The sequence below is a fragment of the Terribacillus saccharophilus genome, from assembly GCF_000725365.1.
Lineage (GTDB): Bacteria > Bacillota > Bacilli > Bacillales > Amphibacillaceae > Terribacillus > Terribacillus saccharophilus.
In genome coordinates this window covers 817332-875002 of sequence record NZ_CP008876.1, presented here as the reverse complement: position 1 = coordinate 875002, position 57671 = coordinate 817332, and the positions used below count along the sequence as shown (strand labels likewise).

The 57671-nt window shown below is 42.8% G+C and carries 49 protein-coding genes, 1 pseudogene and 1 riboswitch (1 of these 51 only partly in view); of the genes and pseudogenes, 12 read left to right on the top strand and 38 right to left on the bottom strand.

The features are described from left to right. Positions 1-478: the 5' portion of a C39 family peptidase gene (locus tag GZ22_RS04500; protein ID WP_084160649.1), read on the bottom strand. Its footprint begins 275 nt before the window's first position; 478 of the gene's 753 nt are visible here — the first part of the coding sequence; its start codon is at positions 476-478; its stop codon lies off the left edge, out of view. 135 nt (positions 479-613) lie between these two features. Between GZ22_RS04500 and GZ22_RS18425 the strand changes: the two genes are divergently transcribed. After that, positions 614-748 (top strand): small, acid-soluble spore protein L, encoded by a 135-nt coding sequence (locus GZ22_RS18425; RefSeq protein WP_102706725.1) that lies wholly within the window; start codon positions 614-616, stop codon positions 746-748. 326 nt (positions 749-1074) lie between these two features. Here the strand turns inward: GZ22_RS18425 and GZ22_RS04495 are convergent, their stop codons facing one another. From GZ22_RS04495 to GZ22_RS04475, 5 genes are all read right to left on the bottom strand, one after another. Continuing rightward, complete coding sequence (locus tag GZ22_RS04495) at positions 1075-1734, bottom strand: class I SAM-dependent methyltransferase (protein ID WP_038559162.1); 660 nt, start codon at positions 1732-1734, stop codon at positions 1075-1077. Between the two features lie 159 nt (positions 1735-1893). Next, positions 1894-2421 (bottom strand): GNAT family N-acetyltransferase, encoded by a 528-nt coding sequence (locus GZ22_RS04490; RefSeq protein ID WP_038559159.1) that lies wholly within the window; start codon positions 2419-2421, stop codon positions 1894-1896. Continuing rightward, positions 2405-2977 carry a nucleotidyltransferase family protein gene (locus GZ22_RS04485; RefSeq protein WP_051748028.1) on the bottom strand — a complete coding sequence of 191 codons (573 nt, stop codon included), beginning with the start codon at positions 2975-2977 and terminating at the stop codon, positions 2405-2407. The genes GZ22_RS04490 and GZ22_RS04485 overlap by 17 nt, the downstream gene beginning before the upstream one ends. Further along, a complete protein-coding gene (locus tag GZ22_RS17970; RefSeq protein WP_051748024.1) occupies positions 2970-3809 on the bottom strand; it encodes an alpha/beta hydrolase in 840 nt (279 codons plus the stop codon). Before GZ22_RS17970 ends, GZ22_RS04485 begins: the two co-directional genes overlap by 8 nt. Continuing rightward, on the bottom strand, positions 3796-4104 hold the full coding sequence (locus tag GZ22_RS04475; RefSeq protein WP_342666731.1) for an MGMT family protein: 309 nt from the start codon (positions 4102-4104) through the stop codon (positions 3796-3798). Before GZ22_RS04475 ends, GZ22_RS17970 begins: the two co-directional genes overlap by 14 nt. 166 nt (positions 4105-4270) lie before the next feature. Here GZ22_RS04475 and GZ22_RS04470 point away from each other — a divergent pair, with 166 nt between their 5' ends. Further along, a complete protein-coding gene (locus GZ22_RS04470) occupies positions 4271-4636 on the top strand; it encodes a thiol-disulfide oxidoreductase DCC family protein (RefSeq protein WP_038559150.1) in 366 nt (121 codons plus the stop codon). A gap of 27 nt (positions 4637-4663) precedes the next feature. Here GZ22_RS04470 and GZ22_RS04465 read toward each other — a convergent pair whose 3' ends face one another. Then, positions 4664-6070: a SpoVR family protein gene (locus tag GZ22_RS04465; RefSeq protein ID WP_038559147.1), complete on the bottom strand. Its 1407-nt coding sequence runs from the start codon at positions 6068-6070 to the stop codon at positions 4664-4666. 82 nt (positions 6071-6152) lie between these two features. Continuing rightward, positions 6153-7520, bottom strand: a complete 1368-nt coding sequence (locus GZ22_RS04460; RefSeq protein ID WP_038559144.1) for a dipeptidase — start codon at positions 7518-7520, stop codon at positions 6153-6155. Positions 7521-7635: 115 nt separating this feature from the next. Here GZ22_RS04460 and GZ22_RS04455 point away from each other — a divergent pair, with 115 nt between their 5' ends. Next, positions 7636-8406 carry a type 1 glutamine amidotransferase domain-containing protein gene (locus GZ22_RS04455; protein WP_084160648.1) on the top strand — a complete coding sequence of 257 codons (771 nt, stop codon included), beginning with the start codon at positions 7636-7638 and terminating at the stop codon, positions 8404-8406. A gap of 16 nt (positions 8407-8422) precedes the next feature. Here the strand turns inward: GZ22_RS04455 and GZ22_RS04450 are convergent, their stop codons facing one another. Genes GZ22_RS04450 through GZ22_RS04435 form a run of 4 tightly spaced genes read right to left on the bottom strand, consistent with a single transcriptional unit; the run spans position 8423 to position 11608 of the window. Continuing rightward, positions 8423-9559, bottom strand: coding sequence for a bifunctional cystathionine gamma-lyase/homocysteine desulfhydrase (locus GZ22_RS04450; protein WP_038559141.1), 1137 nt, complete (start codon positions 9557-9559; stop codon positions 8423-8425). Beyond that, entirely contained in the window at positions 9556-10482 is a 927-nt protein-coding gene (locus GZ22_RS04445) for a PLP-dependent cysteine synthase family protein (RefSeq protein WP_038559138.1), read from the bottom strand. The genes GZ22_RS04450 and GZ22_RS04445 overlap by 4 nt, the downstream gene beginning before the upstream one ends. Before the next feature lie 9 nt (positions 10483-10491). After that, a complete protein-coding gene (locus tag GZ22_RS04440) occupies positions 10492-10956 on the bottom strand; it encodes an S-ribosylhomocysteine lyase (RefSeq protein WP_038559134.1) in 465 nt (154 codons plus the stop codon). A gap of 13 nt (positions 10957-10969) precedes the next feature. Continuing rightward, on the bottom strand, positions 10970-11608 hold the full coding sequence (locus tag GZ22_RS04435) for a class I SAM-dependent DNA methyltransferase (protein ID WP_038559131.1): 639 nt from the start codon (positions 11606-11608) through the stop codon (positions 10970-10972). A gap of 217 nt (positions 11609-11825) precedes the next feature. On the opposite strand from GZ22_RS04435, the gene ltaE reads away from it, so the two are divergent. Then, positions 11826-12857 (top strand): low-specificity L-threonine aldolase, encoded by a 1032-nt coding sequence (ltaE, locus tag GZ22_RS04430; RefSeq protein ID WP_038559128.1) that lies wholly within the window; start codon positions 11826-11828, stop codon positions 12855-12857. 29 nt (positions 12858-12886) lie between these two features. Here ltaE and GZ22_RS04425 read toward each other — a convergent pair whose 3' ends face one another. Further along, positions 12887-13474, bottom strand: a complete 588-nt coding sequence (locus GZ22_RS04425) for a YhcN/YlaJ family sporulation lipoprotein (RefSeq protein WP_038559125.1) — start codon at positions 13472-13474, stop codon at positions 12887-12889. A gap of 155 nt (positions 13475-13629) precedes the next feature. On the opposite strand from GZ22_RS04425, the gene GZ22_RS04420 reads away from it, so the two are divergent. Then, positions 13630-13866 carry a YhdB family protein gene (locus tag GZ22_RS04420; protein ID WP_038559122.1) on the top strand — a complete coding sequence of 79 codons (237 nt, stop codon included), beginning with the start codon at positions 13630-13632 and terminating at the stop codon, positions 13864-13866. 40 nt (positions 13867-13906) lie between these two features. Here the strand turns inward: GZ22_RS04420 and GZ22_RS04415 are convergent, their stop codons facing one another. The 5 genes from GZ22_RS04415 to GZ22_RS04395 all read right to left on the bottom strand — a co-directional run bounded on the left by GZ22_RS04415 (position 13907) and on the right by GZ22_RS04395 (position 21634). Then, entirely contained in the window at positions 13907-15469 is a 1563-nt protein-coding gene (locus GZ22_RS04415) for a bifunctional GNAT family N-acetyltransferase/carbon-nitrogen hydrolase family protein (RefSeq protein ID WP_038559119.1), read from the bottom strand. A 142-nt stretch (positions 15470-15611) separates the two neighbouring features. Beyond that, entirely contained in the window at positions 15612-16856 is a 1245-nt protein-coding gene (locus tag GZ22_RS04410; protein ID WP_038559117.1) for an anti-sigma factor domain-containing protein, read from the bottom strand. Then, complete coding sequence (sigI, locus tag GZ22_RS04405) at positions 16856-17587, bottom strand: RNA polymerase sigma-I factor (protein ID WP_038559113.1); 732 nt, start codon at positions 17585-17587, stop codon at positions 16856-16858. Before sigI ends, GZ22_RS04410 begins: the two co-directional genes overlap by 1 nt. A 265-nt stretch (positions 17588-17852) precedes the next feature. Then, positions 17853-19886 (bottom strand): ABC transporter ATP-binding protein, encoded by a 2034-nt coding sequence (locus tag GZ22_RS04400; RefSeq protein ID WP_038559111.1) that lies wholly within the window; start codon positions 19884-19886, stop codon positions 17853-17855. After that, a complete protein-coding gene (locus GZ22_RS04395; RefSeq protein ID WP_038559109.1) occupies positions 19883-21634 on the bottom strand; it encodes an ABC transporter ATP-binding protein in 1752 nt (583 codons plus the stop codon). The genes GZ22_RS04400 and GZ22_RS04395 overlap by 4 nt, the downstream gene beginning before the upstream one ends. 513 nt (positions 21635-22147) lie before the next feature. Between GZ22_RS04395 and GZ22_RS04390 the strand changes: the two genes are divergently transcribed. Continuing rightward, positions 22148-22714, top strand: coding sequence for a beta-class carbonic anhydrase (locus tag GZ22_RS04390; protein WP_038559107.1), 567 nt, complete (start codon positions 22148-22150; stop codon positions 22712-22714). Between the two features lie 7 nt (positions 22715-22721). On the opposite strand, the gene GZ22_RS04385 is transcribed toward GZ22_RS04390, so the two are convergent. The 9 genes from GZ22_RS04385 to GZ22_RS04345 form a co-directional block, all read right to left on the bottom strand. Then, complete coding sequence (locus GZ22_RS04385) at positions 22722-23801, bottom strand: undecaprenyldiphospho-muramoylpentapeptide beta-N-acetylglucosaminyltransferase (RefSeq protein WP_038565621.1); 1080 nt, start codon at positions 23799-23801, stop codon at positions 22722-22724. A 211-nt stretch (positions 23802-24012) separates the two neighbouring features. Next, entirely contained in the window at positions 24013-25176 is a 1164-nt protein-coding gene (gene yhbH / locus GZ22_RS04380) for a sporulation protein YhbH (protein ID WP_038559105.1), read from the bottom strand. A gap of 81 nt (positions 25177-25257) precedes the next feature. Further along, positions 25258-26376 (bottom strand): Ger(x)C family spore germination protein, encoded by a 1119-nt coding sequence (locus GZ22_RS04375; RefSeq protein WP_038559103.1) that lies wholly within the window; start codon positions 26374-26376, stop codon positions 25258-25260. After that, positions 26373-27482 (bottom strand): GerAB/ArcD/ProY family transporter, encoded by a 1110-nt coding sequence (locus tag GZ22_RS04370; protein ID WP_038559101.1) that lies wholly within the window; start codon positions 27480-27482, stop codon positions 26373-26375. The genes GZ22_RS04375 and GZ22_RS04370 overlap by 4 nt, the downstream gene beginning before the upstream one ends. Further along, positions 27469-28965, bottom strand: a complete 1497-nt coding sequence (locus GZ22_RS04365) for a spore germination protein (protein ID WP_164072029.1) — start codon at positions 28963-28965, stop codon at positions 27469-27471. Before GZ22_RS04365 ends, GZ22_RS04370 begins: the two co-directional genes overlap by 14 nt. A 113-nt stretch (positions 28966-29078) precedes the next feature. Further along, positions 29079-30344, bottom strand: coding sequence for a 2-oxoglutarate dehydrogenase complex dihydrolipoyllysine-residue succinyltransferase (gene odhB / locus GZ22_RS04360; protein ID WP_038559099.1), 1266 nt, complete (start codon positions 30342-30344; stop codon positions 29079-29081). Next, positions 30341-33187 (bottom strand): 2-oxoglutarate dehydrogenase E1 component, encoded by a 2847-nt coding sequence (locus GZ22_RS04355; protein WP_038559096.1) that lies wholly within the window; start codon positions 33185-33187, stop codon positions 30341-30343. The genes odhB and GZ22_RS04355 overlap by 4 nt, the downstream gene beginning before the upstream one ends. Positions 33188-33495: 308 nt before the next feature. Continuing rightward, positions 33496-39270 carry a lamin tail domain-containing metallophosphoesterase family protein gene (locus tag GZ22_RS04350; RefSeq protein ID WP_051748022.1) on the bottom strand — a complete coding sequence of 1925 codons (5775 nt, stop codon included), beginning with the start codon at positions 39268-39270 and terminating at the stop codon, positions 33496-33498. Positions 39271-39426: 156 nt separating this feature from the next. Then, on the bottom strand, positions 39427-40326 hold the full coding sequence (locus tag GZ22_RS04345) for a LysR family transcriptional regulator (protein WP_051748021.1): 900 nt from the start codon (positions 40324-40326) through the stop codon (positions 39427-39429). Positions 40327-40420: 94 nt separating this feature from the next. Between GZ22_RS04345 and GZ22_RS04340 the strand changes: the two genes are divergently transcribed. Further along, positions 40421-41191, top strand: a complete 771-nt coding sequence (locus GZ22_RS04340) for a sulfite exporter TauE/SafE family protein (RefSeq protein WP_038559094.1) — start codon at positions 40421-40423, stop codon at positions 41189-41191. A 38-nt stretch (positions 41192-41229) separates the two neighbouring features. On the opposite strand, the gene GZ22_RS04335 is transcribed toward GZ22_RS04340, so the two are convergent. The 5 genes and pseudogenes from GZ22_RS04335 to GZ22_RS04315 form a co-directional block, all read right to left on the bottom strand. Continuing rightward, on the bottom strand, positions 41230-43125 hold the full coding sequence (locus tag GZ22_RS04335; protein WP_038565609.1) for a PrkA family serine protein kinase: 1896 nt from the start codon (positions 43123-43125) through the stop codon (positions 41230-41232). A gap of 98 nt (positions 43126-43223) precedes the next feature. Next, the gene (locus GZ22_RS04330; RefSeq protein ID WP_038559091.1) at positions 43224-44246 is read right to left on the bottom strand and encodes an HD-GYP domain-containing protein; all 1023 of its coding nucleotides are present in this window, start codon (positions 44244-44246) and stop codon (positions 43224-43226) included. A gap of 53 nt (positions 44247-44299) precedes the next feature. Beyond that, positions 44300-44385, bottom strand: a riboswitch (cyclic di-GMP riboswitch). A 71-nt stretch (positions 44386-44456) separates the two neighbouring features. After that, positions 44457-44660 (bottom strand): annotated as a pseudogene (locus GZ22_RS18960) (helix-turn-helix domain-containing protein); the annotation flags it as partial. Between the two features lie 163 nt (positions 44661-44823). Next, on the bottom strand, positions 44824-45297 hold the full coding sequence (trmL, locus tag GZ22_RS04320) for a tRNA (uridine(34)/cytosine(34)/5-carboxymethylaminomethyluridine(34)-2'-O)-methyltransferase TrmL (RefSeq protein WP_038559089.1): 474 nt from the start codon (positions 45295-45297) through the stop codon (positions 44824-44826). Positions 45298-45352: 55 nt separating this feature from the next. Further along, positions 45353-46204 carry an amidase domain-containing protein gene (locus GZ22_RS04315; RefSeq protein WP_038559086.1) on the bottom strand — a complete coding sequence of 284 codons (852 nt, stop codon included), beginning with the start codon at positions 46202-46204 and terminating at the stop codon, positions 45353-45355. 245 nt (positions 46205-46449) lie between these two features. Between GZ22_RS04315 and nfsA the strand changes: the two genes are divergently transcribed. Continuing rightward, a complete protein-coding gene (gene nfsA / locus GZ22_RS04310; protein WP_038559084.1) occupies positions 46450-47199 on the top strand; it encodes an oxygen-insensitive NADPH nitroreductase in 750 nt (249 codons plus the stop codon). 26 nt (positions 47200-47225) lie between these two features. Here nfsA and GZ22_RS04305 read toward each other — a convergent pair whose 3' ends face one another. Next, positions 47226-48050 (bottom strand): methyl-accepting chemotaxis protein, encoded by an 825-nt coding sequence (locus GZ22_RS04305; RefSeq protein ID WP_038559081.1) that lies wholly within the window; start codon positions 48048-48050, stop codon positions 47226-47228. 180 nt (positions 48051-48230) lie between these two features. Further along, positions 48231-49379 carry a tRNA epoxyqueuosine(34) reductase QueG gene (queG, locus tag GZ22_RS04300; RefSeq protein WP_038559078.1) on the bottom strand — a complete coding sequence of 383 codons (1149 nt, stop codon included), beginning with the start codon at positions 49377-49379 and terminating at the stop codon, positions 48231-48233. Positions 49380-49650: 271 nt separating this feature from the next. Between queG and dat the strand changes: the two genes are divergently transcribed. Beyond that, positions 49651-50514 carry a D-amino-acid transaminase gene (gene dat, locus GZ22_RS04295; protein ID WP_038559075.1) on the top strand — a complete coding sequence of 288 codons (864 nt, stop codon included), beginning with the start codon at positions 49651-49653 and terminating at the stop codon, positions 50512-50514. Positions 50515-50534: 20 nt separating this feature from the next. On the opposite strand, the gene GZ22_RS04290 is transcribed toward dat, so the two are convergent. The 4 genes from GZ22_RS04290 to GZ22_RS04275 all read right to left on the bottom strand — a co-directional run bounded on the left by GZ22_RS04290 (position 50535) and on the right by GZ22_RS04275 (position 54576). Then, positions 50535-51707, bottom strand: a complete 1173-nt coding sequence (locus tag GZ22_RS04290; protein ID WP_038559071.1) for a hypothetical protein — start codon at positions 51705-51707, stop codon at positions 50535-50537. Then, a complete protein-coding gene (locus GZ22_RS04285) occupies positions 51704-52891 on the bottom strand; it encodes a DUF58 domain-containing protein (protein WP_038559068.1) in 1188 nt (395 codons plus the stop codon). Before GZ22_RS04285 ends, GZ22_RS04290 begins: the two co-directional genes overlap by 4 nt. After that, positions 52891-53838, bottom strand: a complete 948-nt coding sequence (locus GZ22_RS04280) for an AAA family ATPase (RefSeq protein WP_051748019.1) — start codon at positions 53836-53838, stop codon at positions 52891-52893. Before GZ22_RS04280 ends, GZ22_RS04285 begins: the two co-directional genes overlap by 1 nt. Positions 53839-53934: 96 nt before the next feature. Continuing rightward, on the bottom strand, positions 53935-54576 hold the full coding sequence (locus tag GZ22_RS04275; protein ID WP_038559065.1) for a TVP38/TMEM64 family protein: 642 nt from the start codon (positions 54574-54576) through the stop codon (positions 53935-53937). A 317-nt stretch (positions 54577-54893) separates the two neighbouring features. Between GZ22_RS04275 and murA the strand changes: the two genes are divergently transcribed. The 3 genes from murA (at position 54894) to GZ22_RS04260 (ending at position 57519) form a co-directional block, all read left to right on the top strand. After that, positions 54894-56174 carry a UDP-N-acetylglucosamine 1-carboxyvinyltransferase gene (murA, locus tag GZ22_RS04270; RefSeq protein WP_038559062.1) on the top strand — a complete coding sequence of 427 codons (1281 nt, stop codon included), beginning with the start codon at positions 54894-54896 and terminating at the stop codon, positions 56172-56174. A gap of 92 nt (positions 56175-56266) precedes the next feature. Further along, positions 56267-56773, top strand: a complete 507-nt coding sequence (locus GZ22_RS04265) for a metallophosphoesterase family protein (RefSeq protein WP_038559059.1) — start codon at positions 56267-56269, stop codon at positions 56771-56773. A gap of 5 nt (positions 56774-56778) precedes the next feature. Then, positions 56779-57519: a glucose 1-dehydrogenase gene (locus tag GZ22_RS04260; RefSeq protein WP_038559056.1), complete on the top strand. Its 741-nt coding sequence runs from the start codon at positions 56779-56781 to the stop codon at positions 57517-57519. Positions 57520-57671: the final 152 nt, after the last annotated feature.

Here is a 57671-nt window from a genome sequence, read left to right as displayed (position 1 = left end):
CAACTGATTTCCCAGTCATGTCGACTGCTTTATCCCCTGCTACTTGTTTCGCAACATCCATAACTGGTCCATGGTAAACACCAAGTCCGGGTCCATTCGGCATGTCTCCGACGAATCCTTCATTTGGATCGCCATGAAGGCCATTGTCATAATTCAGCGGTACGTTTGCAATTTGATCGGCCAAGTCATTTTTTGTCACATCATATCCTGCATATAATAAAATCATCGCTAAACTCGTTACTTCACAGCCATTATATAGTCGTGGTGCATCCATTTGATTAAGAAGCGGCACATCTAAGGGCCCTTCCTCGACCGCTGATAACTGCGGTACATCATCTTTGTTCTCAATCTCCGTCTTTCTCGTGGCAGTTTCTGATTCAGCCCGCAAATCATCCGAACGGTTCTGGTAAGTAAGAATCGCCAAGACAAGAGCTATGGCTGCCAGACTCACTAAGATGATAACATATTTATTTTTCATTTTTTCTCTCCTGTTGAATAGCTAATTAAAAGGCTTGTTTCTAATTATAAAGTAGCCCAGCTTACTATGCCAATATACATCAATCTTTTAATAAAAATCAGGACAAATGCCATACTAACAAGGAGGTGATTGGAAATGAGCAGAAAAAAAAGCCAGAATGAAAAAGCGGCTACCAGTGTAAACAAACAAGGACTGCCAGAAGACGCAGCAAACCAGGAACCAAAAAACCAGCTGGAGCAGCGAGCAAAGAAAAAGAACACGAAGATATAAAATAATATTTAGTACTGTAAGACGAACAATGCTCGTGGGCGGCATCGCTTCGGAGTCTCCATGTTCTGCCTACGCTAGTAGGACTGTTGCGCTTAATTAGCGTAGGAAATACACGGAGACTCCCGCGGGAGGAAGGCCTAGGTGAGACCCCGCAGTGCGAAAGCACGAGGAGGCTCACCAGCCACTCGCAGGAAAGCGGAGTGTATTTCCGGAGCGACAGCATAGCTCTATATATCTTAATGTAACAAAAAGCCAGACAATACCGTATTATTAAACGGTATTGTCTGGCTTTTTGTAATACTTAAAGGCTTTTGTTCCAGGCTCTTTTATTTTTTCCGTGCTACGACGAACCAAAGCTGGGCATCCTGTTCTGCACCTGCTTTAAAATCTACTCGCTGTTTATGAAGTGTCATCTCGACAACTTGATAATCATCCTCAAGCAGTGCATTCAGTTCTTCTTCTTGGAAGAAATGCGCAATCCGGTCATGCACAAGGAATGTATCCTTTTCCATTTCCACTCCAGCACCATACAGCTTCTCATCTCTTGCTGACAGGCAAGAGAAAATCAATAATCCATCCTTGCGCAGCAATGATGTGAAGTGGGCAAGTAGTTGTTCTCGTTCTTCTTCTGTGTACATATGAAGTATACTCGATAAATAAATGCCGTCGAATCTTTCTGTCGATGGAAACGGCAAATTCAAATAATCCCCGACGAAGTGATTCACATTAGCCAATCCAACTGCCTTTGCATGACTGCTGGCACGCTCAATTGCCACTTCTGATATGTCACAAGCTGTCACTTCAAATGCATATTCCCCAAAGAAGTTGCTATTCCTTCCATATCCACATCCTGGTACAAATAACTGCTTCGCTTGATCAGCCGCAAAATATGGATATGCCATGACAGCTGATGGTGTTGCTTCCGTTCCCCAAATGTCCCCTGCTTCAAAACGACTATTCCAATATGTTTGTAACATCATACTCATAGTGCCATTTCCCCCAGCATAGAGTTATATATACTTTCGGTAAATTATTTTACAAAGAATTTACTAAGCATAGTGTAACATGTTTGGACAAGGATGAAAGGATTATTTCTAAAAAAAGATTGTAAAGAAATACTCACTATAATTTGTGTATTTCTTCACTTATTCCCACTCTTCTCGAAGCAATCCCATGCGAATTGAATCATAATACTCTCCATTATAATATCTGCATTTTCTCATGCGAGCTTCCATCGTCATACCGAGTTTTTCTCCCAGACGCACCATTCGCTTGTTTCCTGACCAAGTTGTATAACCTACCCTTACAATTGGCAGCGTGTTGAATAAATGTGATATCCATTGTCGGAGTGCTGCAGTTCCGTACCCTCCATTCCAATAAGCAGAATCATAGATTGTGATACCCATCTCCAGCCACTTGGACGGCTCATGTTCCCAGTAATATCCTAACGTCCCAATAACAGTTCCATCTGTTTCCATTACCCATTGATCCGGGGACTCTTCTTCGTAGCGGAAGCTAGCCAAAAATTCATCTCTCGGCACGTGAACAAAAGAGAAATAAGGTGCATCCCACTTCTTCCACTCCGGCTCCTTTGCTCCATATTTAAGCTCCCATAGAATTGGACCGTCTTCTTTTCTCACCGGTCTGATTTTCACATCAGTCATTATGTATATCCTCCATTCGAACGCATGGCCAAAGCCGCTGCCAATTTTTCTGTTTTACTCTTTTCAGATAGATAGGATGATAGCTTGTATCCCTAGCGTATAAAGGAGTCGGTGCAATACGGCAAGCGAGTAAATCTACCACTCCATACGGCGCTATCAACTGTAATTCATCTCCGTTCATCCTCACGCCAATGCTAGTAGCTGTTTCTGTGTAGCAAGCAATTGCATGCTCCGTATTTCTAAAGGCAGGCAATTTATTAACTTCATGCATTCTAGCCTGGTTTTTCACTGACCATGGTACATCTGGTATCCTTTGCAGCAGCATATTTTCATATTTCTTTTCTGTCACTTCATCTATATCAGAAGCATCAAAATAAACGACATCTACGTCCGGAAGCGGCGTACGCCGTGTATATCCATGTTGGACATCCCAAACCTTTGATCTGACAAAACCGGCACTTATACAAAGATCAGGTAGCTGTAACCTTGCTGCTGCGCTTAGTACCTCCATCATCCATTTATCTTGTCTGATTGCTTTAAGTATATCTTCTTCTGTTTTAAGCATAAGACGCATTCCCCTTTAAGTAACCAGCAATATATTGATGGGTAGCCTCCCGGAATTGGACAAAGTGAGTTCCTGATACTTTTTTAAGCAGTACATGCTCGTTCTGCATAGCTTCTGCTGCCTTTTGACTTCTGATTGCTTCCTTTTCGTCTATACCTGCAAAATCTGCCCAGATAAGTAACGTACGAACCTTCAACTTGCGAGTTAGCTTAGGTAAATTCGTACGATAATAAAGCATATATAGATTAATGGCAGAAGGAGATATAGCCGGAAGATTATCAAACATTTGCTTGGTATAGTGATTTACTTCTGTCTGATGTGTCTCACAGAAACGATGCAATAATTCTGTTGAATCATTTGGATTGCGGAAAAGATTAGTTAATCGTCTATTAACAGGAGCAGGATAAAGTCTATGTATGAAGGAGATGAAAGGCAGTACTAACCCCAGCACTCCAAATTCACTTACTGGAAAGACGCCAAGTGCCTTATGTCCAGCATCAAGGAGTATAAGCTTGTCTACTTTTTCTGGGTAATGGAGAGCGAATGAAATGCCGGCAAGGCCTCCTAAAGAATGGCCGATAACGGATATTCTCTCTAAGCCTTGTGCATCTGCATAACTTTTCACCCACTCACCGAGCTTCTTCACAGAAATTGACTTCTCGATTCCATCACTTTGACCAAGTCCAGGAAGATCAAGTAAATGAAAGCTATATCCTGCCCCTGCTTGATCCGCAAGTTGCTTACCCTGGTTTCCATTAAAGTCTGCACTAGGCAAGAACAATACAGGTTTTCCCTCTCCTATAATCTCAGCGTGTTTCTTATTCAGGCTCATACCGATACTCCTTCAAATCGACACGGCCATTCAGGATCTCCAGACCTTCCTCGTACAGTCTCTCTAACTGTTCATTGCGTGTCTCTTCATCTTGTATCTTCAGTTTCCCATCGGCACTGATGACCCGATGCCATGGAAGATTATGTTTCCGGCTCATGCTATGTAATATTCGTGATACTTGCCTCGCACCTCGCGCTTTACCTGCTGCCTCACCGATTTGGCCGTAGGTCATTACTTTTCCTTTTGGTATCGATTTGATGATACCAATCACTTTCTCGGTGAAGGGATCCATCATATACCCTCCTTTTTTAGAACTATCTGTCAATTAGTATAGCAAACTTCCAGCTGCTGTGAAATTCACACAAAAATATGATAGACTCTATCTAAATAGTCTAAGTAGGTCAACTTCTGTTTAACATCATGCTGGACGGGCTATGTAGTAAACGAGAGGAGAATGTGTAATGAAGCATATTGTATTTTTTGACGCAAGCTGCCCACTTTGTTCAACTGCAAAGCAAGTAATTCAAAAATTAGACTGGCTAGATAATGTGAAATGGATTCCAGTACAAAATATCGAGAATTACGAGCGTTTCCGTTTCCTAGCCAAAGGTGATGTGTATGACCGTATTCATATGATGTCTTTCAAAGGTGATATCTACAAAGGACATGAAACTGTTAAAAAAGTTTTGACACTGTTACCTGTTACCGCAGTGTTAGGATGGATTCTGCATCTTCCGTTCTTAGACCCTTACTTAGAATCTCTATATAAATGGGTGTCTGATAACCGCCATGACTGGTTCGGCACAAAACAACTGAAAGCAATTTAAAAAGAAGGGGCAGCCGCCCCTTCTTTTTTATAGGTACTTCTTCAATACTCGTTTTCCCTCATAGCTGAATAACACATGTTTCCCCTCGATATAGGTCTCCATATGGACGAATCGCCCCCATAGCTGATAAAAGTACGGCAATGTCCGCTCCAGATACGTCAAATCCAATTCGACACCTTCATAATGATGCTTCAGGTATAGCTCACCATTAGACATGTAATCGCCGTCTGTTACGGTCAAATAAGGAAAACCTCCATTCACCCGCATCGTAATCAGCTGATCGCGTACCGCTTCCCAGTCTTTATCTGTGATTTTATATTCATTGCCTTGTTTTTGGAACAAATACATATCTTCCCGATGCACAAGATCTTTTGTCAGGTAATTTCGAAGGAAAGAAATGTCCGACTCTATTTCCCGAACCTCGAACATCTTCTCTCTGCCGGAACCTGGCTTCACACCATACCGTTTCATTTCTTCGGTAGGATTGTCGAACCTCTCTTCGATATCTTCAAAAATCTTGATACCAAGATAATATGGATTAATCTGCGATGGAGACGGCTGGACAACACCAGCATTGAGCTTTGCATACTCGATTGCTTCATCACTTGTCAGATCCATCTCACGAAGAATGCGAGCATGCCAGTAGGATGCCCAGCCTTCATTCATGATCTTTGTCTCCAGCTGCGGCCAGAAATAAAGCATTTCCTCCCGCATCATTGTCAGGATATCCCGCTGCCAGTCTTCCAAATTCCGGCTGTATTCCTCTATGAACAGAAGAATATCTTTTTCCGGACGAGGCGGGAACGCCTTACGTTTTCTCTCATTTTTATCTTTTGATTTACCTCGGTCAACAAACCAAAGATCATCATATTCCGTCGCTTTTTCCGGACTTTTTTCTACCTCTTCGTCGGCTTCCCAACCTAGCTTCGGTCGCAGCAAGGATGGATCGATATGCTCCTGAATTGCCAGCACGGCATCAAGAAAATCCTCAACTTCTTTCTTACCAAATTCTTTTTCATATGCAGCAACTCTTTCTGCAGTAGCAGCCATACTATCGACCATATTCCGATTTGTATTTTGGAATCGGACGTTATTTTTAAAGAAATCACAATGAGCAAGCACATGGGCAACAATCAATTTATTCTGAACAAGACTATTGGAATTTAATAAGAAGGCATAACAAGGATTACTATTGATAACAAGCTCATAAATCTTACTTAAACCAAGGTCATATTGCAGCTTCATCTTATGAAATTGCTTCCCGAAGCTCCAGTGCGTAAATCTCGTCGGCATCCCATAAGCACCGAATGTATAAATAATGTCAGCTGGACAAATTTCATAGCGCATCGGGTAAAAATCAAGACCGAAGCCCTTTGCGATTTCCGTTATTTCCCCAATTGCCCTTTCCAATGCGTGTGTGTCGGATTGCAGCACGGGCTTTCTCCCCTTTGTACGTAATAGTACTCATACATATGCTGGGAAGACAGAAAAAAGACACCCATTTGGGTGTCTTTTTTTACTCGCTCGCTTTTTGGTAGTAATAGACCAGTGTCTCCATCCCTTTATCAAAGCTCTCCAAAGGAAAACTTTCATTCGGGGAGTGCAGTCTGTCCTCTGGTGTTCCGAAGCCAAGCAACACTACTGGTATCTGGTAAACCGTATCAATCCATTCTACAACAGGGATAGATCCGCCCATACGGACGAAGACAGTTTCCTTACCGAAAGCTTGGGTCAGACTTTCCGCAGCTTTTTGGATCAGCGGATGATTCGGATCGACTTTATATGCTTTCGCTTTGAAAGGCTCTGGTCTCACTTCAACACGAACACCAGCAGGCGCATGCTTCTCGATATGTGCCGTAATTTTCTCCACGATATCAACTGGATCTTGTCCAGGTACGAGACGACTCGTAATTTTTGCTGTCGCCTCAGCTGGGATGATTGTTTTCGTGCCTTCTCCTTGGTAACCGCCGTACATACCGTTGATTTCCAACGTCGGGCGAGCCATTGTATGCTCCTTGGCAGTGTAGCCTTTTTCGGAAACTGCTTCTGGTACGCCGACTGTCTGGACAAAGTCTTCACCTGGTGCTTGAGCCATCAGTTTACGTTCTTCTTCCGGCAATTCCTCCACACCATCATAGAAACCTTCTACTTGGACGACTTCCTCTTCATCCTTCAAGGAACTTAAGATATGAGCCAATGCTTGCAGCGGATTACGTACAGCACCGCCATACATACCAGAATGTAAATCACGATCTGGTCCGTACACAGAGAATTCAAGTGCAGCTGCACCTTTTAAGCCATAAAGCATCGTTGGCTGCCCTGCTTCGACCATGCCTGAATCACTGATAATGGCAAAATCTGCTTGGAATTGCTCTGTCTGCTCATGCAATACTCCATGCAGATTCGTACTTCCGATTTCTTCTTCACCTTCAATACATACTTTTACATTGATCGGCAGTTTGCCTTCTGTTTTCATGAAAGCTTCAAAAACTGCTAGGTGCATGAATACTTGACCTTTGTCATCACTCACGCCTCGAGCATAGATCCGGCCATTTCGTTCTGTCGGCTCAAAAGGCTCACTGTCCCAAAGCGGAAGTGGATCTGCCGGCTGGACATCATAATGTCCGTAAAAAAGTGCAGTCGGTTTATCTGGACCTGCACCAAGCCATTCACCCGTTACGATAGGATGACGCTCTGTCTCTTGGATGGTTACTTTATCAAAGCCAATTTCCTTCAAATAGTCAGCCGTAAAGCCGGCTGTCTTTGCAACATCTTCTTTATATGTACTATCTGTGCTGATACTAGGGATTCGAAGATATGTATAAAGCTTCTCCAGCAATTGCTCCCGATTTTCCTGTAAATAAGCGACAACTTGATTCGTCATATATGCCACCCTTTCCTTTTCTTATTAGTGTAGCATAAATCGGCTGTTTCTTGTTTAGCTTGTACCCGCCGGTGGAATTTAATAAGAAATACACAGTTACGTCAGGAGGAGAACAATGGGAAATGTATTAATTGTTGCAACAAACCACGACAGCCTGAAACAGACACCCCATACAACAGGACTCTGGTTCAGCGAACTGACGAATTTTTACGATAAGCTAAAGACACGCCATATTATGACTGTCGTCAGTCCAAAGGGTGGAAATATACCAATAGATCATCGCAGTCTTACAGGGTTATTTAAAAGCCATAAACTGCGGAAGTATTACCGAGCACCGGGCTTCAGGAGATTGCTGGAGAACAGCCTCTCCCCGAAGGAAGTAAATGCAGCTGATTATGATGCTATTTATTTCACAGGAGGTCACGGTACGATGTGGGACTTCCCTGAAAATAAAGAGCTGCAGCAGCTAACGAGGGATATCTATGAAAATGGCGGGATTGTCTCCGCAGTTTGTCATGGTCCTGCTGCATTGTTAAATGTAAAATTGTCTGATGGGACTTACTTATTACAAGATAAAACAGTCACAGGTTATTCCGACCGTGAAGAAACAGCCAGCCTGAACAAACACGAAATCCCTTATAGCTTGGAAGAGCAGCTAAAAAAACGTGCACTGACGTACCACAAATCAAAAGTGCCATTCAAAGGACATGTAGAAGCTGATGACAAATTAATCACCGGCCAAAATCCAGCTAGTGTCAAAGATGTTGCAAAAGCAGTTATCAAGCGTATTGAACAAAAGGATTTTGAAGAAAACCCTCGTTCGTTCCGCGCTGTACTGCGAATCCCAGAAGAAGAACAAATCCTAAGAAGAAAGCCAGCTCCTTAATCGGAGCTGGCTTTTATCAATCTTCCATTGCTTGCTTCAAATCTTCAATTAAATCTTCACTATCTTCAATACCGACACTGATTCGGATCAAGCCATCTGTAATTCCCAATTCCGCTCTGCGCTCCGCTGGAATGGATGCATGCGTCATTTTAGCAGGAAGGGAAATAAGACTTTCGACTGCGCCGAGACTCTCCGCTAAAATGAAATATTTCGTCTTACGCAGTACTTGATCTGCCTTTTCACCACTGCCGACGTCAAAGGAAATCATCCCGCCAAAGCCTTCTGCTTGGCTTGCAGCAATGTCATGTCCTTTATGTTCAGGCAGACCAGGATAATAAATCGTACTCACTCCTGGGTGAGCTTTCAGGAAATCAACTAGCTTAGCGCTATTTTTTTCGATAGCTTCCATACGGATACCAAGTGTCTTGATTCCGCGAAGAAGCAGCCAGCTATCCTGCGGTCCAAGAACGGCACCGGCCGAGTTCTGGATAAAGTGCAGCTCTTCGGCAAGTTTATCATCATTTACGGCTACAAGACCCGATACGACATCGCTATGACCACCGATATATTTTGTTGCACTGTGGAGTACAATATCTGCTCCTAAGTCAATCGGATTTTGCCAATAAGGTGTTGCGAATGTATTATCGACAATCAGCAGCAAATCGTGTTTCTTCGCAATTTCCGCCATTTTTCGGATATCTGTAATCTTCAATAACGGATTCGTTGGTGTCTCGACGTAAATAGCTTTTGTTTCTGGTTTGATTGCCTGTTCAACAGCTTCTGGTGAGCTTGTATCAACAAATGTGTGACCCAGCTGATAGCGTGTCAGCACCTTCGTGGCAAGACGGTAGCTGCCGCCGTACACATCGTCAGTCATGACAACATGACTGCCAGCTTCAAACAGCATCATAACAGACGTAATGGCTGCCATACCGGAGCTGAATGCAAAGCCTCTCTTACCGTTTTCAAGTGCAGCGATTGTTTCTTCTAATGCATGTCGCGTTGGATTGCCTGTACGAGAATATTCATAGCCTGTATGTTCACCAGGTCCAGGTTGCTTATACGTACTTACTTGGTAGATTGGCACACTAACCGCGCCCGTTTTTTCGTCCGATGTAATTCCACCGTGAATCATTTTTGTTTTACGTCTCATTCTAATCCTCCTTGGTAAATCTGCTGGCTGAGGTAGCGCTCACTGCTGTCTGGAAAGATGGTCACAATCGTTGTTCCCGGCTTCGCATGTTTTGCTTCTTTAAGTGCTGCAGTAAAAGCAGATCCAGAGGAACTACCGACAAGCAGCCCTTCTTTAGCAGCCAGTTCTTTTACATAATAAAATGCATCGTCATCTGTAATTGTATGAATCGCATCAAAATATGCAGTATCCATATAATCCGGTAAAAATTCCATGCCTATACCTTCTGTTTTGTGTGAACCTGGAGCTCCTCCGTTTAGGATGGAACCCTCAGGCTCAACGATAACTGTCTTCACTTCAGGATTCTGATCTTTTAGATAACGCGCGGTTCCCATGAACGTGCCGCCTGTACCGCCGCCGGCAACGAAGATATCAACATTACCTTCTAGATCATGCCATATTTCCGGACCAAGCGTCTTATAGTATGTCTCTGGGTTAGCAGGGTTAGCAAATTGCTGCGGACAATAGCTGTCAGTGATTTCATCCAGCAGCTCTTTTGCCTTTTTAATAGCTCCTGTCATCCCTTCGGAGGTCGGTGTATTGATTACCTTTGCCCCAAGCGCACGCATCAGCTCTTGTTTTTCCCGGCTGAATTTCTCTGGTACGCAAAAGATTACGGAAACCTTGCGTTTCAAGGCCGCAAGTGCAATGCCGATGCCTGTATTACCCGCTGTCGGTTCAATAATCGTACCGTTTTCCTTCAGCTTCCCTGTCCGGAACGCTTCGTCTATCAAATTGACACCAAGCCGATCCTTCACACTTCCTCCAGGGTTATAAAACTCCAGTTTCGCAAATAAACGAACTCCCTCTGGAAGAGAAAAGTTCGTTATTTGCACAATCGGTGTATTCCCAATCAGTTCATGTACTGAATTGTAAACAGCCATTTTCTCCCTCTATTCAGCGAAAACTTGACGCCATTCATCTTTTTTGGAAAGCATTTCTTTCGCGATCACCTGTGCACCTTCAAGACTGTGGTTAGCTGCCCAGCCGCATTGCACTTCATTGCAAGCAGGTACTTCTGTTGCATCTAGCACATCTTGCAGTGTTTTTTCTAAAGCTGTAAGGATGTCATCATAGCTGTCGTTATTCAAGATAGAAACATAGAATCCAGTTTGGCAGCCCATAGGACCGATATCAAGGATATTTTCAATATGATTGCGGATATTTTCAGCCATCAAATGCTCCAAAGAATGCAAACCCGGCATTTCCATATATTCTTTGTTTGGCTGTTTGAAGCGGATATCGTATTTGTAAACTTTATCGTGCGCTCCCTCCGTAATACCAACTAAACGTACATAAGGTGCAGCAACTTTCGTGTGGTCAAGGTTGAAGCTTTCTACGTTCATTTTCTTTGTCATGATTGTCTCTCCCTTACGCTTTTTCTGCTGTGATCAAGTAGACGAAGCGGTTCATTTGCTTAAATGTAACATGAAATCCGTGCGTTTGAAAAATGTTACGAAGCACTTCCATCGTCGTATAATATTCCGTCGTTAAATCCTGGACAAGTCTGTCATAGCCCTTATCCTTTTCTTCTTTAATCAGCTGGTCACGGCCATCTTCACTTGAGAATACCGTATCAGCAAATATTACTTTTCCGCCTTTAGGCAGCAGCTTTGCATACCCAGAAATTGCCTGCTCCTTCTCGTCATCTGTCAGATGGTGGAATGCCCACGTACTGACGATGGCTGAAACCTCATGCTGAGGCTCTGGAAAGGAAAGAAAATCACCGTCTACTATTTGAAGCTGCGGGAATTTCCGGGATGCATGCTCGCGCATTTCTTTAGACGGTTCTATACCAGTAACATTCAGTCCTTTAGCTAACAGCTTTTCGGAAAGGTTTCCTGTACCAACACCGAACTCCAACGTGTTTCCTTCTGCAGCATCTGCGACAGTTTGCAGGATTTCGTTGTATTTATCAAACACTTCTTTATATTGTGGATCCTGACCAGTAACCGTATCATCATACGTTTCTGCCCATTCATCGAACATATCGATAAATTCGCGGCCCATTTCATCACCTCAAGTGTAATATCTTACATATCCAAGTAAACGAATAAGGATTATCATGTTTATGACAGAAGAATAACATAGTACCCCAGTTTATTCAATGAAAAGTTATGATGTTAGTCATACTTCCCCCTTTTTAGGAATACAGAATCACAACTATAAAAATAGTGGAAAAGTTACAAATTCATACTATATAATAAGAAGGAGAGGAGTGGTCGTCATGATCGATCTGCGTAGCGATACGGTCACCAAACCATCAGAAGCGATGCGAAAAGCTGCTTATGAAGCAGAGGTCGGAGATGATGTCTATGGAGAAGATCCAGCTGTTAATGAGCTAGAGGAAACGGTTGCCGATTTACTTGGAAAGGAAGCCGCATTATTCGTACCAAGCGGTACTCAGGGGAATCAAATCGCAGTACTATCTCATTGCAACCCTGGTAATGAAATTATACTTGAAGAGGAATCGCATATTTTCCTCTATGAAGGAGCTGCTACATCCATTTTTGCTGGTGTACAGACACGTACTCTGAAAGGTCAACGCGGTGCAATATGTCCGGAGGGATTAGCTGCTGCTATTCGCAAGGACGATATTCATTTTCCGGAAACAGGCTTGATTTGTTTGGAAAATACGCATAACAAAGCAGGCGGAGCTGTCATTCCAATTGAAAATATGATGGTAATTGCTCAAATAGCACGCGAGCACCGAATTCCGATTCATTTAGATGGTGCACGTTTGTTCAATGCCTCTGCTGCTTCCGGTATTAGTGTAGCAAAATATGCGCAGCTAACTGATACTGTCCAGGTTTGTTTATCCAAAGGCTTAGGAGCACCTGTCGGTTCTGTTCTGGCAGGATCTAAAGTGTTCATCGATAAAGCCAGAAAATGGAGAAAGCGTCTTGGGGGCGGCATGCGCCAAGCAGGCATATTGGCAGCACCTGGTCTTGTTGCTCTGCGTGAAAATGTAGAGCGCCTTGCAGATGATCATGAAAATGCGAAGCTATTGGCAGATGGCCTTGCTGAGATTGACGGTATTGAAATAATGAATAAAGTCGAAACGAATATTGTACTTGCAGATGTGCAAGGTACTGGTGTGACAGCTGATGCATATGTTCAGCTGCTTAAAGAACAGCAAGTATTAGCTAATGCTTTCGGCCCTTATAGCGTTCGTTTTGTAACACATTATGATGTTGGTAAAGGTGCAATAAAGAAAGCTTTGGCAGTTGCTTCATCACTTTCGAAACAGCCAAATTGAAAAGAGGCTCCCACGTGGGAGCCTCTTTTTTATCTTTCGTTATTCGGGAAAACGCGATTTAGCATATTGCCGAATTCAAGGAAGAAGCCTTTTACTGGCTGACCTTCATCAATTTTGTTGTTGTAATCCTTTGCCATTCCCAGAAAATCTGGATCTGCGGATACGTATACGTTGTCGATATCTTCATCAACTGATCTTACTGCTTTTTCCACATCTTTTTTTACCTTGTCTGTTACATCATTGTTATTGTTATCACCAGTTGCCGTGTTCCCCATACCATTGTTTCCTGAATTGTCATCATCGTTCTTCATATCAACGGCTACAAAAGCATTGTTGTCAGTTGTAAATACATACGCATCATCTACACCTTCAACTTCTTTCACTTTTTTCGCTACATCATCTGCAACTTGGTAACGCGGCTGCTGATCATCACCGTTTTTCTGGCGGTCATCAACATCCATCGTGTTGTCACTATTACGGTGCACCAAGTTGTTGTCTGTATTATTGTACCTAGTCGGTTCTACATTGCCCATGCCAGTATCTTTGTCATCATTCTGACAAGCTGTAAGCGTGATGGCAGCAAGGGCAGCCATGCTGATTAGTTTCCATTTCTTCATTGAAGTTTCCTCCTTTGATTTGCCATACTGCGCTTAGTATGTACGGATTTTTTCACCCTATACAAAGGAGGAACTCTGTCTGCTTATATCTGCCAGCAATGTTCCTGCTGATTAGAGAGATACTATCTATACCCTGACAGGAAGGGGATAGCGCAATGAAAGTCCAGGATTACGAAAAAGCACTGCTATTTACGATTTGGGGACAGTGGGATGATCTGCTTGTCCTCATGGTACGCACGAAGGATGATCTGCTTTCCAAGCGGATTGAAATCTTCCTGCACGCCTTTCATTATCCCTCCGAGCAGCACACAGTCGTGAAATCACATGAAGAGTTAATTCAATATATCGATCATGCCTTAGGTCATACAACGCTGTATGCTTTGGACATGTGAAATAAGACTCGGGCACTTAGCTCGAGTCTTATTCATTCACTCACTGATCTTCCGGTGTTTCACTCTCCAGATTCTTGAACTTCAATTCGAATAAGTCTTTGCGGCGATCATGCAAATGACGTACAGTCCCTGTCTTACGCTGTCGCTGCAAAATCTCCAAATCAACATCGCCGACAACGACTGTCTCGATATTCGGTGGGCATTCCCCAACAATGCCATCCCGCGCAAACTCAAAATCAGAAGGTGTGAAAATACCGGATTGGGCATATTGAATATCCATATTTTCTACCTGGGTCAAGTTACCAACAGTTCCTGCGATGACTGTATACACTTGGTTTTCGACCGCACGAGCCTGCGCACAATAGCGCACTCGTAAGTATCCCTGCCGATCATCCGTACAGAATGGTACAAAAATGATATTTGCCCCTTGATCAACGGCATAGCGCGCAAGCTCCGGGAATTCAATATCATAACAGATCTGTATTGCAATACGACCGCAATCTGTATCAAATACCTTTACTGTGTCACCAGGCTGAATGCCCCACCATTTCCTCTCGTTCGGAGTGACATGTATCTTATACTGCTTCTCAATTGTGCCATCCCGGCGGAATAAATAGGCGATATTATAAATATGATCGTCCTCTTCCACAAAGTGTGAGCCTCCGACAATATTGACATTGTAGCGTACAGCCAGACTTGTGAATAGCTCGATATACTGCTCCGTGAATTCAGATAATTTACGAACCGCTTTAGAAGGCACTTTCTCCTCTAAGAAGCTCATGAGCTGAGTTGTAAAGATTTCCGGAAATACAGCAAAATCAGATCCGAAATCGTAAGCGACATCCACATAATATTCCACTTGCCGTGCAAATTCTTCAAATGATTCGATTTGTTTCATCATATATTGGATAACTGTAATTCGAACTGGATAAGACGTCTTGAAATGGCGTTTTGACTTTGCATGATATTCAATATTATTCCACTCCATCAAAGTAGCAAAAGTAGCGGATTGCTTGTCATCAGGCAAATAGTCGCGATTGATCCGCATCACACGGAATCCGTTCATCATTTGGAAGGTAAGAACAGGATCATAGATATTCTGTGCTTCTACTTCCTCGACATACTGTCGGGGTGTCATCTCATCCTTGTATTTATGGTAATTCGGGATTCTTCCGCCGATGATGATGCTTTTCAGGTTCATCTCTGCGGCCAGTTCCCTTCTAGCCTCATAAAGACGCTTCCCTATCTTCATTCCACGATAATCTGGATGGACCATTACCTCAATGCCATACAAATTAAAACCATCTGGATTATGGTTCGTGATGTATCCTTCATCAGTGATGTCATCCCACGTATGATGATCATCGTATTCATTAAAATTAACTATCAAGCTAGAGCAGCTTCCAATGATCTTGCCGTCAACTTCCACACAAAATTGACCTTCTGGGAATATGTCGATATGACTTTTCAAATGGCTTTTCTTCCACGGCTCCATCCCCGGGAAGCACACTTTCTGCATGTCCAGAATTTGATCAATATCTGCTTCCGTAATATTACGTAAAATAACCTTTTTTTCAAACTGCGACAAATCAAGTTCAGACATAGTAGGTATCCTCTCTATTCAGCAAAGTTCACTACTGTTTTTACCCTTATTAATATACATGTAGTCCTATTATGAGCTAAAAGTCTGTCTAAAATCACCGATGCATCCCAGCAAGGATTACCTACTTCTTCCCTAGAAACGCTTAATAGTCGTCATTTTCTCCACGTCTTTCATCGTCCATATCATTGTTATTGCCATTTTCTTGATCTCTCGCGGAGGAATGTTTATTTTCTTCATGTTCCCTGCTTTTATTACCATGATCATTTGATTGATTTTCTTTTTGTTTCTTCGATTCTTCTTTTTCCAGTTGCTTTTCTTTCGCTCTGGATTCCTTCTGAGCTTCTCTCAACTGCTTTTCAGCTTCTTTTGCTCGCTTTTTTTCATCCTTGTTTTGTTTCTTAGCTTCTTTTGCTTTTTCTTTATCTTCTATTGTTTCTCTTGAACGCACAGCTTCTTCATTCTTTTTCTGTTCAGCTGGCGCTTTAAGCGGTTTGGCTTCTGTCTGTTCCGTCTCTTTTTTCACTATATCTGCTTGTTGATCCGCTTTCTCTCTCTTTTCTGCGGAATTTATTACAGCGTATACAGGCTCTGGGTCAGGGTCCTCATTGGTCTGAAGGGAAGTCTCTTCCGCTTCTGCTCCATCTTCTTCCACATCATCTTTATAAAAATCTTTAATAATAGCTGAATCCGATTGTGTAAGAGCAGGTACAGACTTGGATGAGTCTCCTTCGAGTATGGACTCAGCCATGATTTCATTCATGGATTTTTGCTCGTCCTGTGCTGTTTCGCGTACCTTATCAGGTACTTGATAGGAAGCAATATGTAATGTGTCGTTAAAACCGTTGATTGACCCCTCTAAAATATTTGTCAGCTGCTTGTCTTCTTGCTTGGCTTCAATATAATTCACACCAATAATAATACTTTCCGAGTCAGCTAAAAGACCTAAGTCACTAGATATTCGCAAAATACTGGCCGCGACTGTCTCAACATCCTGATCTTGCCAATCATCCAGATTAGCGAGGACCGTTTTCGCATCTTCGTTCAAAGCTGCCACAGAGACGACATCCATACGATTATTCACTTTCAATTCAATGCTCGGATTGAAATCCAAACTGACATAAGCGTATGCTTTGTTGCCGTTAAACCAGGAATAAACCGGAAATAATGCCAGGACAAATACAAGCACCAATACAGCAACACGCATGAAATTCTTCATGGAAGGTGTCCAATGATTGATTCTTGTTCTCCGAACCAGTTCCTGTGCACTAAATTCGATTTCTTGCCCGATCTCTGCCTGCCCTTGTGCACTGATTTCCAGGAATGTGCCTTCACTGGTCAGCACAATCGTGCTCCGGCGGCTTTGTTTCACGACGACTCCTCTCTTCACTAACTCACCCCCTTCATGTAGTCCTTCAGGTAGATATAATCCTCGCTCAATATAATGAAAATAGCGAGAATATACTTCCTGTTCCTTTCCAGCGTCTTCTTGCTTACTGTTACCTTTTCGACTAGCTGCTTAATCGGGATTTTCTTCTTTCTCATTACATAATCCCGCAGCTCATCATCCTTATGAAGAATCTTAGCTGCTTCGATTGCCGATTCCCTCGCATCACGATGTTTCGGGGCAACCTGAATCAGCTCCTGAAAGGATAGCTTATATTCCTTCAGTTTCTTATCGTACTCCTCGATTTCAGCACGGCGATACCACGCTTCTGTTTCTTGATTATAAGCTGTCTGCGCAGCTTCAGCTTCTCTTGGATTCTCACTGTCATCTTCATACAGCTCATCCAATGAAGCAGCAGGAAGGCGAATCCGTTCGCGTCTGATATAATCGATTGTCTTTCGTTTGATCACAAGCTTTGCAAATGAAAGGAATGAACTGCCTTTGTCATCTGCATAAGCAAGCATCGCTTCATTGAAAGCCGAGAGGCCGATACTAAATTCTTCATCCTTGGAAGGATCGATAAATCTGCGGCAAACCTCGGAAACAGATTTCGCTATGAAAGGCTGATAGCTCTCAATCAGCTCATTCTGCATCTCGGTATTCCCGGCTTGCACTTCTTTGATCTGTTCTTCTAATTTTCCGCGGTTAGGATCATTAGACTGGCGTAGATACAAGACCTATCACCTCCAGCCTTCTATATTTTTCGTAACATAATTGTAATTTTCGGGTGTAACAAGCTAAATTCATTTGTAAATTTCGTATAAATTCATTCGTGTTTTTTATACATGACATATGACTTACTCCAATACTTAACCAATATGCCTATCATACAACACTCAGAGTGAAAGCTGCTTCTCAAAATAATTACAAAAAAATTAAATCTCTGCAACAATAACCCCCACAAAAAAGCCGCCCTGTATATTCAGGACGGCTCTTTCATTAACCGGCAGAACGTTTGATGCCACTTTGCTGCATCAAATACATCTGATAATATTGTCCCTGTTTCTCCAATAGGGACATATGATTGCCTTGTTCCAATATCTTCCCGTGATCCAGGACAAAAATCTGGTCAGCGTGCATAATTGTCGAAAGTCTATGAGCAATAACTAATGTTGTCCTGCCTTGCTTTAGTACCTCCAAAGCCCGCTGAATAATTGCCTCTGTTTCCGTATCTATATTGGCTGTTGCTTCGTCCAGGATAAGAATGGACGGATTGAAAGCCAATGCTCTCGCAAAGGAGACAAGCTGGCGTTCTCCCATAGAGAGTGTGGATCCGCCTTCCTTGACTGGTTCATCATATTGTTTTGGAAGCTTGGAAATGAATTGTTCCGCTCCCACGGCTTGCAACGCCTGAATTGCCATTTCCCGAGAAATATCCGGGTTATTCATCGTCACATTTGTCAAAATCGTACCTGTGAAAAGGAACGGATCTTGCAGTACGATACCCATACTGCTACGGACCTGCTGACGTGACATTTCTTTTGTGTCAATACCATCAATCGTTATTTTGCCTTTTTGATGATCATAAAACCGGAATAGTAAATTCATGATTGAACTTTTTCCAGAACCAGTATGGCCAACAAAGGCTGCTGTCTGTCCGCTTTTCACCTCAAAGCTAAGATCCTTTAGGACATAATCTTTGTCATTATAAGCAAAGCTGACATGTTCAAAAGCAATCTCTCCACGGTTTTTCTCCCGTCTAACCTCCAAATCCACATCCTCACCCGGCTGATCAAGCAGCTGGAATACCCGGGAAGCAGCGACACGAGCTTGCTCCAGCAGCGGCAGCTGGTTCACAGCATCTGTTACTGGATTGAATAAACGGTTCAAGTAATCAACAAAAGCATATAGTACACCGACAGTAACGATAGAGCCGCCTGTTACAGCTGCACCGCCGAAATACCAGATGAATGCAACGAAAGCTAAATTACGAAGCACCGTCACTAAGTTATGCGAAGTCAAAGCGCTAAGCTTCATCAGCTTACGCTGATATGTGAAATTTCGCGTATTCAGTACTTCGAATTCTGCTTTCGTCTCTTTTTCCCGGTTGAACGCCTGAATGATCGGCATGCCCTGAATCGATTCATTGATACTGCCGTTAATTTCACTTACTGTTTTTCTGACGACTTTATTGTATTTGGTACCGAAGTACTTATACACCTTCATCCAAGCCCAGAAAATAGGAATTACGAGCAAGCAGATAGCAGCAAGCCGGGCATTCAAGAAGAACATGGCAACGAAAATGCCGGCCATGTACACAAAACTCGTTACAAAGGTTGCTAGTACCCTTTCATATAAATCTCGGATTGCCTCTGTATCATTTGTGATCCGAGCTACGATCGTACCGGCTGGCCGATCCACATAATAATTGATTGGGACACGCTGCGTGTGAGCGAAAATGTCGTTCCGCATCGTGCGGACGATTTTATTGGAAGCCTGCTGGAGCAGGAAGGTCTTCCAAAACTGGAATATAGCCGCGATAAACAGAAGCGCTGCATAGATAATTAAGAGGATGATAATCGGCTGGAACTGCGGACTGAAGAATTCATACAGCTCACTTGCTGAAAGTCTTGTTCCTTCCGCTTCCTCTATTCCTCCTGGACTATCAACCGTGATCATTCCATTCTCAAATGACCTGCTGCCATCCAGAGGCAAAACCGCATCCGTAAAATAAAAATGCCTGCCAATCTGCAGAATGGTTGCTTCACCTACTGCATCTTCGTTCGTTTGTATCTCATCAGATCGTACATAGGTCTTTCCTTCATAATCCACTGTCTTATCAGTTTCACCTTCGACCTCGTACCAAGTAGCTTCAATACCAAGGATATGATGATCAATGATTCTAGCGGCAATTAAAGGTCCTGCCAGCTCTAATACTACAGCAATCAGCAAACAAACAAGACCGATATTGATGGTCTTCTTATTGCTTAAAGCGTATCGGAACAGTCTTCGTTCCGTTGTGTTTTTTTTCATGAGGAGATAACCTCCTTATCCTCTAGCTGCTGCAAGTAATATTGACTTGCATACCAGCCGTTTGCGGCTAAAAGTTCTTCATGCGTACCCTGTTCTATAATTCCGCCGGCATCCAGCACGATGATCTGTTCCGCATGCTTAACAGCCGAAAGTCGGTGAGCTGCAATAATTGTTGTTTTATCCTGGCGTTCAGTTTTCAAATGTTCGATAATATTCGCTTCGGTCTTGCCATCGACCGCACTCATCGAATCATCCAGGATCAATATTTCCGGATTTTTTATAAAAGCACGTGCCAGAGCTACTCGCTGTTTTTGACCTCCAGAAAGCGTTACACCGCTCTCGCCCACTTTTGTATCAAGACCTTCTGGCAAACTCTGAATATCTGTAAGAAAGTGCGCAAGTTTCATTACACGTAAAATCTCTTCATCAGTTGCATCATGTTTACCATACTGGATGTTCTCTCTGATTGATTTAGAAAAGAGAATCTGTTCCTGCGGTACATAACCGATCCAGCTGCGTGTTTTTTCCAATGAGAACTCCTCTATTGGCGTACCTCCAAGAAGCAATCTGCCTTCCCCTGGAGGATATTGACGAAGCAGCTGCTTGAACAGCGTCGACTTTCCGGCACCAGTCTTTCCGACAACACCAAGTGTTGTTCCTTGTTTGATGTCCAAGGTGATATTATGAAGACGTTCTGTATCATTCCCCGGATAACGGAAACTCACGTGATCAAAAACAATATCCCCTGGTTTTTCCTTTTCAGCAGGCTTTCCAGGATCTGTTACGTCGGCAGGATAATCGAGTGTCATATTGACACGGTCCAAGGACGCATTTCCGCGCTGCAGCACATTGATCAGTTCTCCTACCGCAAACATTGGCCAAATCAGCATGCCAAGATACATATTAAATGACACTAAATTCCCCAGTGTAATTTCATTACGAAAGACAAGCAAAGCTCCATAGCCGATACCAATCGTGTAAGAAAGCCCAACAAGGATTTTCATTGTCGGCTCGAACAATGCATCGATTTTGGCTACCTTAATATTTTTTTGATAAACATCTTCCGTCATATCCTGGAATCGCTGCTCATCTTGTTTTTCTTGAACGAACGCCCTGGTGACTCTAACGCCGCGGATTGATTCCAACACTTCATTATTCAGGTTCCCGAAAGCTTCCTGAGCTTCTGTGAAGCGCTCGTTGATTGCTTCTCCGTATTTATGCATTACGATAGCCATGATAGGCATCGGGATGAGAGCGACCAAGGTCAGTTCCCAGCTGATTGAGAATCCCATGATTCCGATAATCATCAGCATGAAAATGCTCGAGTCGACCAAGGTCAGCACCCCGAAGCCGCTTGTCATATAAATGGCCCTTAAATCATTCGTTCCTTGGGCCATCAAATCACCTACTTTTTTCTTGTCAAAGAACGTAGGCGTCATGCGGAAGAAATGTCCCATTAGCTTGGAACGCATCAATCTTTCCAGAATTGCGGAACCACTGAACAGCGTGTAGTCCCATACATAGGAAATAACGTAGTGTAAAACGATTAGCAAGAGGAATAAACCTATGACTTGCCAAAGTCTCTCTGTAGTAAGAGAGTTATAATTGATCTCATCAATCGTCTGGCCGATTAGCATCGGCGGAATTAACCCGATCAAACTGGCTATAATAAGTGCGATAATTGCAATCGTATATCGCTTCCAATATTTCAGGAAAAACCAATCTAACTTTTTCAACACATCAAACATACTTTTCCCAACCTTCTATCGCGAATTTGTCTCAGTCGTTCAGCTAACCATCATCATTCCAATCTTCTCCCCATTGTTTCGTCTGAACGTTCAGCATAACCTTTCCTCCTTGTTTTCTAGTTATGATAAAAAGCCGAAAGGGAACTCCGGCTTGTATCAACAATCCCTTGAATTTGCGCATAAAAAAAACGCGCACGCCCGCAGACGTACACGTTCTCAGAAGTAAGCAGCAAGCGATATGCGGCAGACTCCGTCCAGATATAGTTATCTCTGTAAAGATTCCGAACAAAGGAGGAGCTGCCCATTATGAAATTGGCTGAAAAAAGCTATTTTCCGGTTATTCATTGTGGGTTCCTCCTTTCTAATTGTTATTTTATGCATAATAAGTATATACATACCGGTTCAAAAAGGTCAACGTAATTTTCAAATAATTTGTGCAATAAGCAATATGTAAACACTTGTCCTGGTATGGTAAACTAAAGAAGATAATTTTAAAAAGGAGTGTCACGATCTATGTTATTAGATGACATCTTAGTTCATAACCAAAAATTCGTAGAAGACAAAGTATATGCACAGTATGAAACAGACAAGTTCCCTTCAAAGAAAGCTGTCATTCTAACTTGTATGGATGCCCGCTTGCTTGAATTGCTGCCAAAAGCAGTTAATTTGAAGAATGGAGATGCAAAAATCATTCAGAATGCTGGCGCAATGCTCGTTGACACTTCTGATAGTGCCATGAAAAGTATTTTAGTAGCAATACATGCCTTAAAGGGCGAAGAAGTATTCGTTATCGGCCACAAAGACTGCGGTATGCACCATCTGCACGGCTCTGATATGCTGGAACAAATCAGCAAACAAGGTGGAGATGTTGAGACATACTTGCGCCAATCATCCAGTGAGGATATTGCAAATACATGGTTCGATGGTTTCAATAGTGTGGAGGAGTCAGTAGAAAGCAGCGCCTCCTTGATTGCTAATCATCCATTGCTTCCAAAACAGGTTCCAGTGCATGCACTCGTAATTGATCCCGCAACTGGTGAACTTACTGTCATCCGCAACGGATATGAAAAAACCAACTGACAATTTGTCAGTTGGTTTTTTTTGAATGTTCTTTTATGATTTCAATTACACGTTGTTTCGCTTCTTGGCTTTCATAATGACTCATGTTTCGTAAAATTTCATTTTTATGTTCCTTGAGATCCTGTAAATGCTGAATCAAGGTAGCACTTGTCAGATTCTCTTCTTCCAGAACATCTGCATAGCCTTGTTTCTTGAAGGAGCTTGCATTAAGCAATTGGTCTCCTCGGCTGGCTTTACGAGATAAAGGAACTAGCAGCATCGGCTTACGCAGTGCCAAAAATTCAAAGATCGCATTTGAACCTGCTCGTGACAAGACAAAATCAGAAGCTGCAAACAAATCGTTCAGCCCTTCATTCACATATTCAAATTGTACGTACCCATCTCGCTTGATCGTATTATCCATTTGATTTTTTCCACAGATATGAACGATCTGGAATTCGTTTAAAAGCGTATCCAAGCTGGAACGAACAGCTTCGTTGATCAATTGGGAACCACCGCTTCCTCCCATGATGAACAGCACAGCTTTTTCAGGAGAAAACCCAAGTTGCTCCAAACCGACCCGACGATTACCTTGAATAAGCTCATCCCGCACAACCGCTCCAACCCATTCTGCTTTCTTAGCAGAAACATGTGATACCGTTTCTGCAAATGTTGTCACGATTTTCTTTGCGAATGGCATAGCAAGCTTATTCGCGAGTCCCGGTGTGATATCTGATTCATGAATGACAGCTGGAATATGACGGAGCCAAGATGCAAACAAGACTGGCACCGAAACGAATCCACCTTTTGAGAAAATTACATGTGGTTTCACTTTCCCCATGATTCGATACGCCTGCATTGTTCCTTTCATCACTTTGAAAGGATCCTTGAAATTCTCTTTGGACATGTACCTTCTCAGTTTTCCTGTTGAGATACTATGATAGGTAACGCCTTCCATCGGTTCAATAAGGTCACGCTCTATTCCATTTTTTGAACCAATGTAATCGATCTTCCATCCTTCCTGCCTGAATACAGGAATCAAGGCCACGTTCACGATTACATGGCCGGCAGTGCCGCCCCCCGTAAATAGAATCCGTTTTTCCTTCATGTTGTAAATCCTTCCCTTTCCCATTAAAAGCACTTCTCTATTTAATATATCTGTAATTTATTTGTAATATAAACGAAACATTTTATCGCCTATTCTATCCTAAAGGATAATTTAGAAAAAAGAAAGGGCTTTTTGGCATATGACCAATATATGCTTTTTACATGTTCATTTTTCCTAAAAACAGAAAAAAACAGCAGTGAAATACTGCTGTTCAAACGGTGATTTCGGCTTCTTCGTTCGAGAAGAAGCGATGCATTGCATAGAAGACATCGGTTTTCTTTCGCAGTACATAATAACGGAATTTCGGATGTTCCATTTTACGGAAAATCTGCATCAATGTAGAATGACGGTTATACTGGTTGACCTCTCCGTAGCCGAACATACTTGATTTCTCGATAAGCTGATTGATTAAACCAATGCATCGACTGTTATCAGAAGTAAGGTTGTCACCATCTGAAAAATGGAACGGATAAATATTATAAGCCGATGGTGGATATTTCTCGTCTATTAACTGTAATGCTTTCCTGTAAGCAGATGAACAGATTGTACCCCCGCTTTCTCCTTTAGAGAAAAAGGACTCTTCATCGACAACATTCGCTTCTGTATGATGAGCAATGAATTCGATTTCGACTGTTTCGTATTTCGTTCGCAGGAATCTTGTCATCCAAAAGAAGAAGCTTCTAGCCACATATTTCTCCCAATTTCCCATACTGCCGCTCGTATCCAGCATAGCAAGTACGACAGCCTTCGAATCTGGTTTTTCAATCGTGTCCCATGTTTTGTAACGCACATCTTCTGGATAAATCGGAGCAAACGATGCTGTGCCGCTTAGAGCATTTCGTTTGAACGCCTCTAGCATTGTTCGTTTTTTGTCAATATTACCGACAAGCCCAGTTTTGCGGATGTCATGAAACGCAATATCCGTTACAATCATCTGCTGTTCATCTTTCTGCTCCAAATTCGGCAGTTCAAGCTGACTGTAGAAATTCTCTTCCAGTTCTTCAAATGATACTTCTGCTTCATAGTAGTCTTGACCTGGCTGGTCTCCAGCTTCCCCTTGCCCTTTGCCAGGCGCCTTCTGCTGACCGCCGGCACGCCCCAGCACATCTCCAACTTTACTATCGCCTTTTCCTTGGCCGGCATGCTTATTCTTGTCTTGACTATAGCGGATTTTGTATTCATCCAATGATCTAATCGGTATCTTGATCAGATCTTTTCCATTAGACATGATAATATTTTCTTCCGTGATCAAATCGGGCAGCTTGTTCTTCAATACTTCCTGGACCTTCTCCTGATGCCGCTTTTGATCATCATATCCTTTTCGATGGAGGGACCAGTCTTCTTCTGACACTGCAAAATGGTTGGAATCACTCATTCGCCAGCCTCCTTAAGATAATTAGTCTATCTTATGCGGGAGTGCTGCTATTGATTAAACAAACTATAGAAAACTGTTAAATTATCTGAAAATTCCGCGTGAACGGATGTTTACAGTAATATGCGGAACGATTTTGATCTCCTTGAAATCCTTTTCCCAATCGAGTTTCTCCCAATATGATGGATAATGGCCGTACATGCTGCGGCCAATTCCGAAAACATCGCTATTTGCTTCTTGGATAGTTCGGATAGTTTCATTTGCCTGATCAGTAAGTGCTTGTTCAAGATTTTTCTTGACCTCAGGCAAATCGCTTAAAGAAAGGTGGTCTTGTGGATATTCTTGAATCATTACCGTCAATTCCAGTTTGATATCAGTTCTGACCTTGTTTTGTTTATCAGGTTTTGATTTCACACTGCTTGAGAAATCCTCAATATTAATAGTTGTATAGTTATCTGGTTCGGGTTTCTTTTCTTCATACAACTTAGTACTAATTCTAGCTACTTTACCTTTCACTTTTTTCATCAGCAAAAATAATGTCGTGTGGTCGTAATCAATATCTTTACCTGTATAGCTGGATTTATGGAAGAGTGCCAATCCTTCATAAGATACTGTTTTACCAGCATCCCCAACTTCCATTAAGGGTAAGACAAAATCCTCCCCTTCTTCATACAGCTCTGATCCTATCGATTGTAAACTTACCTCGACCGAATTTGTCGTTTCAACTTCGGACTCAATAATACCTTCTATATATTCACTTGGGCGAACCTCTGATTCCGGAACAACTTTAAGTGCCTGTTCTGCACTCCCTTTCACAACTACAGGAACACAATCCAAATGCATCCTTGGATCACGGTAATAAGCATCCAAGTATGGATAAATGTCTTGTTTGGCAAGATTCGATCCCAGTAATACAACATCTAGCTGAGCTGGACTATAGGTAGACGATAGCCGCCTGTCTATATTACTTCGTGATTGAGACGAAGTCTTTCCAGTGGAGGTAAGGAACTGTGTGGATTCTTTTCCTGGGCCCTGCGAACTGTTTTGTACATTTGGTATGAGAATTGTATTCTTATAAACACCATCATCCGTCAAATCATAGGCAGCCGTGATGCCGAGCTTTACTTCCTTGAATTCGCGCGCATCCCAGCAGCCAGATAATAGCAGGATGCAGCATAAGAGAATCATTGTAAGTTTTTTCATTGTGCGGTCCCCTTTTGTTTATCCTTTCGGCGCATGAATGAAAGCACGAATAAGAGGAGTGGAATATATATTGTGAATGCTTCCGTAATCTTATCCTGAAAGTCAATGATAATTCTGATATTCTCTTCATTTAATCCACCCCAATAAGCAACTCCCAGAACAATGACGGATGCAGAATATACGTTCAACATTTTTTTCTTTTGCTTAGGCACTTTTGCAAAAGCTCTTTCTGCAGCATACAGATAAGCAGCGAATGCTGTCAGGGCAAAAACAGTCCACATGGCAAGTACAAAGATATCGATCCTTGTAATAATGACAGAATCTGCCGTCCGCAGCATATACAGAACTGGTTGCGATACATGATCTATCTGATCTGTACCAAAATGAGCAAAGGATACAATGACTGTATATAAGTAGAAAGAAATGACAAGCAAATGAGCTCCTACTAGCGTGCGTGTTTTCTGTTTAATGCTTCCTTCCGTATAAGGAATGAATAGCAATAACAGAACATAACTGCTTAAGGAATAAATGGTCACTCTTACTCCTTCGACATACTCTGAAAAAGATGCTTGCCCCATTGGAAGCAAGTAAATAAATTTTGCATCCACGAATCCGAATAAAAATAAGGCAGAAATGATAAACAAAATAATAGCAAAAAAGGTAAACACCTTCGCTATCAAGGTTAGACCACCAGAAATCGTGTAGAGCGCACTGATAACAAGTAATGCATATAACACTAAAACCGGCGTCTCTGGCAGCAACCATTGATTGATTAACTCACCGTAGGACGTTAAAAGATAGATAGCGACAACTAGAAAATACACATAGTATCCAAACCCCGCCAATGCGCCCAAAACTTTACCAAAAGTACTTTGTAAAATCTCGAATAGACCTTCACCTGGATAGCATTTGCTTATATGCAATATCATCAAAACAAAAAATATTGAGATTACACCGCCAATCAGCAATGCGATCCATCCATCAGCTCCTGCCTCTCTATGTAGAACAGTAGACAAATTAAGGATATCGACGCCGATTTGACTCTGAATAAAAATGTAAGCCAGTTGAGATAAAGTGATTTTTTGTTTTGTATTACTTTTTGCCATGTTTATCACTCAATTCATTTGACTTGTACGGGCGTGGTGATTCTAATTGTTCTGGCCGGCGCTTCATTAAGAATTGCGGCACACGTATTACTGTGTCTTTTAAATCTCTGAACTGGATAGGCGTAAAATAGCTTAATCCCAATGATTCCATGCGACATAGATGAATAAGCACCATAAGTAAACCGAAGGCAATCCCGATGAAGCCAAGAACTGAGCTCAGGATTATCAGCGGGAAAGTCAGTATTCTTAATGAATCACTCATTTCATTAGATGGTACAACAAAGGAAGCCAGAGATGTAAGGGCAATCACGATTACCATCAAATTAGATACCAATCCTGCTGTTACAATCGCATCACCGATAACAAGACCTCCGACAATACCGATTGTCGAACCAATAGGGGATGGCAGTCTAATCCCAGATTCTCGTATGAGTTCAATGACAATTACCATTAGCACTGCTTCGACAATAGGCGGGTAAGCTATATCCCTGATAGCCCCTAAGACTGGTGAAATCAATTCTTCTGGAATCACTTCATAATGAAAGCCAACTACTGCAATATAAAATGACGGCAGCGTAATCGCCAGAATAAAACTGAACAGACGAATTAAACGAATATATGTCGCAACTAGCCAACGAGTATTATAATCATCAGGTGATTGATAGAAAGCATAGAAAGTCACCGGAGCAATAAGACAAGTAGGATTGTTCGCAAAAAGAATCGCAATTCTTCCCTCCATGAGCTGTGAAACCGTCTTATCTGGCCTTTCCGTACTTAAGAATTGCGGAAAGATACTATACGTACGATCCTCAATATATTCACTGAAAGCTCCAGCACTCAACAGTGCATCACTGCTGATATTTTTCACCCTTGTTTCCAGTTCCTTCACTACACCTGGATTGACTATACCCTCCACATAAACCAAAGCGATTTCAGACTCTGTATAATCGCCAACCGTCTGTTTTTTTATGGTTAGACTGCGATGCTGGATACGGCGGCGAATGAGGTTGATATTTTGCTTAATGTCTTCATTAAAGCCATCATGAGATCCTTTGATGACCTTTTCATTCATTGGCTCCATGATAGCCCGAGTTACATTTTGCTGCACATTAAAGAAATAGCATGTAGCGTTCCCTTCAATTAAATAGATAGACTTACCTTCCAGAAGCGCAGATACTGCTTTATTAAGATCATCACTTTCTTCCCGATCTTTAATTTTTTGAATATCTCCATCCATTTCCCTTAGCGGTGTGAAGATATATCGCTGCATTTTATCCGGATCTGTAATATCATCCAAGTAAAGTAAAGCTTGTTTATTACCCGGAAGCAGCCGTACTTTTAAATCGGTTGAATTCTTCAATTCTTCCTGGATGTAGCGTATGTTCTTCTCTAGTGATGCTGTGGATCGATGCGGCGGCATCTTGTCTTCTCTTATAACTTTCTCCTGCACTTGCTGGTTATTTTTCTGCTTAAAGAAACCCATGTCGACGCACCTTTCCAGTTCCATTTCCGTTAGTTTGTGCAGGTACAGGAAAGATATGTAGGAAAAGAGAATGCAAAAAAACCGCCCTCATTATGAGGGCGGTTTCGTATAGCTTAACCTTCCAAAAGGAGATCGTATGGATCTTCAAGCAATTGCTTGATACGTACAAGGAACTGGACTGCATCTTTTCCATCGACGATACGATGATCGTAGGAAAGTGCAAGGTACATCATCGGACGAATCTGGATTGTATCATCCGGCATGGCAATTGGACGTTTCTGGATTGTATGCATCCCTAGGATACCGACTTGTGGTGTATTTAGTATCGGTGTAGAAACGAGTGAACCAAAAATACCGCCATTTGTAATAGTAAATGAGCCACCGTTCAGTTCATCCAAGCTTAACTCTTTGTTACGGGCTTTCTTGCCTAATCGGGAAATCTCGCTTTCAATGCCTGCAAAGTCTAGTCGATCAGCATCCCGCACGACTGGAACAACTAGTCCATCGTCGGTAGATACAGCTATACCAACATCGTAGAATTTCTTCAGCACAATTTCATTATCCTGAATTTCAGCATTGATGTAAGGGAATTCCTTCAATGCCCCGACAACCGCTTTTGTAAAGAAGCTCATAAATCCAAGCTTCACATCATGTTTTTCAAGGAATTTATCCTTACGTTGACTTCGAAGCTGCATGACTGCTGTCATGTCGACTTCATTGAAAGTGGTAAGCATTGCAGATGTGTGCTGTGCTTCCACCAGTCTGTTTGCGATTGTTTGACGGCGGCGAGTCATTTTTACACGCTCTACTGGTTTTTCAAACTCTGTCTTTGCTGACTTCTTCGGTTTGTCATCTTTGGCCTGCTTGGCAGGTTTTTCTTTCGGTTTCGCTGCTTCCTCAACATCTTCTGGTCGAACTCTGCCGAATGGATCACGTGCTGAGATCTCATCCAGGCTGATACCTAACTCACGAGCACGCTTGCGAGCTGCTGGAGTTGCCAGTGTATTCTTATTGGCTGCAGCAGGTTCTGCTGCTTCGACCTTTGTCTCTTCCTTCTTCTCTTCAGCCGGAGCTTCCGCTACAGCTGCCGCTTCTGCTTTCGTCTCTTCAGCTGCAGAAGTGTCTGCTTCGCCGCCAGCTTCTCCATTTTCGTCAACCGTAGCAATGATATCGCCTACTTCTACATCATCGCCAGCTTCCTTTAACAGTTCCTTCACCACACCGCTATACTCCGCATTGACTTCCACATTTACCTTATCTGTTTCCAATTCGAGGACAGGATCTCCCTTCTCAACATGGTCACCTGGATTGACTAACCACTCGGAGATTGTTCCCTCTGTAATTGATTCTGCCAGCTCTGGTACTTTTAGTTCCTTCATACGCTAACTCCTCCCTTGGACAGCTTTAAGGCTTGGTTGATGATCTGCTTTTGTTCTGTTTTATGGACAGCAGGTTTTCCTACTGCAGGTGATGCACGATCTGGACGGCCAATATACTCAAGTGTCTGATCTTCTGAAAGGATTGCTTCAATTCTGTCACGGACAAATGTCCATGCCCCCATATTACGCGGTTCTTCCTGCACCCATCTCACTTCACTAATAGAAGGGTAATCTTCAAGGATTTGCTTAATTCTCTGGGCAGGGAACGGATAAAGCTGCTCAAGACGGACGATATGAAGTTCTTCAAATGCACCCGCATCTTTTTCCATTGCTTCTTCCAGATCCACCATCACTTTTCCGCTTCCTAATACAAGTGTTTTAGCTGTTTCAGTTGTTGCCTCGTTGTTCGGCTGAACGCGCAGAGACGAGAAGCTTCCTTCTGTGAATTCTTCCAGCTTACTTGCCAGACGAGCACTCCGCATCAAGCTTTTCGGCGTCATCAGAACAAGAGGTCTTGCCTCTTCCTTTCCACCAAGTTTCGCTTGTCTGCGCAGCAGGTGAAACAGCTGGGCGGAACTTGTCACATTTGCGATAATCAAATTATTCTCTGCTGCAAGCTGAAGGAATCTTTCGACCCGACCGCTAGAATGCTCCGGTCCTTGTCCCTCATATCCATGCGGCAGCAGCATAGCCATATTGGACTTTTCGCCCCATTTAGCTCGGCCAGCTGCAATAAACTGATCGAAAAGAACCTGGCCTGTATTAGCAAAGTCACCGAATTGTGCTTCCCAAAGGACGAAAGCATTTGGATTGTGTACGCTATAACCATATTCAAAGCCGATAACACCAGCCTCTGATAGCGGACTATTATGAAGAGCAAATGATTTTGCTTCGTCCAATCCATGTAGCGGTGAATACGTTGCGTCTGTTTCGACATCATGCAGAACTGCATGTCGATGGGCAAATGTGCCTCGTTCTGAATCCTGACCCGTCAGACGTATTGGCGTGCCTTCCTGCAAGATGCTGGCATAAGCGAGAATCTCACCGACAGCCCAGTCTGCTTTACCTTCTTCTTCGAATGCTTGATGCCGTTTCGAGATAATCTTTATTAACTTCTTAAAGACTTGGAATCCTTCTGGTCTTTTCTGAAGCTGTCTATTAAGGGAGAACAGTGTATCTGCTGGGACACTAGTTTTGATCTTCGGCAGATCACATTTCAAAGCTTCCGGTTCTGGTTTCGGCAGCTTTTCCTTCGCATCTTCTTCCTTCATATTCTGGAAGATATCCTTCAGGTGTTCACCGATTTGCGCACTAAGAGAGTCATAGCCATCTTGTCCTGTGACAACTTTTTCTTCTTCCAATTTCGCAGAGAAGATTTTCGCTACCGTATCATGTGCATCAATATCCTGATAAAGGATCGGCTGTGTCGAACGAGGTTCATCCATCTCGTTGTGTCCATATCGGCGGTAACCAACAAGATCAATCAGGATGCTCTTATTGAAACGCTGGCGGTAACGGAAAGCAAGTAATGCTGCTGCCACACATGCAAGCGGGTCGTCAGCGTTTACATGAATAATTGGAATTTCGAAACCTTTTGCTAAATCACTTGCGTATCGAGTAGATCGTCCATCTCGGCGATTCGTTGTAAAGCCGACCTGGTTGTTTGCAATAATATGCACCGAACCAGCAGTCGAATAACCTGGTAAATCACCTAGGTTAAGCGTCTCAGCTACAACCCCTTCCCCGATGAAAGCAGCATCTCCATGAATGAGGATACTAAGCGCTTTTGATGGGTCCTGATCCGGATACCCTGCTTTCGAGGTATCATCCTGTGCCGCTCTTGTAAATCCTTCTACGATCGGATTCACAAATTCTAAGTGAGACGGGTTGTTTGCCAATGTAATGGTTGTATGCTTCTCTTGCCCTTCATGATGTTCTGCTACAGCACCGAAATGGTACTTCACATCACCGGTCCAGCCGCCATGCAGCCCTCTTGATCCTTCTGAAGGAAGCAGTTCTTTCTCACCCGTATGATTGAATTCTGAGAAGATAAGATCGAAAGGCTTGCCTAATACATGTGCAAGTACAGACAGCCTTCCTCTATGTGCCATGCCAAGCATTACTTCATTTGTATCAGCGAGGCACGCTTCTTTAATGATAGAATCCAGCATCGGAACCATCGCTTCAAGACCTTCGATTGAGAAACGCTTCTGACCGACAAAAGTACGAGCCAGGAAAGATTCAAAGCCTTCCACATCTGTAAGCCGTTTCAAAATTTCCTTTTTATCAGTTTCACTCCACCCTGGAATATAGGATGCAGTTTCAATTTGGTCTTGCAGCCATTTTCGCTCTTCATGATTACCGACATGATCATACTCGAAGGAAGTAGTACCTGCATACCTTTCCTTCAATAGCTGCACGGCATCCAAGGCCGTATGTACATTATTCGGAGCGTCTTCCCACACAAAGCTTGCCGGTATATCCCGCAAGTCAGATTCAGTTAACTGATAATCCTCCATTTTGGTCAGCACCGTAGTTTCTGCATGCTCTCCGCCTACTGGATAAATATCTGCTTCAAGATGGCCATAGCGGCGAATTGCTTCTACAAGCTGAATTGCAGCAGTAATTTTCTTAATGGATGCTTCGGACATTCCTGTTGATGGAGCGTCTTCCCCTTGACGCTGCATCACCCTTGGCTCTCCATGCGTATCGAATAGTTCCTTTAGTGATGCTTCCACTGATTCCGGATCTTGCCTGTATTTGTCGTATTGCTCTTCCACATAACCCATATTTGGTCCATGGAAGTTCTCCCAGAATCTTTCGCTAGATTCCTTTTGTCCCACGACTGTTCCCCCCAATAGAAGTAACTTTTTTTAAAATAGCAAAGGCTTAGGAATTGGAAATTATTTTAAGTAACTTAATACGTTTTCACACTCCCAATATACCGTAACCAGACGAAACTTACAACTAAAACAAGAAAATTTTTAAAACGCTTTCTTTATTGATATATAAGGGTTTATATAATGCCACTTCATAAATATCATCATTTTGAAAGCGTTTTTACATTTTTGTTTCAGCAAGAAAAAATCATTGCTTTTTTAAATTAAAAAAGAGGATAATTGGAAAGCTATTTTCCAATTATCCTCCATTTTTATTTGTTTGCTGTTCTTCTTTTATTAAACCAATACAATGCTCCGCCTAACACAAGCAAAACAGCGCCACCCAAAAGGTAATTGAATAACTGACTTGCTGTATTCGGGAGAATTCCCCCGAATGGTGTCGTTTTTTTAGAGTCTGCAGGTACATACGATCCAACATTCGTAGTATTGTCTCCTGATGGTTTCGTTTGATTCACTGGTAGAATCGTATTTCCATTTTGATTGTTGCTTCCAGGTTTTTCTTCATCATCAGCAGGTGGATTTTCACCTCCGCCGATTATTGGATCTTCTTGCCCGCCGCCGGCTTCATCATCTCCAGACGGATCCTCTGCAGGCGGTTCGTTGCCATTGTCTTCAGGAGCAGGAGCTCCCCCGCCAGTAGTGAATGTCCATAGATTCGATTTCGTCTTGCCGCCATGAGCATCCTCTGCAACAGCATACCAGGCATATTTATGGTCAGAGGTCAATCCATCCCATGTAACAGAAGCAGTTTCGCCACTGTTAACATCTTCTGCCTTACCGATTTCCTTCGTACCGAAAACATTCACTTCCACGTAGTTAGTAGCAACACGTTTCTTTTGAGCATCTAATTCAAGTCCTATAGAGAACTCATCCGTTCCAGGGAATTCTTCTTCATCATAATAATTGTAGTCATCCATATATGGAGAATATGTTTTTACTTTTATTTGATCTGTCTCAGCATCAAAGAGCAAGATACGCATATAGCCTTGTCCGCCTTCAGGACCTGCCTGGTAATCGGCAAGCATTTGATAAACTTTACGATCAGTTATACCATCGCCATCGTCGTCGATTTCATCGACAAGCATATCTGCAGCATGATAGTGACCGCATAGGACAGCGAACACATTTTCATTATCCAGAACAAGCTCCTGATAAAGCTTTTCACCAACTGGATGTCGGTTTCCGGATGACAGCAGATACTCATGGAAGTTCAAAATTGCCTTCCGATCAGGATGTGCTTTTAGAACTTCATCTGCCCATGCAATACCTTCATCATCGATGCCCCAGCCAAGATAGACCATAATATAGTCATTGCCGTTAGAGGAAATCAAGTCATAATGACCTCTGTTATTCTTATAAGAACCGCCATACCAAGGTTTATCTTTGAAACGGTCCTCTCCGAAATATCGGTAATAATCGGTATAGTCATTACTCTTTTGCTCCACATCATGGTTACCGGCCAATACACCGTAAGGAACGCCGGCATCATCCAATACTTGCATCGCTTTGTCTGCGACTTCCCATTGATATTCTTGGTCTGAGAAGTTCACCAAATCACCAGTATGGATCACATAGTCGATATTAAGCTTGTCCCTATTTTCCGCAATCCAATTCACCTGTTCATTGTAAATATGGGGATAACTTTCAGAATAATATTGTGTATCAGACATCCAGACGAAGGAGTAATCATAATCTTCATCCTCGATTGCGATCTCATCCTGAATCAGGACATTGATCTTGTAGTCATTTAAAAACTCATCGACATTTACCGACCCTTGCAAATCGAAGTCTTCATCTCCTGCTACTTTGTAATCAATCAGCTGCCAATCCTCTTCTTGATGGTTCCACGCGTACATAGAAACCTTGCGTCCTGGCAAGGAATTACCGCTCCAATTGACTTCAACGACATTTTTATCGTCAACGTCTTTGGAAACAGGCACCTCAAATCGATGGTAAGGGAACTGTGTTTCGCTATCGTTAATTAAATACTTGTCATCTACATCTGCAACCTTATCAATATCCTCGCTGCTGAATTCTTCTTCCCCTTCAGGTGCATAGTCGGACGGTGGCTCATAATCAACTGCATTTTTGTAGGCTTTGATTTCACTATCTTGGCTGACTTTATATTTATGCCCCTGATAGAAAGTAACGTCCATATCGTCTCCTGTAGGATCTGTTACTTTAACTTCAAGCTCCGGATTCTTCCCAACATTACCCGCTTCATCTTCCGGTTTGATCAGTTCTGGAGCAGCAGGCTGCTCTTCAGGGGTTGAGAAGTTAACTGTACGAACCTCTTCATTTCCAGCTTTGTCCACTGCACGCAGCACAAGCTTATGGTCGCCAGCAGATAAGGCTGCAGAAGAAGTCTCATAAGGAAGCTGAATTTCTTCACCATCCAGTTCTGCTGTAAGGCTATCAAGGCCGCTTGAAGCATCTTTTGCACTTGCTTCAATTGTAAATGGACCTTTGTACGATTTCCCATCTTCCATTGTTGTTTCAAGAACAGGAACAGTATTATCTACTGTTACGGAGACTTTATCTGATGCTTCTCCATCCTTAGCTTCAATCGTGTGTTTACCATCTGCTGTTTCAGTCGTATCCCAGTTATAGGCATTTGCCTTAAATTTCTCAGGCTGGATGGTGAAAGTAAAGTCTTGAACTGGACGATAATTACCGTTATCTCCAATATCAATTACTTGATTTGGATCAGCGAACGCCGGATCATACAAGACAGTTCCATCTCCCAAAACAAGCCGAACATTTTTCGCATCAAAGTCATCCCGGTTTTCTGGAGAATCCAACTGGAACGGAGAAGCTTTGTTTCCGGAATGAATACTGATTGTATTCTGCCCTTCCTTCAACGTATTTGGATCAACAGGAACCGTGATAGTTGTGTACGTATCAATCCAGTCATCGAATATACGCAGCACTTCTCCATCCTGTACAACTGCATTTTGGAAGTACGTATTGATGCCGTTCACATCGAAAACAAAATAAGCTTCTGTTTCCAATGCTCTGTCTGTCTGCTCGACTTCTTTTCCATCGATAAGCAATTCAGTTTCCTGATCAGCATCAGAAGTCGCTTTTAGCTTGTATGTTCCAGAAAGCAGCTGTCCTTCTTCCACATTCAAACGCGGGCTGGACTCTTTTTGATCACGCTCAATACTGACACGTTTTGTTTCTGTTTTTGTTTCATTGAAGCCATCTGTAGCAGCTACATAATATTCCACATAATCCTTTGCAATCAGCTCTGGTGTGTAAACCGTATGGTGGTAGTAGCCTGTCTGCTCATTTTTAACTAAATCAACTCGCTTAAAATCATTCGTGCCATCTGTACGATAGAATACAGAAACACGTTTGACACCCTTATCATCAGAAGCTTCAACAGAAATCGGCAGATCTTCCGTTTGATTAATGGTTTCCATATCCGTTAGATCCTTCACTTCTGGTGCCACAGAATCTTCTTCTACTTGAACAGGTTCGCCTGGAACTTGATCAGAAGTGACACTTCCAGGAGTTCCAAGGACTGTACCAGCATTCAGCTTCAACATATTTGTCGAGCCATCAAGCGGATATTTAAAGTTGATTCCCATATTAGCAACCGTATCCTTAACGCCTGAGACCTCGTTATAAGTCGCCATTGTAACTGCATTTCCAGCCTTAGTTGCAACACCGACACCGCGCTGGTCGCCGTTAGCCATGCCGCCAGACTGTACTTTGAACAAGTTTTCGCCAAGGATAAGATTCGTACCGTAATTTGTGTTGAAATCATCTGCAGTCAAATCATTATTGGAACCATTGATAATCCAGAATACAGCAGTTTCACCCGGCTGGATGACTGGATTTTCGTCCGGCTTCCAAGTGGTCAATCTCGTATCTGGGTACATGTACGTCAGGTCATAATCTTGCATATCGATAGGAGCTGTCGTGTTGTTATAAACTTCGATAAATTCATATCCGTCCGCCCCATTTACATTGGAAGAATCGGGGACTAATTCTGTCACCAATAAAGAAGGAAGAGTTGTAAAGTCAGTATCAGGCTTCTTCACTTCTACTTTGAACGTATCTGTTTTGGAACTGTTGAACCCATCGGAAGTTTCAATATAATATTCAAGTGTCCCAGCTTCCAGCTCAGCTGTAGGAATCTCAGCTTTATACAATTCACCTGTGTGCTGCATGCTGTATTGCTCGAATTCCTCTGTGCCCTGTTTTTTGATATAAAGCGTCACATGCTGGATGAAATTCTCTTCCTTTATAGCAGCTTCAATTTGAAGAGGAGCAGGAATGGTAACTGTTTTCACCGGCTCATGACTAATTTCCGGTGCTGTTTCATCTTTTTCGACCTTGACGGTTTCCGCTGGAACTTGTCCATCAATCAAAGCGCCAGGTGAAGCCTTCAGCTGCAATCCTACCTTCGTCATTTGTGCAGTACCGGAAGCTTTGTAAGTGATTCCTTGATTTGGAAACGTATCATCGATTCCTTCTGAGTCATTGTAGCTTGCTGCAGCAAGTTGTGCCCCACTGTCCGTCTGGAACGCAATAGTACGGGCTGAACCATTTGCCATACCGTCATTGTGAATTTCAATTACTTGGTCTTCTGTCAAGTCAGTCTGATAATGGCTGTTAAAATCAGCTAGCCCAAGTGATTGGTTTGCACCATTCTTGATCCAAATTACAGCCTTACCCTTTGGCTCCAACGTGACAGATCGATCGATATCCCAATCCGTCTGCCTTCCATCAGGATATTGATAGGAGAGTTTATAATCCTTCAAATCCATTGATTGATCGGAGTTGTTATAAATTTCAATGAACTCATACGCATCAGCACCGCTGACATTATCACTGTCTGGAACGATTTCCGTGATAAGTACTGGCGGCTGTGTCTGCGGATCAGGCTCGCTAACTGCTACCTGCGTGCTTTGAAGTCCATTGTCAGGAAAACGCAGTGGGGAATCTCCACTAACCACATCAATACTGTATTGGAAGTTCGGGCTCCATAGCACTTCTTTTGGAACGATAGCTTCCCAATTGCCATCACCTTTGTCTGTCATATCTACCTTTTGTTCGCTCATACCAGGAGCAGTAATATAGGTGAGGATTGCCGAATCCGCATTCCCGTTTTCAATTGCTGCACGGATGGTAAGGTCCTCGCTGCTATCAGCATTGGTAATCGCTTCGTGAACGAGTACAGATTTCTCAGGTTGTTCCTTCTGTGCAGGCTCATCTGTTTCTGCTGTTTTTTCCTGCTCACCTTTTTCGGACTGATTGCCATCTTCTTCAGTTTGCTGCTCCTCGTCTGCACCATCAGCTGGTTTTTCTTGAGCCGGATCCTTTGTTTCTGACTCAGACGCTGATTCAGACTCTTGTTCCTCTGCAACAGGAGCTTCCTTCACATCCTCCTCCGGGGTATCCTGCTGCGATTCTTCCGCTGTTTCTTCTTGTTCAGCTTGCTCTATCTTTTCGGATCCTGGTGATGGTAATGCCAGAATGGTTGGTGTTTTTTGATCATTTGCAAAGTGAATACTTTCTGTCTGCTCTACATCTCGGAAGTGGAAAACTGAAACGGAGGTCTGCTCAGTTGTTGTATCAGTGATGGAAAGCTGCTGTTCATCGTCTTGGAATATGTAGGGTTCTGTTACGTTGGTGAATGCTGCATCTGTCAATTCCGTTCCGAAATGACTGTTGAAAGTTTCTACTGTGGTCTCATTGTTCAAAGCAAGTACTGCATAACCTCCTGCAGGGATTTGCTCCTCTTGCTCTTGAATTGTAAGCTTTTGTTCCTGGTCGGTTGTGTATGTGATTCCAAGATCTTTCCAGGATTTCGCTTCCTCTGTTCCATTATGTACTTCAATAAAAGATAAACCACCGGCATCTTGTTTCTCGCTGCCATAGACTTCTGTAATAGAAACCTTATTTTCTCGAAGCTTCTCCTCTGCATTTACGACTGGAATGGATGCTGGTACAACTGTCTGCATAAGCAGCAAACATGCGCTGAGACCAGCAGCCATTCGATATGAACGCTTCATATAGCTCCCCCTATCTTTTATCGGGATTGTCTCCCCGCATTAATTCTAGATTTTATGTATTAAGGTCCAATTAAGAGATTGTAAAATGTTGTCATAATAATTCGACAATATATCCGAAAGGTTGACCAGAAAAAAATAAAGCAACAGTAAGCCGCTTTATTTTTCTCCAAATTTAGATGAGTAAGTGACCAATTGTTCAATAAAATGTTCGCTTGCAGGAGAGCGCACACTTCCCTCGCGCCAAGCCACACCAATTTGCCGTTCTGTCGGTTCGATAAGAGGAATGCTCCTGACATGAGATATTTGAAGTGTCTCCAAGGATGGAAGCAGAGCAATGCCCTGTCCTGCTGCGACAAATCCCAGAATTGTCATCATATCCTCACTTTCAAACGCCACTTTCGGCTCAAGTCCGTACTTTTCAACTATCTGCTCAAACATCACCCGGGCACTGTAGCCAGGTCGAATAAGTAAGAAAGGCTCTTCTTCTATCTGATGTAATGCTAGCTGCTTTTCATTTGCAAGCGGGTGTGTTTCTGATACATAAACATAAAGCTGGTCTGTCCACAGCTTTCGCCAAGAGAGTCCTTCCACTCCTTGATCCATATTGCAGATACACAAATCTAGCTTACCTTCCCTTAACTGATTGATCAGTTCTTCTGTCGATCCTTGATTCAGGGAGAACTCGACCGATGGATATATCTCCTTAAACCGCTTTAACAGATGCGGTATATGCTGTAATCCCTGCGACCTCATAAATCCGAGTGTAATTTCCCCATACTGCGGATCCTTCATCTTTCGTATATGCTTTTCCGCCTTCTCCATTTCCTCTAAAATTTTGACGGCATGTGTATAAAAAGCATCCCCGTAACTGCTCCGAACAATTCCTCGCCCTCTTTTTTCAAAAAGCGGGACTCCAAGCTGTTCCTCCAGCTTCTGAATCGATCGGCTCAGAGCTGGCTGTGAAATGGCCAAAGCCTTCGCTGCCTGAAGATAATGCTCTCGCTCTGCTACTTCCTTAAAATAAACTAACTGCTGCCATTCCATAAGTTCACCCATACCTTTTCTGCATGTTTTATATGTTATTTATGCATTATACAATACCATTCCCGTATGGTTAACTAATAGTACAACTAGAAATGAGGGAACTATTATGGCTATTGAAATTATCCTTATTATGATTGCCGCCGGTCTTATTGTCGGCTTTGTCGGTGCTGGAGGATCTGGATTCATCATCAGCATCCTGACAGTGCTGTTCGGTTTCCCGATTCACGTGGCATTGGGCACTGCTTTGGCATCCATGCTATTCTCCTCGTTCTCGGGTGCAGTCAGTCACTACAGGGAAGGGAACGTGACATTACGGGCCGGTTTAATCATCGGAATCTTCGGAGCGGTTGGCGCTTTCATCAGTTCCCATTTTTCCGGATTCATCCCAGAGGATATCTTAAATTATCTTACAGCTGGAATGCTCGTCCTATCTGGCGTAGTTCTTTGCATTCGTCTTCTGCTGATGGGCAAACCTTCAGATAAAAAGAATACAGTGAGTGCATTCATCTACCAAAATAAAGTTATCTATTTTATTTCAGCTGCACTGCTCGGCATCTTAACAGGAGCACTATCCGGATTGTTCGGGATCGGTTCCGCTCCATTCATCCAAATCGGCCTGCTTATCCTGCTTGGACTGTCTGCGCAGCAATCTGCAGGTACGACAATGATGATCATCATTCCAATCGCCTTGGCTGGCGGAGTCGGCTATGCACAGCTCGGCTTCCTTGATATCAAATTACTTCTGGAAGTAGTTGCAGGAACGATGATTGGTTCTTATATTGGAGCGAAATTCACAAAACGTGTTCGTCCTGTCTACTTGAAGACAGCAATGGTACTGCTTCCGATATTTGCAGGATTTTTACTATTATCTGCATAAACACATAAATAAGCCGCCGGAATCCCGGCGGCTTATTTTTATCTGTTCAGCAAACTTCCTACATAACGGAGCAGGTCATTTGCAGATGTGGAGTTATAATCATATTCGTCAATCAATGTTGCGACTACTTCATTCATTTTCTTTAACTGCTGCTCATCTGGAGTTTTAGTGGACGTCGTGATTTTTACAACATCCTTCAGATCAGCAAACAGCTTTTTCTGAATTGCTTCACGCAGCCGCTCATGAGATTGATAATCGAACTTCTTCCCTTTACGTGCATAGGCAGAAATTCGGATAAGGATTTCTTCACGGAAAGCTTTCTTCGCATTCTCCGAAATCCCGATTTGTTCCTCGATGGAACGCATCAATTTTTCGTCAGAAGGCATTTCTTCTCCCGTCAGCGGATCATGCAGCTTTGTTTTATTGCAATAAGCTTCTACATTATCCAGATAGTTATCCATCAATGTTTTAGCTGATTCTTCATAAGAATAGACGAATGCTTTTTGTACTTCTTTCTTCGCGATTTCATCATATTCTTTACGTGCTACTGCAATATAGTTCAAGTAACGTTCGCGGTCTTCTTTCGATATGGATGCATGGCTGCTTAGGCCATCCTTCAAGGAACGAAGTACATCCAATGCACTGATCGAACGCATTTCCTTCTTAATGATCGTACTGGAAATTCGGTTGATCACATAGCGAGGATCAATTCCGCTCATTCCTTCATCGCTGTGTTCTTTTTTGAGTTCCTGGATATCTGCGTCACTAAAGCCTTCCAGCTGTTTCCCATTATAAAGATGCATTTTCTTCAGCAAACTGATGCCGCCTTGGTTCGATTCTTTCAATCTCGTAAGAATGGTGAACATCGCTGCAATTTTCAGTGTATGCGGAGCGATGTGAACATCTTTTATATCGCTTTCCGAAATCATTTTTTGATAGATTTTCTCTTCTTCATCAACCTTAAGATTGTAAGGAACCGGCATGACGATCATCCGGGAATGCAATGCTTCATTTTTCTTATTCGATATGAATGAACGATACTCTGATTCATTTGTATGGGCCACGATCAATTCATCCGCACTAATCAACGCGAAACGTCCTGCTTTGAAATTGCCTTCCTGCGTCAAGGAAAGCAGATGCCATAGAAACTTCTCATCACATTTCAGCATCTCCTGGAACTCCATCAATCCGCGATTGGCTTTATTAAGTTCTCCGTCAAAGCGATAAGCCCTAGGATCCGATTCAGATCCATATTCCGCAATTGTGGAGAAGTCAATGGAGCCAGTCAGATCGGCAATATCCTGTGATTTAGGATCAGAAGGACTGAACGTACCGATTCCTGATCTTTTATCTTCGGAAAAGAAGATTCTTTCAACAACAACATCCTCAATTCTTCCATCGTACTCTTCTTCCAAACGCATGACGTTTAATGGGGAGAGATTGCCCTCAATTCGGATTCCATACTCGTCTTCGAAATCCTTGCGAAGGTGAGCCGGAATCAGATGAAGCGGATCCTCATGCATTGGGCAGCCTTTTATGGCATAAACTGCACCTTCATCTGTCAGTGTATATTCCTCCAACCCTCGTTTGAGCAGACTGACAAGCGTGGATTTCCCTCCGCTTACTGGTCCCATGAGCAGGAGAATTCGTTTGCGTACATCCAGTCTCCGAGCAGCCGGATGGAAGTATTCTTCCACTAGCTTTTCAAGCGGTTCTTCCAAACCGAATAACGCGTCCTTGAAGAAGCTATAGTTTTTCACTCCATCTTCTTCTTCAATGCCTTTATGCTTGATCATGTTATATACACGGGAATGTGCAGATTGAGCAAGATAAGGCCGGTCTTTCAACAAACGCAGATAATCAGCGAGCGTTCCTTCCCAGTGAAGCTTCTCTTGTTCCTGGCGATACTGCTGTACCTTATCCAATATATTCATCATTCATTAACCTCCCAGGCATTGTTAAACAAAAGGCGATTACCTTAATGTATGCCCAGGATTTGGCTATCATGCCAGCAAATCCATTTCGCGTCTGCTTACGGCTTTTGCTTCCATCCAATTTCCATATACGATTCGTTCGTATATTTATCCAGCATGACATCATCAAACTGAAGTGTTTTTTTATCATTAGGGAAAATGTGCATCAGCTGCGCTAATTTCTTCACGATTTTCTTCGGATATGCTTCTGTCATCTCGAGCATCAGCTGAATAGCTTCTGATGCTGGCAATACTTCCCGATAAGTACGTGAAAGTGTCAAAGCCGAAAACGTATCGACTACAGCCAAAATCTGCAAATCCACCCCTAATTCCGGTAAATAAGCACTATCTGGATAGCCTTTACGATTCAGCCGTTCGTGATGACTCCGCGCATAGCGACCTAATAAAGGCTCACCTGCCTGATGCAGGAGCGCCTCTCCTTTGACCGTATGTGTTTGTACAATTTCATATTCCTCTTTTGTCAGTGTAGATGTTTTATCGAGGATTTCGCGTGGAATTTCAAGCTTTCCGATATCGTGGAATAAATATCCTGTAGCACAAAGATCCAGTTGGACAACATTCATATGATAAGCGAGCATCGTACCGATTACAAAAACATCCATGGAATGAATGAAGGCATATGGATCTCTTTCCTCAAGCATATGCCAAAGACTGCTTCTTCCCATCGTCTTCAGGCTTTTAATGTACAAATCCTCCAAGAAACGGATGCTTTCTTCCTCATAAAGCAGTTTTCCATAGCGGTACTCGAAAGCGATGTAAGACAGGTTTGTGTAAAAATGCTTTTCCATACTCCGCTTATATGTTGCTTGATGATCAGTTTCTTTCTCCAATAGCTGCTGAATCATCTGCTGAAGGCGATCTGTCTTACTGAATACATCAGCTGTTTCCTCTTGAGCCGTTTCAACAATGGCGGAGGGGACTTTGTTGTGCTTTAGTTGTTCCAATAATGCTGCAGTGATGACTGTCCCTTTATCCAGTTTGGTCTTGTCTGCCAGGACGATATCACTGCCTAAATAATCACCTAGTAGTATATCTTGGATGCGTTTACGTTTTAAAATCAATTTCATTCTCCTTTTTCAAAAAAAGCTGCCGTATATGGCAGCCTGAGAATCCATTTCGCAACTGGCTGGCATAGAATCTCATTCCTTAGCCCCTCAAGTTTTGCGTAACTGCTTTTCAACAGTGCTGCCGTATATGTATGTAATTGTTTCCTGGTTGTTTTTTGCTTCTGGATCAAGCAGCTTATGGTAGTCCTCTTTCGTCGGCAGCAGTTCACACATTTCTACATTCAGCGCTATCGCCAATTTACTGATGCCCACAAAAGAAATATTTCGCTTTCCGTTTTCAATATCGGAGTAGTACGATCGATTAAAACCCGCCATGCCAGCCAATTCTTCCTGTGTCAGCATCTGTTTTTTTCTCAGATAACGAAGCTTAACTCCAAATGCCCGAAGCAATAGCGTATAATCTCTCATATTATTCATGCACTCCATTATACCTTGCCACACCAGTAAATCCACCGGATATAAGTAACATTAGTATAATGCTACCAAATAAAACATGTGAAAGTACTATATTTACCCCGTTTTAACCATGTCTAAACAACTATAAAAAAATAAACTGCACGCTAGGTGCAGTTTATTTTAAGCCATCGAAGCGCTGTTGACGAAGAGCTTCATAAATAATAATTGCTGCCGTATTCGAAAGATTCAAAGATCGAACTTTATCTGTCATATGAATACGTAGGCATTGGTCTTCTTTCCCCACAAGCAAATCTTTCGGAATACCAGTTGACTCCCGACCGAATACGAAAAGCAGATCTTGATTTGTATCGCTGAAATCATAATCTGAATAATGCTTGGTACCGAAGTTCTCTATATAATAAAAGAAACCTTCCGGAAATTTTTCATATAACTCTTCTATACTATCGTAATAATGGATATCCACGTCATGCCAATAGTCCAATCCTGATCTTCTCAGCATTTTGTCATCCGTCGAGAAACCAAGCGGACGAATCAGATGCAAAGCTGTATCTGTCGCAAGGCAGGTACGAGCAATGTTACCTGTATTAGCTGGGATTTCTGGCTGGAATAGTACGATATGTCTTGGCATATACTTTCACCTCTGCTTTTCAACTTTCAACCTAACAAGTATAGCACAGCAGAGATCATAGCCCAATCTGGAAAAATTTATACACAACGTTCTCTGTATACGCAGGGGAGTCAACGTAAGCCCAATGGCGCATTCTGCTGTTGGCAGTGTGGGCATTAACCAATGGCTCACCCTGTGCGTTCCGGGCTACTACTATCGTATTGTGATTGTAGTTCCCATCACCCTCAAAATCATAACAAATCACATCACCAGGGCGCAGCAGTCTTGCATCCGCTACTTCCTTACCGCGCAAACCTTGTGTCGATCCGCTTAAATACCACCGCAAGGCATTCGCTACCGTGAAACTATAGCTCCAGTTTTCTCCATTGAACCACCATCCAGAATTCCTGTTCGGCTCTCCCCGCATTGGTGCCCCACCTGCTCGGAGGCACTGGGAGACATAATTTGTACAATCGACTTCAAATTTCTTGTAAGCTGGATTATAATCATTCCACCACCGTTCGGCATACTGAACAGCAGCCCGTCTGTCGTACGAGAATTGCCGGTCAAAATCCTCATCATTGCTTTCAAAGACGACAAGTCCTTGGATATGAGGCTGGACACCGTCCTCGACTCGTTCATCATGAATGATTTGACCATCACGCATACGTGCTATATGCGTATGTACTTCTTCTTCATGATACGTTGCATGCTGCTTATGCACGAGAAAAGTTGCGCATAAGCGATAAGTGATGATGTCTTCCTCTCCATCGTGTTCTTCGCTCAGAATTGTTCCTTCTCCTCGAATCTGCGCTACCTTCGCCCCGTCTTTTTCATGTGTTGAAATCCGGTTGACGAGCCAATTCTCATCCTTCTTCCCATCAACTTTTTGTAACCAATAATTCGCCAGCTGTTCACTCTTCCCCATCTCTATCCCTCCTGTTCTTTCTTCGATATGACATGGCATATCCTCGCAGGAGGAGCAAGCCGCCTACGACGAATACAGATAAAACAGTCATGAATGTCTCCATGCTCCCACCTCACTTGTATGTATGTAGAATCATGACAGTATATGCTTCATCAGCTTGTCTGATTCTATTTATGAAAGCGCAAACATTTTTAGTTACAAATGTGACAAATTTGTGTATCCTTATAAAAAAGGGGGAGAATACGATGTCTGATGTTTTGCAAACTATCCTTAGCCACAAATCAGTAAGATCATTTACTTCCGAGCGCCTCAGAGAGGAACAAATCAAGGAACTCGTTTCCGCTGCTCAAGCAGCATCCACGTCGAGCTTCCTCCAGGCGTACTCCATTATCGGTGTTAGCGATCCTTTAGTGAAAAAAGAGCTTAGCACTTATGCAGGCAGCCAGGAATATGTCGTAAACAATGGCCACTTCTTTGTTTTTTGTGCTGATTTCTATCGCCATAGAGAAATGGCAAACAATCTGCGGGCAGACATTTCCGAAACGATTCAAGGTACAGAAGCTTTGCTGATTGGTACAATCGATGCTTCGCTCGCTGCTCAAAACCTTGCCATTGCAGCAGAATCTATGGGACTGGGCATTTGTTATATAGGCGGTCTTCGAAATAATCTGGCCGGTGTATCTGCAAGCCTTGGTGTACCTGCACATGTATTACCGCTGTTCGGAATTGCCGTTGGCTATCCCGATAAAGTGAATGAAAAGAAACCACGGCTGCCGTTTGAAAGTGTTTATCATGAAAACAGATATAACGTGGATAAAGGCTTGCTGAATGCTCAGTTGGAGGAATATGACCGTACCATCCAGTCCTATTATGTGGATCGGATTGAAAACAATCGAAAGACAACCTGGACCGAGCAGGCTACAGACAAACTCCGTATCCCGAAACGCGTATATATGAAGGATTTTATAACGCAAAAGGGTTGGGCAAAGCATTAAAATAAGGCCGCTGCAGCGGCCTTATTTTATGAAGATGTAACTGATTTAAAAAATGATTGCATATCTTCGCCTAAAAGGTGCAACTGGTCAATAAGCTGGCTGAAGTTATTTACTAGATCTGCTTGCTCACCGGATGCATTTCGAATTTGCTCCACACTTCCGGATAAGGCAGTGATATTACTCTTAATGTTCTCCAGAGAAACGCTCATACTTTTCGTAACATCCGTCGTTTGGGAAGACAGTTTCCTGACCTCACTTGCAACAACAGCAAATCCCGCACCAGCTTGTCCAGCTCGAGCTGCTTCAATCGATGCATTCAACCCTAAGATGTTGGTCTGCTGCTGAATTTGAGAAATCTCACTTATTGACCCAACTGTTGTTTCTGTCAGCAGCATAGATTCCTGTGACTGGGCTGCAATCTCCTCACTGGAAGCTGCAAGCTCTTCTGAATGGGCTGAAACGGTGTGCAATTTATCCTGGAGACCATCAATTATTTGACGCAGGTTCCCAATGTACCCTTCCATTTTTTCTTGGGCATCCAGAGGAATCGCAATTGCAAAAGCACCAATTACCTCTTTTTTATCGTTCCGAATCGGAAAGGACTTCGCATGCAGAGGAATGCCATACACTTCGCGCGGTAATAAAACCGAACCATATTGGCCAGCTAATGCGGCTTCTAAGTTTTTATCTCCTACTGGTATAGGACTTCCTACATGAATCCCAAAATCCACCTTTGTAGTAGGCAGATAACTCAAGAATCTCTCTTTATCTGTAATTCCAATCATCGTATCGGTACCAATCATTTTTTGTAGATCTTCTGCTGACTCGACTAGGCTATGTAATAATTCCATTATGATCCCTTCGCTTCTTGTACACTTATTTGATAGTGGCAGGACAATAGTTTTAGGTATTTTATACCATTTAAAACCCAAAAAAATATCCTTGCGCTCCATCTAATTACTAAATACCCAGTCTTAGAAACAGCTAAACCATATGAAATAAAAAAGAAGCATGTAATTTATGCCCCTTTTTCAATGTGTCTCTGCATATTCCTCTTCGAACTGTAGACCTTTACGCATTTCTTCAATTACTTGATCGTCCTGCTCTTTATCCATCGCTTTCCTCACTGCATCGAAACCTTCTGGTAACCCGATCTTACCGATGGCCCAAGCGGCTGTCCCACGAATAACAGGCCTTGGATCTTGCTCCATGAGCTCAATCAAATCCGGCACAGCTGATGTGGTCTTATAATGAGCAATGGCTAGTATTGCATTGCGTTGAATCGGTTTCTTGCCTCGCCAAGAACCGGATATCAGACCGAATTTTGCTTTGAATTCTTTATTAGACATTTTGAGTAACGGTTTCAGCAGCGGTTTCACAACCTCTGGATCTGGCTCCATTTCTTCGTGAAGGTGGAAATCCATGCCTTTGTTTTTCGGACAAACAAGCTGGCATGTATCACAGCCATAGATACGGTTTCCTATTTTTGAACGAAATTCATCTGGCAGGAAATCTTTCGTCTGAGTAAGATAGGCAATACAACGCTGGGCGTTCAACTGACCGCCTTGGACAAGGGCCCCTGTGGGACAGGAATCAATACATTTTGTGCATGTTCCGCAACTATCCTCTACAGCTTCATCCGGCAAGAATGGTATGTTGGTAATCACTTCACCAAGATACACATACGATCCGAATTCCGGCGTAATAACAAAACTGTTCTTAGCACTGAAACCAATCCCCGCTCGTTCAGCTACAGCACGATCAGATAACTCGCCTGTATCAACCATTGAACGATAAGTGAATCCTTCGACCCTTTCTGAAAGAAAAGCAGTCAATTTATTCATCCTGTCGCGCAGCACTTCATGGTAATCCATTCCCCAGGAGGCCCGACAGAACAATCCGCGCGGTTCTTCCTTCGTACTTTTTGGTGCATTCGGTAGTCTGGAAGGATATGCGAGCGCAATTGCGATAATGGATTGAGCAGATGGCATAAGCTTCTTCGGTTCAGTCCGTTCTTCGATTGTACCTTTCTCAAAACCTGACTGATAATTGTTCTCCTGCTGCTGTTTCAGTCTTTCCTTCAACTCCTGAAAGACATCCGCTGTGGTAAACCTGATTTTATCTACACCAATCTTCTTGCTGTAGGCAATCAGCTCCTGTTTCAGCTGTTCTGTATCCATTATACGGCCTCCTTTCTATATCATTATTTCCATAATATACATAGTAAAAACGCAATGCCTCGTTACGTTTAAAACGAGACACTGCGTTAGCTCAAGGGTATTAAACAAGTGCACAAGCGAAATGATTACCCCGGTTTATAAATAGTATGTTAAGTAGTATAACAAGGTTTTTACATGCACGCAACATTCTAAACATAATTCGACAAATTTTTTTCTCGCCTCTGCTTACACCTCTGATATACTGAATTTTAACAAGAGGGAGGAATTGGATATGAGCTTGTACGATTATTTATTAACACAAGATGGGATAATCACGAAAGATTCACTTTTATATCCCTTTGAAGAACGAGGCTTGCAATTCGGTGACGGTGTTTACGAGGTCATCCGTATTTATCAAGGAACATTTGATTTACTCGAGGAACATATCGATCGGCTTTATCGTTCCGCTGAAGCGATTCGGCTGGAGGTTCCATTTGATAAAGATGCATTGATTGCTTCTCTCCATCAACTGACAGAAAAGAATGACGTACAAACAGATGCAAAGCTTTATCTGCAAATCACTCGCGGTTCTGCACCACGCGAGCATAGTTTCCCAGATGTGCCAAGTAATTTTTATGCTTATATTGAGCCTAGCGAAAGACCTGTTTCTCCGCTTCAGCATGGCGTACATGCTGTGCTGGCAGATGATATTCGATGGGAGCTATGCTACATCAAAAGTTTAAACCTGCTGCCAAATATATTGGCCAAGCAAACCGCTAAGGAAAGAGGAGCTTTTGAAGCTATTCTTCATAAGAATGGCACAGTTACTGAAGGCTCGTCCTCCAATGTATTCATCATTAAGGATCAAATTCTTTACACACATCCCGCTGCAAAAAACATTCTGCATGGCTGTGTGCGCAGCAGAGTATTGGCACTTGCACCGAAAGCAGGGTTGCAAGTGAAGGAATCAGCATTTACAACTGACCAGCTGCTTCATGCAGATGAGGTATTCATCACTAGTACAACGAGTGAAATCATGCCTGTCATCGAAATTGAGGGAACACAAATCGGCACTGGAAAGCCCGGCGATAACACACGCTCTCTCCAACTCGCTTATGAAAAAGAAAGCGGAATCCAAGCTACTGCATTTGTATGAACAAAAGACCAATAGGTATCCTATTGGTCTTTCATTTGTTTCTTAGTCTCCCGGATGTCTTGCTCAAAAGCTTGTAGTTCCTTTTCAGAAATTTCTACTTCTCCATACCTCACTTTCTCATAGACTCCGAGACTTGTTTCGTTGATACCGATACGACTAAGCCATTCTTGCCAAGTCTCAAAGCTTTCTCTCCCTTTCTTATGTCTATCCGCATATCGTTCCAAGTGAAACACATGCTTGCGAACAAGCTGTACAGGTGGCGCAATCGGAACTGAGTGCTTTTCTTCCGTATTGTCGGCAAGTGGTGCAAAAGTCAATTGCAGTCCAGCTTGCCTTCTTGCTCCGTCATTATTATCTATTCTGCGGATTCTTTGCCTTTTATAAAGCCAAATTAAGAGCAGTATTAATATAACTCCTCCAACTGCAATCCAAATCCACGTACTTCCGATACTTGCGGAAGCACCTACTTTTTCTGCCATATCCTCTGGCGGCAATTCTGGCCGTTTTGTTATATTGTTTTCCTGCTCTACTGTTGGCGGAGATGATGGCTCGATATATTGCTCTCCAACTCCAAGTCTTGTAAGCATCCACTCCAGTCCATTTCCTGCGTAGCGGAAAACTGGGCCGAAAATTCCACCTGCAATAGTTTGAACAGCAGGATAAAGAAGCCATGCAAGCCCTCCTATGAAAGTAGCTGCTAACAGAAAAAGAACGACAGGTGTCTCGATGATTCTTTTGGGCGTTACACCTTGAATTTGAAAAATCCAATAGCCCGCGAAGTACACAACAATTGTAATCAAACCTGCTGCCACCAGTTCTGTTCGATAGAATACTAGAAGAATCACAATCAACAGGGCGAGGTATAGGATTAGATAATTATATGTAAAACCAAGTTGTGTCTCTGTCTCCTTAACAGTGAGCCTCCAATAAAGAATAGTGGCAAGAATGATAGTGAACCAAATCGGCCACTCAAGCAGCACACTACCAATAAGAATGCCGGTAACAAGCAACGGCACAATCAGCAGCTGGCTCCGTATAAATCGATTGATTACACAAAAGACAAGAAGCATGGATACAAGCAGAAAGTGATAACCGAAGAAAAGTGACTGCTCAAACCGTATTAGAAATGGTACACAGAGCAAATAAAGGAAAAATCCTTCGAGCAGAAATGTAAATCCCGCTGCATATTTCATGCTCTCACCCTTTCCCGGTTCATAGTAACTTCCTCCAAAACAGCCTTTTCTGGATTTACATGATACAAACGACCATTCATTCCATGCAGCGAAGCCGGTAATTCGCCAATCAAAATAGATATTGTTTGATTTCTTCTCATTTTCAAGTGATGCAGCACAGATGCGATATCAGTCATGCCATTCTCAACATGTGTACTTGCCAGCAGATCGAGATTGTTTTTCACATCTGTCTCAGGCAGTCCTGTACTCTCTGTAAAAATATGCGTCTGCCCTTTCGCCCGCAGGTTGATATGCATATCAATCGGATATCCGTTCTCAGCTGCCCGGTAGATTATGAAAGCCGCACAAGACAGTATCCTCTCAAGATCCGGGGACACATATACATTACCTAATCTGCTTGTTGTACTAATATTCAAGATTAGCGTAATTGTCATATCATAGCTGTGCTCCAATACTTTCGTCTGCAGCATATTCTTTCTGACACTAGCTTTCCAATGGATACGACGGAAATCATCAGTTGGCACATAATCTCTTATTGACTTAATCTGGAGTGGGTCCTCTGTAAGGGCAATATCTGCTAAAACATGTCCAACCTGCTGACTGAAAAAATAATCCACTCCTTGAACAAACTCCGGAGTAGGATAAACAATTACATTCGTCTGGAATCTGCCAAGGTATGACAGTTGAAGCGGCTGCATCCGGAAAAGTGGTAAATCAAGCGAGATACTAGAAGGTGCTGCTAGTCCTCTTTTCACTGCAGTAAATGGAAGGCTGACTTCGAGCACTTGTTTTTTAGGTATTTGGAACGACGTCTCATATAGCTGGGCATCTGTTCCTACTATCGGCTTTCCTAGCAGGCTGTCAGCTGCTGTAAGAGAGTCCGTTACTTGAAATTTCAAATTAGCTTTAAGCAAGGACAAATTCCCTCTATTTTCAAATCGGAACTTAAACACTGCTTTTTCTCCAGGAAAAAGCCGAATGATTTTCTGTTCGCTTTGTAAGTTCAGGTAACGACCGAGGCGTTTATTATAAAACTGCTGTACAAAATGGATCGCAACAATTACTCCTGCTAGGATAAAGAAAGCCCTAATACCAACCCATAACCCGAGAAGAAATGCGGCAACAGCTAAAAAAATCAGCATATCAGCCGATCGGTCTTCTGGCATTTCCCTTTTCCACAGCATTAGAATGGACTCCCAGTTTCGACAGGCACAGCAGCACTAGCTAGTATTTCATCAACGATTTCTTGCTTTGTCTTCCGAATGGCTCCCTCCATGGTCAGCATGATTCGATGTCCAAGGATGAACTGGGCTAATAGTTTAATATCCTGTGGTGAAACATATTCCCTGTCATGTAAAAGAGCGTATGCTTGAGCGGCTTTCAGCCATGCAAGTGCCGCTCGCGTACTTGCTCCAAGTCGGACTTCAGGATGATTTCGACTGGCATGAACGATAGATAACAAATAATCTTTCACATCATCTGCTATATGTATGTTGCTTACTTCCTGCTGAAGCTCTAGCACTGTCTCTTGATCCAATATCGCTTCACTACTATTGCCAGCTTGCTTATATGTATTGAGTATGTTCCTTTCATCCTCCAGCTCTGGATAATCCAGCTGGATTCGCAGTAAAAAACGATCAAGCTGTGCTTCAGGAAGCGGATAAGTTCCTTGCCCCTGCTCAACGGGATTTTGTGTAGCAATAACCATAAATGGAACAGGAACGGGCAATGTCTCACCATCAATTGTAAGCTGCTGCTCTTCCATTACCTCCAGCAAACTGGATTGTGTTTTCGGTGCTGCCCTGTTAATCTCATCAGCAAGCAGCATATTCGTAAATGCAGGGCCGTGCCTGATCTCGAATTCCTGTTTCTTCGGATTGAAAAACTGAATTCCTGTTACATCACTCGGCAACACATCCGGCGTAAACTGAACCCGGCGGAATTGTCCGCTATAGACAGCTGCTACCGTTTTGGCCAGTTTCGTTTTACCCGTTCCTGGCACACTCTCTAATAACACATGTCCATTTGCTAGTAATGCTACAAATAAGAGATCAACTGCTTGATCTTGACCGATAATTTCTTGTTTCACATATTGTATGCTGCGTCGTAAAGACTGTTTTTTATCTTCCATGCACACATCACCTCTATTTGGAATATTCTTTCAATTACCTTATCATAGCATAAACCTGCCAATTTTAAGAAAATAAAAAAGACAGCCTCAGCTGCCTTAAGTCAATATTTCCTTTATCTTGTCTCTTTTCCAAAAACCAATCAGAGCACAAATCAATATAATCAATAGAATAATAGCGATATACGTATAGTTTAAGGATACGATACTTGACCCTACAAGTGCATAAGTCATCGTCCCCGGGAGCACGCCTAGCACACTGGCGGCCATGTATTGCTTGAATTTAACACGCGTCAGACCGGCAACATAACTGACCAAATCATAATTGAAAACCGGCAGCACCCGCATGACTAATACATAAAAGAAACCTTCGTCATGCAATTTCTGCTTGATTTTCTCCACTCGTTCGCCTAAATCCTTATCCCCGAATCGCTCGGAGAAAAAGCGAGCTAGAAAATATGCGACGATTGCTGCACCCGCGGAACCGATCAAAATGAAGATGGTCCCCTTAACAAAGCCGAATGCTAAACCGCCAGCAATTGATAATACAGAGGAAGGAAAAAAAATAACGGGTTTAACCGCATAGATTCCCATGTAGATTAATGGAGAAATGATCCCAAATGAAACAATCCACCCTTGGATATCCTCAGGTGACAGTTTAATATGTTCCCGGACGAACCAAAGCAGAAAAAGTACAAGCAGCGCGATAGCCGTGCCCTTGACAACCTTTTTTCTTTTCATGATGAGCCTGCCTTTCTCTTGGTATAGTCCAGTCCTTTTTATTGTAGCACAAAAGTCTGTTACCGCTAGTATATGAAGCTCTAACCTTAGAGGTTCGTAGATATAGGTAAAAACTGCATACAGGAATACTTATTCCCTATCTACTTCTTGGCTGATTAATGGTAAAATGAAATTTATGTGCATATGAGAGCAGATAAAAAGCGCTAAAGGCTGTTCAGAAATACAGGATTATACAAAGAAACTAGGTATATCTCTATTTTCTCAATTCCTTTTGTTTCTGACTTTCAGCGCTGTAATTAGACAAGGAGCGTAATAGAGTGGACAATGCATGGTTTGAAGTCAGAAAAAGCGGCCCGCTAACTGGAGAAGTTACCATTCCAGGTGCCAAAAACAGTGCACTAGCACTAGTTGTAGCAGGCTGTTTGACAGATGAGACAATTACAATTCATGATATCCCTGCTATCCGGGATATTTTATTGATAAAAGAACTTGCCGAGGATATCGGTTTGCATATGATAGAAAAAGAGAAAAACACGTATGAGCTTACCGGCAGACATATTACATCCGGAAAACTTGATTTAGCAAAAACATCGGATTTCCGTGCGTCGTATTACTTTGTTGGAGCTTTGCTACACAAAGTTAAAACTGTCCAAATTGGTTATCCAGGCGGAGATGACTTTGGTTCCCGTCCAATTGATCAGCATGTGAAGGCTCTTTCTGCACTTGGAGCAACATTCGATTTCAAGCAGCAGTATTATGAAGTAACTAGCGAGAAATTGACAGGTGCGGAGATTACATTTGATGTGATAACATCAGGCGCTACCATCAACGCTATGCTGGCAGCAGCAAAAGCAGAAGGACGCACAACACTGCATAATGCTGCAAAAGATCCGGAAGTAGTTGATTTAGCGAACCTTCTGAACTTAATGGGCGCAAAAATCAAAGGTGCCGGAACAGAGAAGATTACGATTGACGGCGTTGAATCCCTTCATGGTGGAATTGAACACACAGTAATTCCGGATCGTTTGATTGCTGGTGCATTTTTAATGGCTGCAGGTGTGACAAATGGCCGGATTACAGTTAAAAATGTTATCCCCGAGCACTTAGCAAGCTGTACGAACAAACTAATTGAGCTAGGTATGACAATTACAGAAGACGACGACTCGATGACAGCTTCAGGAACTGCGTTGCAAGGTGCACGTATCCAGACAGGCATGTATCCAGAACTCGCAACTGATTTGCAACAGCCTCTTACCACGCTGCTCACTTTAGCAGCTGGCTCTAGTACAATTTTGGACAAAGTGTATCCAAACCGTAATGGGCATGTTGCCGAGCTAAAAAAACTTGGCGCTGACATCGAAGTGGTTGATCATCAGATCCTGATTCATGGCGTTGCTAAGTTAACAGCGGCAACAGTAAAAGCACATGATGTTCGCGCTGGTACTTCCTTGATTTTGGCTGGTCTTGCAGCAGATGGCGTAACCAAAATCACGGATGTCAAGCATATTCAGCGTGGTTACGAGGATATCGTCGGACTGTTCACGCAGCTTGGTGCAGATATTACGTTACATCAACCTGAGCATCAGACTCAATTCTAATATCGACCGCTCCCCTACTTTTGGGTGAGCGGTTTTTTATGATTGCTGAAACATGCTTTAGGGTACTATGAGACTGATTGGAGGACAAGCTGATGCGAATCATTATTTTAGCTGATACACATATGCCACGGATGGCAAAGGTTTGGCCAGCTGCGCTTCTTCCCTATTTAGAGCAAGCTGACCATATCATCCATGCTGGTGATCTCCAGGACAGCCGTGTTCTCGATTCACTCTCATCTTTCGCTCCAGTTACAGCTGTTTCAGGAAATATCGACAGTTCCGAGCTGATTGATAACTTACCAAAAAAACAGCTCCTTACCTTTCATGGTTTAAAAATTGGGTTAACACATGGACACGGAAAAGGAAAAACTACTGAACAGCGAGCGAAGCTGGCATTTGAAGGCGAACAGCTAGATTTGCTCATCTTCGGACACTCACATATTCCTGTTCATAAGGAAGAAGCAGGTCTTGTGCTTTTCAACCCCGGATCTCCAACAGATAAGCGGCGGCAGGAGCAATTCTCATTTGGCGAATTGATTGTGGAAGAAGATGGTATTTGGTCTTTAAAACATATTAACTATGATGATAAGAAAGGATGAATGTAATGGAATTTACAGGCAAAGTAGTTGTCGTTACAGGAGCAGGAAATGGAATCGGAAAGGCAGTTGCCCTTCATTACGCTGCTAAAGGAGCAAAAGTAGCCGCAGTTGATTTAGATCAAGCAGCAGTTGAACAAACTGTGCAGGAAATGGCAGGAGAAGGACTCGCACTCCAAGCCGACATGCGTCAACACACGCAAGTGACTAATTTTATGAAGCAAGCCTTTGACCATTTTGGGCAGATCGACATCTTGATTAACAACGCCGGTATTAGTGCGTTCAAGAATATGTTTGAACTGGAAATCGAAGAATGGGATAGCATCATCAACACTAATTTGCGCGGTACTTTCCTAGCCAGCAGAGAAGCTGCCGGATATATGAAGCAAAGTGGAAAAGGCGGCTCGATTGTAAACATTGCATCAACTCGAGCAACTATGTCGGAACCGGGTACGGAAGCATACGCTGCTACCAAAGGCGGGATTGTCGCACTTACGCATGCACTTTCTGTGTCTTTGCAGGATGAATATATTACTGTAAATAGCATAAGTCCAGGCTGGATTGAAACAAAAGAATACGACAGCCTTCGTCCTGTCGATCATGATCAGCACCTATCCAAACGTGTCGGAACACCATCTGACATTGCCAGAGCATGCGTTTTTCTGACATCAGCTGAAAACAATTTCATCAATGGTGAAAACCTTGTTGTAGATGGCGGCATGACTCGCAAGATGATTTATGAACACTAAAAAAGAGGCTGAGACAAAAGCCTTTTAGCATCACAAAAAACCAAACAATACCGGGGAGCATTATTGGTATAGTTTGGTTTTTTGTGCTTCATCAGGCTACCGCTCCGGAAATTTACTCCGCTTTCCTGCGGGAGTGTATTTCCGGAGCAAAG

Coding starts and splice junctions, on each gene's coding strand:
- GZ22_RS18425 (WP_102706725.1), top strand. CDS start 614: ATGAGCAGAAAAAAAAGCCAGAATGAAAAAGCGGCTACCAGTGTAAAC.
- GZ22_RS04495 (WP_038559162.1), bottom strand. CDS start 1,734: ATGAGTATGATGTTACAAACATATTGGAATAGTCGTTTTGAAGCAGGG.
- GZ22_RS04485 (WP_051748028.1), bottom strand. CDS start 2,977: ATGCTTAAAACAGAAGAAGATATACTTAAAGCAATCAGACAAGATAAA.
- GZ22_RS17970 (WP_051748024.1), bottom strand. CDS start 3,809: ATGAGCCTGAATAAGAAACACGCTGAGATTATAGGAGAGGGAAAACCT.
- GZ22_RS04475 (WP_342666731.1), bottom strand. CDS start 4,104: ATGATGGATCCCTTCACCGAGAAAGTGATTGGTATCATCAAATCGATA.
- GZ22_RS04470 (WP_038559150.1), top strand. CDS start 4,271: ATGAAGCATATTGTATTTTTTGACGCAAGCTGCCCACTTTGTTCAACT.
- GZ22_RS04460 (WP_038559144.1), bottom strand. CDS start 7,520: ATGACGAATCAAGTTGTCGCTTATTTACAGGAAAATCGGGAGCAATTG.
- GZ22_RS04455 (WP_084160648.1), top strand. CDS start 7,636: ATGGGAAATGTATTAATTGTTGCAACAAACCACGACAGCCTGAAACAG.
- GZ22_RS04450 (WP_038559141.1), bottom strand. CDS start 9,559: ATGAGACGTAAAACAAAAATGATTCACGGTGGAATTACATCGGACGAA.
- GZ22_RS04445 (WP_038559138.1), bottom strand. CDS start 10,482: ATGGCTGTTTACAATTCAGTACATGAACTGATTGGGAATACACCGATT.
- GZ22_RS04440 (WP_038559134.1), bottom strand. CDS start 10,956: ATGACAAAGAAAATGAACGTAGAAAGCTTCAACCTTGACCACACGAAA.
- GZ22_RS04435 (WP_038559131.1), bottom strand. CDS start 11,608: ATGGGCCGCGAATTTATCGATATGTTCGATGAATGGGCAGAAACGTAT.
- ltaE (WP_038559128.1), top strand. CDS start 11,826: ATGATCGATCTGCGTAGCGATACGGTCACCAAACCATCAGAAGCGATG.
- GZ22_RS04425 (WP_038559125.1), bottom strand. CDS start 13,474: ATGAAGAAATGGAAACTAATCAGCATGGCTGCCCTTGCTGCCATCACG.
- GZ22_RS04420 (WP_038559122.1), top strand. CDS start 13,630: ATGAAAGTCCAGGATTACGAAAAAGCACTGCTATTTACGATTTGGGGA.
- GZ22_RS04415 (WP_038559119.1), bottom strand. CDS start 15,469: ATGTCTGAACTTGATTTGTCGCAGTTTGAAAAAAAGGTTATTTTACGT.
- GZ22_RS04400 (WP_038559111.1), bottom strand. CDS start 19,886: ATGAAAAAAAACACAACGGAACGAAGACTGTTCCGATACGCTTTAAGC.
- GZ22_RS04395 (WP_038559109.1), bottom strand. CDS start 21,634: ATGTTTGATGTGTTGAAAAAGTTAGATTGGTTTTTCCTGAAATATTGG.
- GZ22_RS04390 (WP_038559107.1), top strand. CDS start 22,148: ATGTTATTAGATGACATCTTAGTTCATAACCAAAAATTCGTAGAAGAC.
- GZ22_RS04385 (WP_038565621.1), bottom strand. CDS start 23,801: ATGAAGGAAAAACGGATTCTATTTACGGGGGGCGGCACTGCCGGCCAT.
- yhbH (WP_038559105.1), bottom strand. CDS start 25,176: ATGAGTGATTCCAACCATTTTGCAGTGTCAGAAGAAGACTGGTCCCTC.
- GZ22_RS04375 (WP_038559103.1), bottom strand. CDS start 26,376: ATGAAAAAACTTACAATGATTCTCTTATGCTGCATCCTGCTATTATCT.
- GZ22_RS04370 (WP_038559101.1), bottom strand. CDS start 27,482: ATGGCAAAAAGTAATACAAAACAAAAAATCACTTTATCTCAACTGGCT.
- GZ22_RS04365 (WP_164072029.1), bottom strand. CDS start 28,965: ATGGGTTTCTTTAAGCAGAAAAATAACCAGCAAGTGCAGGAGAAAGTT.
- odhB (WP_038559099.1), bottom strand. CDS start 30,344: ATGAAGGAACTAAAAGTACCAGAGCTGGCAGAATCAATTACAGAGGGA.
- GZ22_RS04350 (WP_051748022.1), bottom strand. CDS start 39,270: ATGAAGCGTTCATATCGAATGGCTGCTGGTCTCAGCGCATGTTTGCTG.
- GZ22_RS04345 (WP_051748021.1), bottom strand. CDS start 40,326: ATGGGTGAACTTATGGAATGGCAGCAGTTAGTTTATTTTAAGGAAGTA.
- GZ22_RS04340 (WP_038559094.1), top strand. CDS start 40,421: ATGGCTATTGAAATTATCCTTATTATGATTGCCGCCGGTCTTATTGTC.
- GZ22_RS04335 (WP_038565609.1), bottom strand. CDS start 43,125: ATGAATATATTGGATAAGGTACAGCAGTATCGCCAGGAACAAGAGAAG.
- trmL (WP_038559089.1), bottom strand. CDS start 45,297: ATGCCAAGACATATCGTACTATTCCAGCCAGAAATCCCAGCTAATACA.
- GZ22_RS04315 (WP_038559086.1), bottom strand. CDS start 46,204: ATGGGGAAGAGTGAACAGCTGGCGAATTATTGGTTACAAAAAGTTGAT.
- nfsA (WP_038559084.1), top strand. CDS start 46,450: ATGTCTGATGTTTTGCAAACTATCCTTAGCCACAAATCAGTAAGATCA.
- GZ22_RS04305 (WP_038559081.1), bottom strand. CDS start 48,050: ATGGAATTATTACATAGCCTAGTCGAGTCAGCAGAAGATCTACAAAAA.
- queG (WP_038559078.1), bottom strand. CDS start 49,379: ATGGATACAGAACAGCTGAAACAGGAGCTGATTGCCTACAGCAAGAAG.
- dat (WP_038559075.1), top strand. CDS start 49,651: ATGAGCTTGTACGATTATTTATTAACACAAGATGGGATAATCACGAAA.
- GZ22_RS04290 (WP_038559071.1), bottom strand. CDS start 51,707: ATGAAATATGCAGCGGGATTTACATTTCTGCTCGAAGGATTTTTCCTT.
- GZ22_RS04285 (WP_038559068.1), bottom strand. CDS start 52,891: ATGCTGTGGAAAAGGGAAATGCCAGAAGACCGATCGGCTGATATGCTG.
- GZ22_RS04280 (WP_051748019.1), bottom strand. CDS start 53,838: ATGGAAGATAAAAAACAGTCTTTACGACGCAGCATACAATATGTGAAA.
- GZ22_RS04275 (WP_038559065.1), bottom strand. CDS start 54,576: ATGAAAAGAAAAAAGGTTGTCAAGGGCACGGCTATCGCGCTGCTTGTA.
- GZ22_RS04265 (WP_038559059.1), top strand. CDS start 56,267: ATGCGAATCATTATTTTAGCTGATACACATATGCCACGGATGGCAAAG.
- GZ22_RS04260 (WP_038559056.1), top strand. CDS start 56,779: ATGGAATTTACAGGCAAAGTAGTTGTCGTTACAGGAGCAGGAAATGGA.